The following is a 56,399-nucleotide window of genomic DNA, read 5'->3' on the forward strand; positions in this document are numbered from 1 at the left end:
TACCTCCTCGTCCACGCCGGGTTCGCCATCCGCCGCCTCGACCCGGAGGATGCGCGGGAGACCCTGCGCTTGTTCGACGAGATCTTCGCCCTCCAAGCCGAGGATGGCTGAACGGGTCGCCCTCCCCCGGGGAGGAGGAAAAGACTCCGCCCTTCTCCACAAGGGGGCATCGGGAGGTCGGTGTGCCTCACACGGGGTTTGAGATGAGCCCAGATCCTTTTCGGTTGCGGGACCCGCTGCGGGCACGGGCGTTCGCCGACCTCCTCGCCCGGCACGCCCCGCCCCGGCCGGTGCGCATCGTCCACGTGTGCGGGACCCACGAGATCACCATCGCCCAGCACGGCCTGCGCGAGCTCCTCCCGGACGGGGTGGAGGTGTTGGAGGGCCCGGGGTGCCCGGTGTGCGTGACCTCGACCCGGGACCTGGACCGGGCGGTGAAACTGGCCGAGTCGGGGGCGATCGTGTGCACGTTCGGGGACATGACCCGCGTCCCGGGAACGCGCCGCACCCTGGCCGAGGCCCGCGCCGAAGGGGCGGACGTGCGCGTCGTCCTCTCCGCCGCCGATGCTGTGACCATCGCCCGCGAGCACCCCGACCGGCCAGTGGTGTTCTTCGCGGTGGGGTTCGAGACCACTGCCCCCGGCACCGCCGCCGTGCTCCTCGAAGGCCCGCCCGCCAACTTCTCCGTGCTTTGCACCCACAAGCTCATCCCCCCCGCCCTCAGTGCCCTCATGTCTACCCCTCCCGTGCACATCGACGCGTTCCTCGCCCCCGGGCACGTGTCCACGGTGATCGGCGCCCGCGCCTACGCCGGGGTGGCGGAGCGGTTCCACGTGCCCATCGTCATCGGAGGGTTCGAGCCGTTGGATGTCCTGTACGCCCTGTGGCTTGCCCTGCGCGAGCTCCGGGAAGGGCGGGCCGAGGTGGTGAACGCCTATCCTCGGGCGGTGACCGCGGATGGCAACCGCCGCGCCCAGGAGCTTCTCGCCCGCGCGTTTGAGCCCTGCGATGCCGTGTGGCGGGGGATCGGCACGATGCCCGCCTCCGGCCTGCGCATCCGCGAGGACCTGGCCCGCTGGGACGCGGAACGACGGTTCGCGATCGAGGGCGAACCCGAGGAAGAACGTCCGCCGGGCTGCCGGTGCCCGGACGTGCTCATGGCCCGGGCCGTGCCCGCCGACTGTCCCCTGTTCCGCACCGCCTGTACCCCGCTCTCCCCAGTGGGGCCGTGCATGGTGGGGGCAGAGGGGGCGTGCCACGTGTGGTACCGGTACGGAGGGAGGCCGAAGCTGTGACCAGGCGCGAAAGCGACCGGGTGACCACCCTCCACGGGGCGGGCGGTGAGCCCGCAGGGAAGCTCCTCGCCGAGCGGATCCTGCCCCGGTTCAAGCTCAGGAGCGCTGGCCCGATCGGCCTCGATGCCCTGGACGATGGGGCGGTGCTTGAGCTTCCCCCCGGCCAGGTGGTCGTGAGCACCGACAACCACGTGGTGAAGCCGATCTTTTTCCCCGGCGGCGACATCGGCCGGCTCGCCGCGTGCGGGACGATCAACGACCTCGCGGTGATGGGGGCGCGGCCGGTGGCGATGACGATGGGGCTAATCCTGGAGGAGGGGTTCCCGTTGGCCGACCTCGACCGGGTCCTGACCTCGGCAGCGGAGGTGCTGGCCGAAGTGGGGGTGGCCCTCGTGGCCGGGGACACCAAGGTAATGGGGAAAGGGGAGCTGGACGGAATCGCCATCAATACCACCGGGATCGGAGTCGCAGCGCGAGCGATCTCCGACGCCGGCCTTCGGGTGGGGGATGCGATCTTGATCACGGGGACGATCGGCGACCACGGCATGGCCCTCCTCGCCGCTCGGGAGGGATTCGCTCTCCAGACCCAGCTCGAAAGCGATGTAGCCCCTCTGTGGCCACTGGTGGCGCAAGCCCTGCAAGTCGGCGGGATCACGGCGATGAAGGACCCTACCCGGGGCGGGCTCGCCGCGGCCCTGAACGAGATGGCAAGGAAAGCCCGGGTGGGGATCGAGGTCCGTGAGGCGGACATCCCCCTTCGGCCCGAGGTCCAGGCCGTATCCGAGCTCCTCGGCATCCACCCCCTCGAGGTGGCGTGCGAGGGGCGGGCCGTGATCGGGGCCGCCCCTGACCGAGCGGACGCGGTCCTCGCCGCCCTCCGCGGCCATCACCTCGGCCAGGATGCCCGGATCATCGGCCACGCCATCCCCGACTACCCGGGCCGGGTGATCCTGGACACCGGGATCGGGGGCCGGCGGTTCCTGGAGATGCCCATCGGCGACCCGGTCCCCCGCATCTGCTGAAGGACATCCGAAGGCTTGCGGCGCACGCTGTGGGGAGAAGGGGGATCGGGGATAATCGAGTGCCGTGGACGATACGCGGTTTCTGGACAAGCTTGCCCAGTCGTTCGGCGGGCCAGGCCAGCTCCCCGGGGCCCTCCCGGCCGCGGCCTCCGGCCCGGACCTCGGCCCGGCCGAGGAGCTGGTCACCCCGTTCGGCCCGTGCCTGCGGTTGGTCTCGGGCCACGCGGTGCACCTTGCGTTCCCCGCGCCCGCCCTGGCCGAAGGAGCGGTGGCCCAGGCACTGAGCCTCCTCTATGGGGTGGGCCCGGTGCGGGAGGAGGGCCTCCGCGCTTCCGGCGTGCGCACCCTTGCCGATCTCGCCCATCATCCCCGGCACGGGGCGGAGGCACGGCGGTGGCTGGCGGCCCTGGCCGGACGGGATCTCCCCACCCTGTATCGGGGCATCTGCCGGTGGTACTCCGCGTCCCACACGCTCCTCCTCTACCTCCTCGCCCTGGCCAGCCCGCAAGAACTCGTGTTCCTCGACCTCGAGTCCCTAGGCCTTTCTGGCCTCCCCACGTTCCTCGCCGGGGTGGGCCGCCTGGACGGCAAGGGCCTCCGCGTCCACCAGTACCTGGCCCGGTCGCTTGGCGAGGAGCCGGCCATCCTGTGGGCGCTCCTCACCGAGCTCCCCGCCCGGCCGTTCGTCGTCTCCTATAACGGCAAGGCTCACGATTGGAACCACCTCCAGGCGCGGCTTGCCTACCACGGCCTCACCCCCCTGCCGGAGGCGGCGCACCTCGATCTCCTGTTCTTCGCCCGCCGGCGGTGGGGCCGGGACCTCGCGGACTGTTCGCTCGCCCAGGTGGAGCGGGCCGTGCTCGGGCTCTCGCGCGCGGTGGACGTGCCCAGCGCGTACGTGCCCGCGTGTTATCAGGCGTACCTGCGCACCGGATCGGTCGCTCCCCTCGTCCCGGTGGTCGCCCACAACCGCGAGGACGTGACCACGTTGGCCCGCCTGCTCGCGGTGCTCCTCGCGGAGGTGGCCGAAGGTGCCTGACCTCCTCTCTCAGCTGGAACGGGAGCCTTGGTACCGAGGGCAGGTGATCCAGGTGGAGGAGGTCCCGCCCCGGCCGGGCGTCTACGCCGACCCTCCGCCAGCCCTTCCCTCTTCGGCGCGGGCCTGGCTTGAGGATCAGGGGATTCGGCTCTTCGCCCACCAGGCCCAGGCCATGGCCCACCTCCTCGCCGGACGGGACGTGGTCCTGGCCACCGGGCCTTCGTCCGGAAAGACCCTGGCCATGGCCCTCCCGGTGGTGGCGGCGCTCGCCCAGGACCCCACGGCCACCGCCCTCCTCCTCTGCCCGATGAAGGCCCTGGCCCAGGACCAGCTCGGGAAGTGGACCGCGCTCGCCCGGGCGCTCGGGGTGGCAGGGGCGGTGGGGGTGTACGACGGGGACACCCCGGCCCACCGCCGGCCGCGGCTCAGGAGCGAGGGGCGGATCCTCCTCACCAACCCCTATGCCCTCCATCAGTACCTGGAATGGCACCACCGCTGGGCCCCGTTCCTGCGCGGGGTGCGGTTCGTGGTCGTGGACGAGGGTCACTGGTACCGGGGCGTGTTCGGGTCCGGGGTCGCCCTCCTCCTCAGGCGCCTGGAGCGGGTGCTCGGCCGCTACGGCGCGACCTGGACATACGCCCTGGCCTCGGCCACGGCCGGCGATCCCCGCCTCCTCGGGGAGAGGCTCCTCGGCCGGCCGGTAGCGGTGGTGGACGCGGACGGCTCGCCTCAAGGGAGGCGCACGTGGTGGTTCTGGGAGCCGGACCGCGATCTCCAGCTGTCCCCATTTCAACAGGCGGTGCGGCTCGCCGCGTTCCTGGCGCGGGAAGGCCAGCAGACGCTGGCGTTCCTGCCCTCCCGCCGGATGGCCGAGGCCCTGGCCCAAGCGGTGCGGAAGACATGGCCAGGGCAGGCCGTGGCCGCGTACCGCGCCGGCTACCGCCCGGAGGAGCGGCGGGCGCTGGAGGGGGGCCTGCGCGACGGGACGCTGCGCCTGGTGGCTTCCACCTGTGCCCTGGAGCTGGGGGTGGACGTGGGCGGGCTGGACGCGGTGGTGCTCGTGGGCTACCCGGGGTCGGTGGCCTCGGCCCGCCAAGAGGGCGGGCGGGCGGGCCGGGCCGGCCGCGATGCCCTGGTGGTGTACATGCCCCAGGACGATCCCCTCGACCGCTACTTCCTCCATCACCCGCGGGAGCTCGTGGACGGGGTGGCGGAGGCGCCGGTGCTCAACCCCGGCCATCGGGAGCTCGCCGTCCGCCATCTCCTGTGCGCCGCCGCCGAGCTCCCCTTGCGCCGTGAGGACCTGCCGCGCTTGGGCGCCACCGCTGAGGATGTGGCCGCCCTCGAGCAGGCTGGGCTCCTCGCCGCTACCCCGAGCGGTTGGTCGTACGCGGGCCGGGTCCGGCCGGCCGAGGCGGTGTCCCTGAACGCCCTCACCGCCCGCCAGGTGCAGCTCGTGGTGAACGGGAAAGTCCTGGAGACGTGGGACGAGCTCCGGGCGCGGCGGGAGGCGTTCCCCGGGGCGGTGGTTGCCCACCAAGGGGAGCTGTTCCGGGTACGGGCGCTGGACCTCGACCGCGGGGTGGCCGAGGCCGAGCCGTCTCCCGACGAGCTCACCACCAAGGCCCTCGCCGTGGAGGAGGCGCGGATCCTCGCCCCCATTGCGCTCGCGCGGGATGTGGCGTTCGGCCGGATCCACGTCCGGGAGACGATCTCCGCGTACAAGGTGCTCGACCGGGGCCGGGTGGTGGACGTGCGGCCGCTCGATCTTTCGCCGGTGGAGTTCGAATCGGAGGGGGTATGGCTGATCCTTGACTCCGCCGCCGTCCCTGCTGCGGCCCTCCCTGGCGGGCTGCACGGGGCGGAGCACGCCCTGGTGGCGCTGGTCCCGCTTCTCGCCCGGTGCGAGCCCGGGGACGTGGGCGGGGTCGCCTCACCGCTCCACCCGGACACCGGGCGGCCCACGGTGCTCGTCTACGACGCGTTCCCCGGGGGGATCGGGATCGCCTCCATCCTGTACGCGCGGGCCCAGGAGTGGATCGGGCGCACCGCCGCCCACCTCACCGCCTGTCCGTGCCGGGACGGCTGCCCGCGGTGTGTGCTCTCCCCGCGGTGCGGGACCGGGAACCAGCCCATGGATAAGGCCGCCGCCCTCCATCTCCTGGGCCATTGGTTGCGGAAAGGGCATGGCACTCTGGGTTAGGCGCGGCCGGAGCCGGTGGGAAGAGGTGCGTTCCCTCGCGCCCTATCTCCCGCCCCAATACCTGCACATTGCCCCGGGCCGTCCCTCCGGCCCGGGGTGGCGCCTGTCGTGGACCGTGGGGCCGGAGTACGGAGCCGACGCGTTCCCCGAGCTCCTCGACGCGCTGCTTGCGGTGTCCCGGACCCTCCCCGGCGAACCGGGGTTGGCCCGGGAGGAGCCCACCGGCGAGCTCGTCCCCACCGAGGCCATCGCCCCGTTCCACCCTGCCGCGTTGTGGGGCTTGGGTGCGTCCTGTGCCGCGTGCTGCGCGACCCGGCCCGCTGGCTCCTCACCCTTCACGTGGCCCGCCCCGGCCCGGGGAAGATCGTGGCCGCGGCCGTGGAACGGTACATGGGGGGGTGGTGGCCGGTGCTCCACGCGCTACGACGGGCCTGCTCGGGGGGAGAGGGTGGGGAGGGGCCGATGGCCCCCCGTGGGCAGTGGGGCTCCCGCTAGTCGCAGTTCCCGAAACAGATGTTGACCTTGATTTGCCACCGCCCGTCCGGGCCGAGGTACCAGCAAATGCCGGTCCCGCTCGGACAGCCGCCGATGAAGAAGTGCCAGGTCCCACCCGGATCACAGAACCAGCTGGCCCCGGGCGGGGCGGGCGTGACCCCGAAGCACGGGGGACACGGCCCGATCCCGAAGCACGGCGGGCACGGCCAGAACTCATAGCCCGGGCTGGGCAGGATCTGAACGGTCGTCCAAGCGGTAACGCAACACCCACAGCCCGGCTCGGGCACGAGCCCCAGGACCCGGGCCCGGCCAGCATCGACGTCCGGGCCGAGGAGGGGATAGGGCTCGGCGGACGTGCCGGGCGAGAAAGCAAGCGGGTTGGTACAGGCCACGATCTGCAACGTCTCCATCCCACCAGGCGGGGTAACCTCAAGCTGGTAGGTCGGCCGGTCCGGCAGGGTGTGGATCCCAGCGGGCACGTACGGATTCGGCGACCAGAAGTTGGGGAAGAGCTGGCGCACCCGCCCCGACGGCTCGATGTCGAAGATGTACACGTAGGCCGGCTGGGACACGTAGAAGAAGATCCTTGCCTCCTCACCGATGGTGTACTGCGGCCGCTCAGTCCAGATGGACACGGAAAAGCCCGGGATGGGCGCCGGCACGATCCCCAGCGGGGATACGCCGGACTGAGCCATCCCCAGGACCGCACCGAGGACGAGCGATACCAGGACGAGCCATTTACGCATCGGTTATCACCTCCACCGGATATACACCGCGGCCGGGGCCCGGGTTCACCTCGGTTCGGCTGGCAAGCCCATTGGGCCACGGCTATCATCCTTTGGCCATGGCAATCACGCGTCCGGTAGGGATTGCCCACCTCACCGGGGAACGCCTGCGGCAGGCTGTGGCCGCCGGAGCGCAGAAGGTCATCGCCTCCGCCGACCAATTGGATGAGATCAACGTGTTCCCGGTGGCCGACTTCGACACCGGGAAGAACTTGGCCGCCACGATGTGGGCCATCCTCCAGGAACTGCGCGGGGCCCGGCGCCAGCCGGTGGCCGAGGTCTCCCAAACTGTCGCCCAGGCCGCGCTGCACGGGGCGCGGGGGAATTCCGGGGTCATCGTGGCCCAGTTCTTCCAGGGGCTGGCCGAGGGGTTAGCTGGGAAGCTGCGGGTGGACGTGCCCGCCTTTGCCCACGCCGTGCGCCGGGCCGCGGAACGGTCGTGGGAGGCGTTGGCAACCCCGAAGGAGGGGACGATCCTGTCCGTGATCTCCGCGTTCGCCGCCCGGGTGGAAGAGCTGGCCCGGGGGATGGCCGACTTCGTGCCCCTGGTCAAGGAAGGGTTCACGGCGGCGGAGGCGGCCCTGGAACGGACCCGCGGGGCCCTTCCCGCCCTGCGCGCGGCCGGGGTGGTGGACGCGGGGGCGCTGGGGTTCGTGCGGTTCCTGCAGGGGATCCTCCACTACATCGCCACCGGGCACACGGAGGAGGTCGGCCGGGCCGGGGTCACCCCTACCCCGGAGAAGGCCCAAGTCAAGTACGACCCGGCGGGGGTCGCCTTCCGCTACTGCACCGAGTGCACCGTGCGCGGGGTGGTCCTGCCCCAGGTCGCGGTCAAGGAGGCGCTCTCCACCCTGGGCGACTCGGTGGTGGTGGCCGGGTCCGCAACCTTCCTCCACCTTCATGTGCACACCAACACCCCGGCCCGGGTCGTGGAGGTGGCCCGCGGCTTCGGCGAGGTGGCCGAGGAAAAGGTGGACGACATGTGGGCCCAACACGCCGAGGCCGCCGGGGAGGCGGTCAAGGGGGAACTGGTCGTGGTGGTGGACACGTCCTGCGATCTCCCGGAGTTCCTCATGACCCGGTACCGGATCCCCATCGTCCCCTTGCGGGTGCGGGTGGCAGGCCAGGAGTTCAAGGACCGGATCGAGCTCACCGTCCAGGGGTTCTACGAGCGGATGAAGGAGGGCGCGGACACGGGCACCTCGCAACCGCCGCCCGGGGACTTCCTGGACATGTTCCGCCACCTCGGCCAGCGCTACGCAGGGGTGCTGGCGGTGCTGTTGGCGAAGGGCCTCTCCGGGACGTGGAGCGTGGCCGCCCAGGCCGCGGGGGAGCTGGCGCGGGAGGGGATCCGGGTCGAGGTGGTGGACTCGGGGACCCTGTCCGGGGGGCTGGCCCTGGTGACGTGGGCCACGGCCAAGGGGGTCCAAGCCGGCCTCGGGCTCGCTGCGGCGGGGGCACTGGCTCGGGAGTGCTCGGAGCGGGTCCGGTTCTGGGCGGCGCTCCCAGACCTGCGGCCGCTGGCCCGTTCCGGGCGGGTGCCGTGGGCGGCGGGGTGGCTGACCGGCCGGGCCCGCCTGGGGCTGGTGGTAGCGGTCACCGGTGGCAACATCCACCCGGTGGCCCCGGCCTTGGGCACGGGAGGACTGGTGGGGCGGCTGGCCGCCCTCGCCGGCAAGGCCGTGGCGGACATGGAGCGCCCAGCGGTGATCATCCCCCATGCGGTGGCCATCGGCGCCGCCGAGGCCCTCGCCGGCCGGATCGGCGAGGTCTGCCGTTCCCCGGGGCTTGAGGTGCACCTGGTGGACGCCTCCCCGGCGCTCGGCGTCCACGCCGGCCTCGGCGCGTTCGGGGTCGGGGTGCTGGACATGGGCTGGGTGGACCGGCGGATCGCGGAGCTTGGAGGCCACCCATGACCGCGGTGCCCTTCCTCATGGTGGCGGCGCTTGGCTACCTCATCGGGGGCGTCCCCACCGCGTACCTCGCCGGCCGCCTGCGCGGGGTGGATATCCGCGAGCATGGCTCCGGCAACGTGGGCGGGACAAACGCGGTGCGCGTCCTGGGATGGAAGCTCGGCCTCCCGGTGATGGTCGTGGACGTGGTCAAGGGGTACCTCGCGGGAGCCTGGCTCCCCCGCCTCCCCCTGCCCGGGACGCCCGACCCGGTGTACCTCGCGCTCGCGGCCGGGCTGGCTGCGGTGCTCGGGCACGTGTTCTCCCCGTACCTCCGGTTCCGCGGGGGCAAGGGGGTCGCGACGGGGGCGGGGGTGCTCCTGGCGCTCACCCCGATCCCGGTGGCCATCTGCGCCGCTCTCTTCCTCCTCCTGGCCTTGGGATCGGGAATGGTGTCCGTGGGCTCCCTCGGGGCCGCGGCCGCGCTCCCGCTCACCGTGTTCCTCCTCGGGCGCTACGCCGGGGCCGCGGTCCCACCGGCGATCCAGTGGCTCACGGTAGGGTTGGCCCTGTTCGTGGTCTTCACCCACCGCACCAACATCCGCCGGCTCCTCGCCGGCCGCGAGAACCGGTTCCGTCGGCCGTGGGAGCCGCGGTGACGGCACTGGACTCGGAGGACGAACACGGTGGCCATACCAAGCGCATCCGCTCGTTTTGTCCCCCGCCTGCCCGGGCGCTAGAATGGCGCGCCGGGGTTGTCCGGCTTGCGGATGCAGCGCTTACGGGTATTGCCACGCTGACCGGTTGTTCGTGGTGGGCTCTTCGGTGGGGGATGGGGTGAAGGTCTCCGAGAAGCGGATCGCCGAGTGGTGGGAAGCCCCGGGCATCGACGGCCGGGAGGCATTCGACGAGGAGATCCTCTACTTGAACAGCCTCATCGACGAGATCAAGCTCCCTCGATGGGCAATCCTGGTGCGGGACCTGATGCCGCGCTGGGGGTTTGAGCCCTGTTCCCACCGGTTTCTCGACGGCCTGGAGCAGGTCATGGCCATGATCGGCACGGCCCGGGTGTGCTCCCGGTTCGGCGGGTGCGGCGATATCCCGTTGAGCGTCCATGAGCAGCTGGAGGGGATCGGGAGCGCCCTCGTCCGCTGGGCACGGGCGGAGGGGAACGGCCGGATGGCCAGCGCGGTAGGAGGCTGGCTCGGCCCCCATACCCCGGAGCACGCCGAGGCCGCCCAGGCGATGGGGGAGGCGGCGTTGGCGGTGGGCCATGGCCGAGCGGCGTTGGACGAGGTCCTGGAGCGCTGGGCAGAGCGGGCCCGATCCCCCATGACCCGGGCCTTGGTAGACGGGGACGACGCCCCGCTGGCGGTGCTCCTGCGCCACGCCTGCTGTTTCAACGTGTTGGCGAACCTGGAACGCCTCGCCCAGGGGATCGGCCGGGGCGAGGTGGTACCGGTTCACGTGTGCCTGGACGCCCTGCGCCATGCCCCTGAGCTCGACCCGACCCGCCTTGCCCTCCTCCGGGGGATCGCCGACGCCCTGGCCCACTGGCTCCAGGAGCTCCCGCCCCACGGCGGGTTCGAGGTCCGGGTCTACACGTTCCTTGGACCCCGGGACGAGGTCCGGCGCTGGCTCGTGGCTTCCCTGTACAAAACGCTCAAGCTGTGGCAGGTCCACCTGGATCGCCTGTTGGGCGAGAAGCACAGCTACCTCTCCCTCATCTAAGGTTGCGCCGGGGCCGGCGCTGGTTACCCTTCGGAACGTATGGGTACGTTCGTTCTCGTGCAGCACCCGTTGATCCAGGCCAAACTGACCAAGCTGCGGGACCGGCATACGGATCGGCTGCAGTTCAGGCTCATCCTCGAGGAACTTACCTCGCTCATGGTGTACGAGATCACCCGCGACTTCCCGGTGCGGGAGGTGGAGGTGACGACCCCGCTGGAGGAGACGCGCGGGGTGGAGCTGGCCCAGCCGGTGGTGCTGGTGCCCATCCTGCGGGCCGGGATCGTGATGCTGGACGGGGTATTGTCCCTGATCCCGAGCGCCCGCGTCGGGCACATCGGGCTTTACCGCGATCCGTGCACCCTCCAGCCGGTGGAGTACTTCGTGAAGCTGCCCCCGAACCTGGCCGATGCCCTGGTGATCGTGGTGGACCCGATGCTGGCCACCGGGGGGTCGGCGGCGCACGCCGTGAAGTTGGTCAAGGACCGGGGGGCGAAGGACGTGCGGTTCCTGTGCCTGGTGGCCGCGCCGGAGGGGCTGCGGGCGATGCGAGAGGCCCATCCCGACGTCCCCATCTACGCCGCGGCGCTCGATCGTCAGCTTGACGAACACGGGTACATCCGCCCTGGGTTGGGAGACGCTGGGGACCGACTGTTCGGGACCTGAACGAATCAGGGGGATAAGGTGAAGCGTTGCGCGCTTGTGACCGGGGGTTCACGGGGCATCGGCGCGGCCACGGTGGCGAAGCTGGCAGCGATGGGGTACGACGTGGCCCTGACCTACCGCACCCAGCGCACCGAGGCCGAGAAAGTGGCGGCGGCGGCGCAGCGGTTGGGGCCGCGGGCGGTGGTCCTGCAGGCGGACCTCGCCGACCTCGAGCGGGCCCGGGCTGTGGTCCACGAGGCGGCGGAGGCCCTGGGCGAGCTCCACGTGCTCGTGAACAACGCGGGCTACGTGCAGCGGGTGCCCTGGGATGAGCTCTCGATCGAGGACTGGGACAGGATGCTGCGCGTGGGGTTAAGCGCCGCGTTCGTGTGCGCCCGGGCGGCCGTGCCGTACATGAACGAGGCCGGGTTCGGGCGCATCGTCAACGTGTCCTCGCTCCGCGCCCTCACCGGGGCTGCCCACGGCGTGCACTACGCCGCGGCCAAGGCAGGGCTCCTCGGCCTCACCAAGTCCCTGGCGCTGGCGTTGGCTCCGCTCGGGATCACGGTGAACGCGGTTTGTCCGGGGTTCGTGGCCACCGAGATCAATCGGGAGGCCCTCGCCACGCGGGGGGAGGAGATCCGGGCCCAGATCCCCCTGCGGCGGCCGGCCGAACCGGAGGAGATCGCGGCGGTGATCGCCTTCCTGTGCTCGGACGAGGCAGGCTACATCACTGGGGAGACGGTATCCGTCAACGGCGGAATCCGCATGGACTGACATGGACCGCAAGCGCCTTGCTCTCTCCACCTTCCTTCTCCCCGGGATGGACCTCTGGCGGTGGCTCGCCCTGGCCTCCGACCTCGGCCTGGGCGGGGTGGAGCTGCGCGCCGACCCCGGCATGGCCCACGCCGACGACCTTGGGCCTGTGGACCGACGGCGCCTGCGGGAGGCGGCCCGCGATGCCGGCCTGTGGCTCACCGTCCACATGCCCATCTACGGGGTCAACCTGGTGAGCCCGATCCGATCCCTCGCCGCCGCCTCCCTCGCCGAGGCCGTGGCCACGGTGGATCTGGCAGCCGACCTCGGGGCAGGCCTGGTGGTGGTCCACCCCGGCGGGATCCCCGAGGATTACGCCGCCCTGGATGGGGAGTACGAGCGGGCGTGGCGAAGGTTCATGTTTGCCCTGGCCCTCCTCGTCCCCCACGCCGGTCGCCGCGGGGTGCGGATGGCCCTGGAAAACAAGCAGCAGGGCCGGGATCGGGACCTCATCCTCACCCCGGAGGAGCATGTGCGGGCGCTCGCACCGTTCCCGGAGCTCGGGGCGTGCCTGGATTTCGGGCACCTCCACACCGTGGGCGGGGATCCCCGGGCGTTCGTCGCCGCCCTCGGGAACCGCCTGATCCACGTCCACCTTCACGACAACCACGGCCAGGGGGACGAGCACCTGCCCCTGGGACATGGCGACGCCCCCTACGCGGAGGCCCTGACTGCGCTCTCCGACCATGGGTATACGGGATGCGCCGTCCTGGAGATCCCGGACCAGGCCGGGCTCCGGGAGAGCGCGGCGGTGATCGGGGCATGAAGGCGCCGAAGTGGTACTGGGCGTTCCTCGTGGTCAACGCCGCCATGGGGGCGGCGTCGCCGCTTCTGCCGCTCTATGCGTACCACCTTGGGGGCACCGCCGCCGACGTGGGGGCGATGTCCGCGGCGGCAAGCATGGTGAACGTGATCGGCAGCCTCCTCTGGGGGCGGCTGGCCGACGTCACCGCCCGCCGTCGGCTGTTCGTGCTCCTGAGCTTCGCCGGGTTGTCCTTGGCCTACCTCGCCCTGCCGTTCCTCCTGCGGGTGCCCCAGCTCATCCTCCTCAACGCTGGGGTCTCCCTGGTGTGGACAGCCAGCGCCACCGTGTCCGTCCTCATCCTCCTTGGGAACTTCCCCCGGGCGGACTGGGAGCGGGAGATCGGACGGTTCAACGTGTACTCCGGGGTGGGGTGGACGTTGGGATTGGCCATCGGCGCGGCGTGGACGTCGGTGTTGGTGCGGCTGGTGGGGGAGGGGTGGGGGCTCCGCTCGCTGGGGCTGGTGGTGGCCGTGCTCGCCGCTGCGGCGGCGGCGATGGCCGCCCGGGAGCTCCGGGAGCCGTCGCAGCGGGTGGAGGCCCGTTCGCTCCGGCACTTGGTGGTGGCGGTGGGGAATTTCCTGTACGAGCGGTTCCGCTATGGGCCCACCCATCTCCAGGACGTCCTCCGGCCAAGCCAGCTCCTGCGGTTCCTACAAGGCCGGACCGCGTTCGGGCCGGAGCTCGTGTTGTGCTACTACGGGGCCTTGCTCGCGTTCGTGGGGTTCGCCACGGCGTTCGTCCCGTTCCCCATCTTCGTACGACAGGCTCTCGGGTGGCCGAGCGAGCTCGTGTTCGCCCTGTACGTGGCCCACCATGGGGTGAGCGTGCTCGCGTTCGGGTTGGCGCGGCGGGCCGTGACCAAATGGGGTCACCGCCCGGCGGCGGCGCTGGCGCTGCTCGGACGGACCGGGATCTTCATCGGGTTCGCCGTGGTCGGGGGAACGACGGCGAAGTGGATGTTGCCCATCCTGTTTGGGTTGGCCGGGACGACGTGGTCGTTCTTCCAGCTCGCGGCCACGGCCCTGGTGTCGCGGCTGTCCCCACAAGGGCTTCAAGGGCAGGGGCTGGGCCTGTACAACGCGATCGCCGGGCTGGGGAACGTGCTAGGGGCCTTAGCCGGCGGGTATCTCGCCGAGTTCATCGGGTTCCCGGCCACGTTCCTGTGCGGGGCGGTGCTGGTGTTCCTGACCATGCCCATCCTCCTTGTGGAGGGGCGGCCCGTGTCTTGACGAGCCTCACCCTAGCACCGCGGGGAGCTCACAAGGGCTGCGCCCTCAGCGGGTTGGGCGGTGAACAACCTGGCTCCGGCGGGGATTGCTGGGAACTCGGGTCGCGGCGAACGCCCTCGGTCCCGGAGGGTTACCCCTTCTCCTTGACGGCCACCACCGACATCCCGTTGTAGTAGCCGCAGTGAGGGCAAACCCGATGGGGAAGCCGAAACTCACGGCACTGCGGGCACTCCACCCCGGGCACCATGTGCGCCCGCCAGTGGGTGCGGCGAAGCCTCACTTCCCGATGAGAGCGGCGTGACTTCGGAACTGCTGCCATGAGGACCTCCTTCTCGGCCACCTATTGTGCCGGGGAACGCGCCAAGATCAAGGTCACCGGCCCGTCGTTGACCAGCCCCACCTCCATCTTCGCCCCGAACACGCCGGTCTGAACGGGAATCCCCTGCTCACGCAGCAGGGCCACGAACCGGTTGTACAGGGCCGCGGCCTCCGGCCCCGGGGCCGCCTGGTCGAAGCTTGGGCGAAGGCCGTGGGTCACGTCCCCGTACAGGGTGAACTGGGACACGCACAAGACCTCGCCCCTCACGTCAAGGAGCGAGCGGTTCATGCGGCCGGCGTCGTCAGGGAACACGCGGAGCCGCGGGATCTTCCCGGCCCAGAACCGGGCTTCCTCCTCGCCGTCCCCTTTGGCGAGTCCCACCAAGAGGAGGAGGCCATGGCCGATGCGGGCCACTTCCCGCCCGTCCACGCGGACGAACGCCTCCTTGACCCGCTGGAGGACGATGCGCATCGGGGCTACATCCCTGGGGCATGCAGGCTGCGCAGGTACGCGAGGACCTTGTGGAGATCGTCCAGGGGGAGGTCCTGGAGGTAGGCCTCGATATCCCGGAAAAGCTGGTTTCGCTCCCGTTCCAGGCGGTTCCGCTCCCGGAACGCAGCCTCCGCCAAGCGGTGGGCGGCGTGGTTGACATCTCGTTCCACGAAGTTGACCCGCCACCGGGGCAGCTGGGCGAGGAGGTCCAAGGCCACCTGGTTCAGGTATTGAAGGTTCGGTTCCCGCACCTGGTAGAAGCCGTTGACCTGGTTGGCCACGAGCTGGTTGTCGGTGAGGAACACGGCCTCGTCCGGGGCAAGGCGGATGGCGAGGCGGATCCCCTCGATGAGGGCCTTGTACTCGGCGGCGTTGTTGGTGGTGCGACCGATGAGTTTGGACACCTGCTCGAGGACGTGGCCACGGTCGTCGGTGATGAGGACCCCGATCGAGGACTCACCCGGGTTGCCTCGGGAGCTCCCGTCCACGTTCACGAAGATCTTTTTCATCTCCGAACATCCCCCATAGGGGTCCCCGCGCAACCGTCAGATTGCGCGGGGTGAAGCTATGGGCCCGGCAGGGTTTGAACCTGCGACCAACCGGTTATGAGCCGGCTGCTCTACCCCTGAGCTACGGACCCACGGTGGATGTTAGTCCCTTCTGTCCGGGCCGACAACTCGGCGAGAGGACGCGCCTGGCCGCGGCCACCACCGCGCGAGCGGTGATGCCGAACTTCTCCATCACCACTGGCCCTGGGGCGCTCGCTCCGAAGCGCGAAAGCCCCACCACCTCTCCATCCAGGCCCACGTAGTGCTCCCAGCCGAGCTTCATCCCGGCCTCCACCGCCACCCGTGCCCGCACCCCGGGCGGGAGCACGGCATCCCGGTACCCCTGAGGCTGTCGGTCAAAGAGCTCCCAGCTTGGGAGGGCCACCACCCGGACCCGGATCCCGTCGGCGGCGAGTTCCTCCCCAGCGGCGAGGGCCAGGTGGACCTCGGACCCGGTGGCGATGAGGATCAGATCCGGGACCTCCGGACCCGATTCCCACAGCACGTACCCCCCCCGGTGGAGCCCGTCCGCCCCCGTATACCGGTTGCGGTCGAGCACCGGCAGGTCCTGGCGGGTGAGGATGAGGGCGGTGGGGCCATCATCGCGGCGCAGGGCCGCCTTCCACGCCTCCACGGTCTCGGTCGCGTCTGCGGGACGGATCACGACGAGGTTGGGGACAGAGCGCAGGTTCATGAGCTGCTCGATCGGCTGATGGGTAGGGCCGTCCTCGCCGAGCCCAATCGAGTCGTGGGTGAACACGAACACGGCCGGGGCGTGCATGAGGCTGGCGAGCCGGATCGGGGGGCGCATGTAGTCGGAGAACACGAGGAACGTCCCGGTGAACGGGCGGATCCCGCCGTGGCGGACAAGCCCTACGGCGATGGCGCCCATGGCGTGCTCGCGCACGCCGAAGTGCAGGTTGCGCCCGGCGTAGTTCCACCCGCCCCCCACCGCACCCTGGACCTCGCCGGGGCCGTCCGGGGCCTGGAAGTCCCCGTGTCCCTTGAGCCAGGTCAGGGTGGACGGGTTGAGATCGGCCGAACCGCCGATGAGCTCAGGCACCCGTGATCCCAACGCCTGGAGGACGACCTCGGAGGCCTTGCGCGTGGATGGGCCCTTGGGCCCGGGGGGGAACGTGGGGAGATCCTCGTCCCACCCCGGCGGGAGCTCCCCCCGCATCCGGCGCTCGAACTCGGCGGCCAGGTCCGGGTGCTCCGCGGCATAGCCACGGAATAGCTCTCGCCAAGTCCCCTCCCACCGCTCGCCTCGGGCCACCGCCTCGCGGAAGTGGGCGCGCACGTCCTCTGGGATGAAGAACGGCGGCTCCTCCGGCCACCCCAAGGCCCGTTTGGCCGCGCGCAGCTCCTCCTCCCCGAGGGGAGCGCCGTGGGCGTGGAACGTGCCCTGCTTCGTGGGGGCGCCGTAGCCGAGCACGGTGCGCACGCAGATCAAGGAGGGGGAGACCGTCTCCGCCTTGGCCGCGGCGATCGCCCGGTCGATGGCGTCGAGGTCGTTGCCATCGGCGACCTCCAGCACGTGCCACCCGCAGGCCTCGAACCTGAGGCGCACGTCCTCGGTGAACGCAAGCGCGCAAGACCCGGCGAGGGAAATCCCGTTTTGGTCGTAGAGGACGATCAATTTCCCCAAGGAGAGGTGTCCGGCGAGGGCACAGGCCTCGGCGGCCACCCCTTCCATCAAGTCGCCGTCGCTGGCGAGGACGTAGGTGAAATGGTCGACGACCGGGTAGCCGGGGCGGTTGAACGTGGCCGCGAGGTGGGCCTCGGCGATGGCCATCCCCACCGCCATCGCCAGCCCCTGCCCGAGAGGGCCGGTGGTGACCTCCACCCCCGGGGTAAGGTCCGCCTCGGGATGCCCCGGGGTCTTGCTCCCCCACCTCCGGAAACGCTGGATCTCCGCAAGCGAAAGGCCGTAGCCGGTGAGGTGGAGGAGAGCATAGAGGAGGGCCGACCCGTGCCCGGCGGAGAGGACGAACCGGTCCCGGTCCGGCCACGTGGGGTTGCGCGGGTTGTGCTTGAGGTGGCCTGTCCACAGGACGTAGGCCATCGGGGCCGCCCCCAGGGGGAGCCCCGGGTGCCCGGACTTGGCGTGCTCGATGGCGTCCGCAGCCAGGAACCGGACCGTGTTCACCGCCCGCTCGGCATGCGCTTTCTCTACGGTCATGATCCCCCTTTCAGCGCTCGGGATTATAGCGACGACGGCCGGCCACCGGTGGCGAAGAGGCTGGCAACAAAGGGGGAAAAGATCTATGCTCAATCCCGTGATGTTCGCCCGGTATGCGCTTCCGCCGATGAAGGACCTGTGGACCATGGACGCCCAGTACCAGGGGTGGCTTTCCGTGGAGCTCGCCGCCCTGGGGGCGCTGGAGGAACTGGGCCATGTCCCGTCGGGGGTCACGCAGGCGGTGCGGGCCAAAGCCGAGATCGACCTCGATCGGATCCGTGCCCTGGAACAGGAGGTGGGCCACGACCTCGTGGCCTTCCTGTGGGCCCTCGAGGAAGAGGTCGGACCGGAGGCGAGGTGGCTCCACTTCGGCCTGACCTCGTCTGACGTCAAGGACACCGCCCTCGCCCTGACCTTGGTCCAGGCGTTGGACCTCGTGATCGGGAAGGCTTCCCGACTTGGGGAGGCCCTGGGGGAGCTGGCCCAGCGGTATCAGGAGGCCCCAATCCTCGGCCGGACCCACGGCCAGTGGGCGGAGCCCACCACGTTCGGGCTCAAGGTCCTTGCCTGGCACGACGAGGTCGGGCGCGTCGAGGACCGCCTCCGCCGGGCGCGGGAAGGGATCGCAGTGGGCAAGCTCTCGGGGGCGGTGGGGACCTACGCGTACTTCCCGCCGGAGGCCGAGGAGCGGGCCCTGACAAGCTTGGGCCTTCGGCCGTGCCCGGTGGCCACCCAGGTCATTTCCCGGGACCGCCACGCCGAGGTCCTGTTCGCGCTCGCCTCCGCGGCCTCGCTCGTGGAGAAGATCGCCCTCGAGGTGCGCCACCTCTCCCGGTCGGAGGTGGGGGAAGTGGAGGAGGGCCGGCCGGAGGGCTCTTCGGCCATGCCCCACAAGCGGAATCCCATCCTGTCCGAGCGTTTGAGCGGCCTTGCCCGCCTGGTGCGGGCCGCCCTCGGCCCGGCCTTGGAGGACAACGCCCTGTGGCACGAGCGGGACATGTCCCACTCCTCGGTGGAGCGGGTGCTCTTCCCCCAGTGCTTCACCCTCGTGGACTACATGCTCGACCGTGCGGAGGGCCTCATGCGGGGGCTCAAGGTGTTCCCGGACCGGATGCTGGCCCGCGTGGCGGAGGCCCGGGGGCTTCCGTTTTCCGAGGGGCTGCTCCTTGCCCTGGTGCGGAAGGGGATGGCCCGGCGGGAGGCCCACAAGCTCGTGGCCCGCCTTTCCGCCCGGGCCGAACGGGAAAGCCGGGACCTCGGGGAGGTGGCCCGCGAGGATCCGGAGGTGCGGGCCCGGCTCAGCCGAGAGGAGCTGGACGCCGTGTTCGACCTGCGGAGGGCGCTGCGTCATGTGGATGTCCCGTTTGGCCGGGTGCTCGGCGAGGAGGCCGGGTATAATGCGCCCGGAGGCCGCGATGCCTGATCCGAGACGAGTCCGCCGCACCATCCTGCCCCGCCAGGGGCAGGAATAAACATACTCCAACGTCTTTCCCGGTGTTCAACAAAGAAGCAGCAGTCCACTCTTGTCCTGTGTTTTGGGATGGTTGAAGGAGGAATGGGTGGGGTTCAACAAGCTTGAGGCGGATCCAGGGCGGCGTGAGCGGGCGGTGCTCGACTTCTGGGAGGAGCGGCGGATCTTCGCGCGGTCGCTTGAAGGGCGACGGGATGGGCCGCAGTTCGTGTTCTACGAGGGCCCGCCCACGGCCAACGGGCGCCCCCACTTCGGCCATCTCCTACCGCGCCTGTATAAGGACCTGTTCCCCCGGTACAAGACCATGCGCGGCTACCTCGTGGAACGGAAGGCGGGGTGGGACTGCCACGGCCTCCCGGTGGAGCTCGAGGTGGAAAAGGAACTGGGGATTGGCACCAAGGCCGAGATCGAACGGTACGGGATCGAGCGGTTCGTGGAGCGGTGCCGAGCCTCGGTGAACCGGTATATCGGCGATTGGGAGACCATGATCCGACGCATGGGCTTCTGGATCGACCTTGATCACCCGTACATCACTTACAAGGACGACTACATCGAGACCCTGTGGTGGGAGCTGAAAGCCATCCACGACCAAGGGCTCCTCTACCAGGGGTACAAGATCCTGCCGTACTGCCCGCGGTGTGGGACCTCGCTTTCCTCGCATGAGGTGGCCCAGGGCTACCGGCGGGTCGCTGACCCCTCCGTGTTCGTACGGATGCCCTTGATCGACGATCCTGAGGTTTCTCTCCTCGTGTGGACCACCACCCCTTGGACCCTGCCCGCCAACGTCGCCCTGGCCGTGGACCCGGACGCAGTCTACGCTGAGGTCGCTTGGCATGGGGAACGCCTGGTCCTCGCCCGCGCCCGCCTCGCCGCAGTGCTCGGAGACGAGACGAACGTGGTGCGGGAACTCCTCGGCCGGGATCTCGTGGGCCTCCGTTACGAGCCGCTCTACCCGCGGGCCCGCGGGGAAGGGGCGTACCGGGTGGTCGGGGCGTCGTTCGTGACCATGGACGAGGGGACGGGGATCGTCCACATCGCCCCCGCGTTCGGGGAGGAGGACTACGAGCTGGGGAAGGCGGAAGGGCTCCCGTTCCTCCAGCCGGTGGACCGGACCGGCCGGTTCACCGACCAGTTCCCGCTCGCCGCCGGGATGTTCGTCAAGGACGCCGACGCCCGTATCCTCCAGGATCTTAAGGGCCGCGGCCGCCTGTTCCGGGCGGAGACCTACGAGCACGACTACCCGTTCTGCTGGCGGTGCGAGGCCCCCCTCCTCTACTACGCCGTGGATTCCTGGTTCATCGCCACCACCCAGGCCAAGGACGCCATCCTCGCCGCGAGCGAGGGCGTGCACTGGCACCCGGAGCACGTGGGGGAGAGCCGGTTCGGCGACTTCCTGCGGTCGATGCGCGATTGGGCCCTGTCCCGTGACCGCTTCTGGGGAACCCCCCTGCCGGCGTGGACCTGCGCCCGCTGCGGCGCGGTCAAGATCATCGGCTCACGGGCCGAGCTGGTGGAGCACGCGGCCGACCCGGACCTCGCCCGGACGGTGGAGCTGCACCGCCCCTACGTGGACCGGGTGGAGCTCCGGTGCCCGTGCGGCGGGTCGATGCGGCGGGTGCCGTACGTCCTGGATACGTGGTTCGACTCGGGCAGCATGCACACCGCGCAGTGGCACTACCCGTTCGAGAACGAGGACCTGTTTTGGGCCTCGTATCCTGCGGACTTCATCAGCGAGGCCCTTGACCAGACCCGGGGCTGGTTCTACACGATGCTCGTGACCGGGGTTCTCCTCCATGGCAAGAGCCCCTACCGCCACGTGCTGGTCACCGGGATGGGCCTGGATGCGCGGGGCCAGAAGATGAGCAAGTCCCGGGGGAACGTGCTCGACCCCCTCCCCATCGCCGAGGAGCACGGGGCGGACGCGATCCGGTGGTACCTGACCTCGGAGTCGGCGCCGTGGACGGAGCGGAGGCTCGCCGAGGACGGGGTGCGGAAGAGCCGGTTCGGGTTCCTGGACACGGTGCGGAACTGCCACGACTTCTTCGCCCTCTACGCCGGGATCGACGGGTTCACCCCGGAGGTAGAGGATGTGCCGTGGGTGGAGAGGCCGGCCGTGGACCGCTGGCTCCGGTCGCGCCTTTCGGCGACCGTGGACGCGGTCACCGCCGCCCTGGAGGAGTACGATCCGCTGGAAGCGACCCGGGAGCTCGGCCGGTTCGTGGACGACCTCTCCAACTGGTACATCCGCGTGTCCCGGCCCCGGTTCTGGAGGGAGGGGCTCGCTCCGGACAAGCGGTGCGCGTATCATACCCTGTACGCGGCCCTCAAAACGCTCGCCTTGCTCCTCGCCCCGTTCACCCCGTTCCTCGCCGAGGCGATGTGGCAGTCCCTGCGCACGGACAGGGACCCGGAGTCGGTGCACCTCGCCGACTGGCCCGAGCCCGGCCCGCGGGAGGGCGCGCTCGAAGGGCAGATGGCCCGGGTGCGGGCCGTGGTCTCCCTCGGCCTTGGGGCGCGGCATCTGGCCAAGGTCAAGGTGCGCCAGCCGCTCCCGGCCCTGTTCGTGCTCGCCCGGGCCGGGGACGAGGCGATCCCCGAGGAGCTTTGGAACCTCGCCAGGTACGAGCTCAACGTGGTCAACCTGGAAGTGGTGGGAAACCTGGATGCGTTCTGGCGGCCGAAGCTGGCCCCGGACTTCCGCCGCCTGGGGCCGCGGCTGGGTCCCCTCGCGCCCAAGGTGGCGGCGGCGCTCGCCACCGGCGCCCGCGCCGTGGCCGACGCGCTCGCGGAGCGCGGCCACGCCGAGGTCACGGTGGATGGGCAGACGGTCACCGTAAGCCGGGAGGACGTGAAGCTGGAATGGGTGCCCAACGACGGGTTCGTGGTGTTCCAGGACCAGGACGGGGGGGTGGCCCTCGACCTGCGCCTGGACGAGGAGCTCAAGGCCGAAGGGGACCTGCGCGAGCTCGTCCATAAGCTCCAGCTCCTGCGAAAAGAGGCCGGGTTCGAGGTCACGGACCGGATTGAGGTCGGCTACCAGGGGGGCCTGGCTGCGATCTTCCTCCGGTTCCCGGAGCGGATCCGGGAGGAGGTGCTGGCGGTGTCCTTGAACGAAGGGGAGCTCGTCGGTGCCGACCACACGGCGGAGCTCGACGTCCACGGGCGCTGCGGCCGGGTGTGGCTGCGGCGGGTCCGCAGGGGGTAAGCATGCCCGGGATCGCGGTGATCGGGGCCCAGTGGGGGGATGAGGCCAAGGGCAAGGTGGTGCACTTCCTGGCCCGCGACGCGGACATGTGCGTGCGGTTCAACGGCGGTCCCAACGCCGGCCACACCGTGGAGGACGACCACGGCACGGTCCGGCTTCACCTCGTGCCGGCCGGGGCGCTGCGCCCCAGGTGCCGGGGGGTCCTCGCCCATGGGGTGGCCCTCGACCCGTGGGCGCTAGAACAGGAGCTCGCCGAGCTCGCCGCCCAACGCCGCCCTGAACCGGACCTCCTGCTCTCGGAACGGGCCCACCTCATCCTCCCCCACCATCGCCTCGTCGAGGAGCAGGAGGGGACCGCGGGCCGGCTGGGAACGACCCGCCGCGGGGTGGGGCCGGCGTACCAGGACCGCGCCGCCCGGCAGGGGCTGCGCCTGGCCGATCTCGCTGACGTGGACCTCGTGCGGGAACACCTTCACGACGTCGCCTGCCGCGTCGGCGGGTTCGCCCCCGACCCGATCGCGGGCGATCTCATTCGGTTTCAGAACCGGTTCGCCGACCGGATCGGCGACGCCCAGGGCGCGATCGAGCAGGCGCTCGCCGCCGGGAAGACGGTGATCTTCGAGGGGGCGCAGGGGACCCTCCTCGACCTCGACTTCGGCACCTACCCCTACGTGACCTCGTCCTGCACCACCGTGCATGGGGTCGGGTGGGGGGCGGGGATCCACACCGATCGCGTGGAACGGGTGATCGGGGTGGCCAAGGCCTATACGACCCGGGTCGGGGAGGGCCCGTTCCCCACCGAGGACCACGGCCCGGCCGGGGAGAGGCTGCGGGAGGGCGGGTCCGAGTTCGGCGTCACCACCGGCCGCCCCCGCCGCTGCGGGTGGCTGGACCTCGTCGCCCTCCGCTACGCCCACCGCGTGAACCGGTTCACCGAGCTCGCCCTGACCAAGCTCGATGTGCTCGCCGGGATCCCCGAGGTGCGGGTCTGCGTGGCCTACCGGATCGACGGGGCCCGCACCGACCGCTTTCCCGTCACCGCCCGGGAACTGGCCCGTGCCGAGCCGGTGTACGAGGCCCTCCCGGGCTGGCGAGGGGACGTGCGGAAGGCCCGGTCGTTCGAGGACCTGCCCGCCGCCGCCCGGCGCTACGTCGCGTTCATCGCGGACGCCGTGGGCGTCCCGGTGACGCTGATCGGCGTCGGTCCGCACGAGGTGGAGACGTTGAACGTGGGGAGATGAGGATCGTCCGGTTCGACCGCGGCACGTGGGGGAGCCTAGAGGGCGAGGTGATCCGGGCCACCCGCGGCCCGGGGGGAGCCCCTACCGGGCGCATGCACCGCTTGGGCGCGGTCCGCCTCCTTCCTCCGGCGGTCCCCACCAAGATCGTGTGCGTGGGCCGCAACTTCCGCGGCCACATCCGGGAGATGGGCCACGACAGCCTCCCCCAGGAACCAGGCCTGTTCCTCAAGGCCCCCAATGCCCTCGCCGCTCCGGACGAGGCCATCCCGTATCCGGCGTTCACCCACCTCCTTCACTACGAGGGGGAGCTGGCGGTGGTGATCGGGCGGACGATGCGGGAGGTGCCGGAGGAGGCGGCGCTGGATCACGTGTTGGGCTACACGTGTGCCCTCGACCTCACCGCCCGGGACGTGCAAGCGAAGGACCTCCAGTGGGTACGGGCCAAGTCCGCCGACAAGTTCCTCCCCTTGGGGCCGTGGCTCGCGACCGATCTCGACCCGGAGGACGTGTGGCTCCGCACCTATGTGAACGGGGAGCTCCGCCAGGAGGGGCACACCGCGGACATGATCTTCCCGGTGGCCCGCATCCTCGCGTACATAAGCTCGTTCATGACCCTCGTCCCGGGGGACGTGGTGCTCACCGGGACGCCGGAGGGGGTGGGGGAGCTCCGGCCAGGGGACGAGGTGGAGGTGGCCGTGGACGGCGTGGGTGTCCTCCGCGTCCGGATCGCGCCCGCGGTGCCTGGTTGAGGAGGGGCACCGATCCTCTATAATCGTTGATCTAACGAGGAGGGACCGATGCAGAAGACGTACATGGCCAAAAAAGAAGACGCCGGGATCACGTTCCGCCGCGAATGGTACGTGGTGGATGCCACCGATCAGCCCCTCGGGCGGCTCGCCTCCAAGCTGGCCATCATCCTCCAAGGGAAGCATAAGCCCACCTACACCCCGTTCTTCGACGTGGGGGACTACGTGATCGTGATCAACGCGGACAAGGTCCGGTTGACCGGGGGAAAGTGGGACCAGAAGATGCATTACCGCCATTCTGGGTACATCGGCCACCTGAAAGCCACCCCGTACCGTGAGCTTCAGAGGCGGCATCCGGAGCTTCCGATCAAGCTTGCGGTGCGGAGGATGCTCCCCAAGAACACGCTGGGCCGGCGCATGCTGCGCAAGCTCAAGGTCTATCCGGGCCCAGAACATCCGCACCAGGCGCAAACCCCAGCCATCCTCTCCCTTTAGCCGCGGCGGTCGCGAGGCCACCGCCGAGGTGATCTAGGTCACCCCCACCCCAGACAAAGTGAGGGTAGGGTGGCCTCTTCTTTCCTGGGTCGTCGTGCCCCCCTTGGGTAGGATGAGCCAGCCGAAAGTAGGCCGGAAATGCAAAGGGGGGTGATTCAAGTTACAGACGAAGGACGCCGTTTGGCGATAGACTGCTTTCCTGGATGGAAGGGATTGCCATAAGTAAGGAGGTCGATATGGTGAGGAAGATCAGCCTGTGGACCTTGATCGTCCTCGGGGTCGCCCTGCCCCTGCTCGGTCAGGGGTACTTCGAGGTGGCCCAGGGGACGGTCAAGGCCGCCGTGCCGCCGCTCGCGGGCACCACGGGAGCCCGGGAGTTCTATGGCTATGACCAAACGCAGTTCTCGTCCACCAACCCGCTCACGGAGTCCCGCGCCACCGTGATGTTCCTGTACCGGGAGCCCACCGGGCAGCTTTTCCTGTTCATCATCCACGACAAGCCCGTGGCCGGTGCCGGGGGAAGGGTCCAGTTCGGCATCCGCGGTGTCCCGCTCGGGGCGGACTTCATCGTCCAGGACGACCCGTCCAACATCAACCCCACCGACCGCTACGACATCGCCGGCGGGCAACTGGCCTGGGAATGGGGGTCGCCCCGCACCGACGGGGGCGTGCTGGGGCCCCTCGGGGAGGAGTTCGAGATCACCCTGACCCCGGCCCAGATCACCGGCATCCAGCGCATCGTGTTCCTGTCGGGGAACATCGCCGCCCCCACCCGGACCGAGCTCAACATCACCGATCCCATCACCATCCGCGGTCTGCGGAACCAACCGCCGGTGCCCAAGCTCACCGTCACCCCAGCCGCCCCACGGGCGCGCCAGGAGGTGGTGTTCGACGCCTCCGGAAGCTACGACCCGGACGGCCGCATCGTCGAGTACCGGTGGGACTTCAACGGCGACGGGACGGTGGATCTGGTGAGCACCGAGCCCGTGGTCCGCTACACCTATGCCGCCGGCGGCCCGTACAACGTCCGGCTCCTGCTCGTGGACAACGCGGGGATGGAGGCGACCTACACGGCCCCCCTGTACGTGTCCCCGATCACCGTCACCGCCACCCGCTCCATCTCCACGAACGCCGCCCTCCCCGGGACCACGTTCCGCGTCCAGGTGCGCATCCACACCGATCAAGACCTGGTGGGCGCGGGCCTCGACGAGGACCCGCCGGTGGGGTGGGAGATCACCCCGGTGGCCAACGCCGGCGCCGTGTTCAAGCGACCCACCCTGCAGTGGGTGTTCCTGGACACGATCAAGGCCGGCAGCGAACGGGTCATCATCTACGACGTCACCGTGCCCAAGGTGGAGCTCCTCGCCTCGATTCGCCTGCCGCAGCAGTTCTGCATCACCGGCGTGTTCCAGGCCAAGGTGCCGGACATCGTGGTCGAGGTGCTGGGCGAGTCCTGCTTCATCGTCAACGATTGTCTCCCGATGCTGGACGCGATCGCCCACCTCGTGCCCGCCGCCGCCCCCGGGGAGCCGGACCGGATCGACCTGCGTCTGGCGGAGTCCATCACCGATGCCCAGCTCATCCGGGCCGGGGAGCTGTGGCGCACCGATCGCCCGGTGGTGGCCACGTGTGGGGAGCGGATCAACCTGGAGCAGTTGAAGCTCATCACCGCCTACGCCGCCTCCTGCACCCCGGTCGACCAGCCGCTGCCGAGCATGCCCGCGGCCAAGGTGACGGCCCGGCGGACCATCATCACCCCCATCCCCTGCGAGGGCGTGGTGATCGGGTTCTACGACTCCATGGGCAACGCCATCGGCAACAAGTTCACGGTTAAAGTGGAGATCACCACCGACAAGGACGTCTATGGGGTGGGCCTCGACGAGGACCTGCCCGTGGGGTGGCGGGTCACCCCGATCCAGAACGATGGCTTTCTCTACAAGCCGGGCGTGGACCAGTGGGTGTTCACCGGCACCCTGCGCGCCGGCCAGACCAAGACCGTCATCTACCAGGTGGAGGTGCCCCCCACCATCACCGTGGAGACCACGCCCCCGGATCCGTGCCGGGTGCTGTCGGCGGAGACGGTGGTGGGCCGCGTGGACACTGGGCTGCCCTGCGTAGAGGCGGACGTCCTTGGGCAGAGCCGGGTCGAGCTCACCGATTGTTTGTCGGTGATCGTGGCCATCTCCCGATGGGACGTGGCCCGCGAGGGCATCGACCTCTCGCTCTCCGACAAGATCACGTTCCCCCAGGTCCAGCGGGCGATCGCGTTCTGGCTGGAGGACACCCCTGTGCCCCGGACCTGCCCGCCGGGGGTGGTGGACTACGAGACGATAAAGAAGATCATCGCCATGTGGCTCACCGGCACCCCGATCTGCGAGCTTCTTCCGGGGCAGGTGCCCGGGGTGTGCGAGGGCCGGTAGGGGGACGCGCGGGCTGGTCTTCCTCAAGGATCGAGCGGGCGGGGGCCTTGCGGCCCCCGCCCGCTCCGCACGCGGGAGGCATCATGAGAACTGCGATCGTAGCGTGTTTGGCAAGCATGACCGTAATTGGCTTGGCCAATGGGGTAACGGTGGTCCCATCGACGTTCATCCCCGCTCCTGGGGCGGAGATCACCCTCCAGGCCGTGGGGGCACCTGCCGGGGCCACGTTCCGTTGGGATCTGGGCGCCGACGGCCGGCCGGATGTGACCACCGACCAGCCGTGGGTGCGGTGGACGGTGCCCGCCGGGTACTGGGAAGTCGGCCTCGAGGTCGTCCAAGGTGGGAGGATCGTCGATCAGGCCAAGATTGCGGTGGTGGCCGACGCCCGCCTGGGCGCGGTTCGGACCGTGCAGTGGGTGAACGGAGCCTTGGAGATCACGGTCACCGTGCTGGCCAAGGTCCGTCTCCTCGGTCCCGGGGTTGTGGAGGACATACCCCTGGGCTGGGTGGCAACCGCGTCTGGACCTGAAAGCGCCCTTGCCAAGGTGAATGAGAAGAATCAGATTGAGATCCTTGTGCCCAGTTTGGAGCTGCAGCCTGGCGAGGAGGCGACGATACGGTACCTCCTGTACCCGCCGTCACTTGACGCCAGAGCCCGGTTCACAGGATGGGTCACCGGTTACTCCAGCGGTGATGGACGTGTGGAGCGGGTCGAGGTTCCTGTGGCAGGGACGGTGACGTTCTAGCGCAGAGGGCGTCCCGTCGTCCACAGCTCCTCGAACATCAGGGTTAGCGGTCGGCCAAGCTCGGGGACCCCGAGGAGGGCGAGGCCGGCCTCCACGTTGCGCGCGAGCGAGTAGTACGACCAGTTGGCCGAGGTCACCATCACGTCCCGCTCGTCCACGATCAGGCACTTGGCGTGCAGGGTGGTCCCGGGCGGGTCGAACCGCACCGCCGCCCCGCACGTGGTGAGGTACGCTGCGCTGAGCCGGTTCTCCTGGGCGAGGTCGGGGAAATCCTCCCCGCCCTCGAGGAGGACGCGGACCTGGACCCCACGGGCGGCGGCGGCGCACAACGCGTCCACGATCCGGTTCGCGGGGCTGTCCGCGAACTGGGGGTAGTAGACGAGCCGGTACAGGAGCACATCCACTCGCCGGGCCGCCCGGGCGATGAGCTCGGGGATCACCGACGCGTGCAGGTTCCCCTCGGGAAGGTCGAACAAGGGCACCAGCGCCGGCTCCGGCCACGGCGGCTCCGAAAGCCGGGGTCGGGCCCGCAACCTCCCGTCCCAAAGGAGATCGAAGAACACGGCGAGGAAGGCGGCCAATTCCGGCGAATCCACGGCCAGGTCCACCTGGACGCTCCGCTCCAACGCCGACCACGTCCAGTGGGTGGACCCGATCACCGCCCACCGCCCGTCCACCACCAGGAACTTGGCGTGCAGGGTCACCTCCGGGTCATCCCCCGCCACCTCCACGCCCCTGTCCCTGAGGTACGCGACCGCCGCTTCCTGCTCCCGGTAGGGTTCCCCTTCCCGGCGTTCGACCAGCACCCGCACCCGGACCCCGCGCCCGGCGGCGGCGACGAGGGCGTCCAAGAGGGGCAGGGTAGCTCCGTTCCCGTACAGCCGCATGTCGGAGAGCGCGATCTGGATCTCCTCTTCGGCGGAGGCAATGAGCTCCAAAACCAGGTCCACGTACGCGGGCTGCCCGGGGCGGGTGACCAGGGGGGCCACCGGCATCGCCCACATCGCCCCCGTCCAGGCCAGAACCAGCACGACAATGGCGACCCTGTTCATCCCTGGGTATGATACTGGGCCATGGTCGAGGTGCTGACGCCGGATCGGCTCCGCCGTGCTTGTGACCCCCGCTCTTTTTCGTTCGCCACCACCGATGAGCTGGAACCGCTGTCGGGGATCATCGGCCAAGATCGGGCGCTGGAGGCGTTGTACGTCGGCCTGCGCATCAAGGATCCCCGCCATCGCTACAACATCTTCGTGTCCGGCGAGCCGGGGCTCGGCAAGACGTCGGCGGTGACCCACTTCCTGGCCAAGGTGTCCCGCGACCAACCCACCCCGCCGGACATCTGCTACGTCCACAACTTCCACGTGCCGCACGCCCCGCGGTACCTCCTCCTCCCGGCGGGGCGCGGCCGGGAGCTCAGGGCAGACATGGACCGGTGCGTGGAGTTCCTGGCCCGGGAGCTCCCCAAGGTGCTGGAGTCAGAGGAGTTCAAGGCCCGGGCCAAGAAGGAACGGGAGCGCTTTGCCGCTGAGCGGGACGGGATCTTCCACGACCTCGAGGCGCGGGCGGCGGCGCTGGGGTTCACCGTTCAACGGACCCCAGTGGGCATCAACACCATCCCCCTCAAGCCCGACGGTGCCCCCTACTCCCAGGAGGAGTACGAGTCCCTGCCCGCTGAGGAACGGGCGGCGATCCTCCGCCGCCAGGAGGAGCTACAGGAGCTGGTGCGCGACACGTTCCAGAGGCTCGGGCAGCTCGAGGAGGCGTGGCAGGAGGCCCAGCGGCACCTGACCAAACAGGCGGTGCAGTTCCTCATCGAGCCTCGGTTCGCCCAGCTCCGCGCGAAGTACGCGGATCTGGATCGGGTGCAGACGTTCCTCTCGGAGGTCCAGGCGGACATCGTGGAGAACGTGGAACAGCTTCAGGCCGCCAATAAGAAGCCCCCCTTGCCGGTGCCCATGCTGGAAGGGATGGATCGGTTCCACCGGTACCGGGTGAACGTGATCGTGGATCGCTCCGGGACGGAAGGGGCACCGGTGGTGGTGGAGGAGAACGCCACGTACACGAACCTGGTCGGCACGGTGGAACGGAAGGTCCAGTTCGGGGTGGTGACCACCGATTTCACCCAGATCCGCGCCGGGTCCCTGCACCGGGCGAGCGGCGGGTATCTGGTGCTGTCGGCGACCAACCTCCTCCGGTTCTCGCTGAGCTGGGAGGCGCTGAAGATCGCGCTCAAGACCGGGGAGATCCGGATCGAGGACCCGGCCCAGATGCTCGGGTTCGCCTCCACCGAGGGCCTCAGGCCGGAGCCAGTGCCCCTGGACGTGAAGGTGATCGTCATCGGCTCCCCGTACCTCTACCACCTCCTGCACTCCTACGACGAGGACTTCCGGAAGCTTTTTACCATCCGGGCCGACTTCGACACGGAGATGCCGTGGACCGAGGACGCCCCCCTCGCCGTGGCCCGGTTCATCCGGGCGCGGCGGGACGAGGACCCGTCCGTCCTCCCGTTCGCCCCGTCCGGGGTGGCCCGGGTGGTGGAGTACGCGGCCGAGCTCGCCGGAGACCAGAAGAAGCTGGCCACCCGGTTCGCCTCCCTCGCGTTCCTCGTGAAGGAGGCGAGCTTTTGGGCCCGCGAGGCCGGGGCCGCGGTGGTGGACGGGGAGCACGTGCGGGTGGCCATCAACAAGGGGCGCTCCCGCCACTCCCTGATCGCGGAGAAGGTACGGGAGTGGATCGCCCGCGGGAAGCTCATGGTGGACGTGCACGGGGCGACGGTGGGGCAGGTGAACAGCTTGGCCGTGATCGACCTCGGGGAGATGGCGTTCGGCAAGCCGAGCCGGATCACGGCCAACGTGTTCACCGGAAAAGATGGGGTGGTGGACATCGAGCGGGAGGCGGAGCTGGGGGGGAAGCTGCACACGAAGGGGGTCATGATCCTCAAGGGGTACCTGGGGGCCAAGTTCGCCCGGCAGAAACCCCTCTCCCTGGCGGCCAGCCTGGCCCTGGAACAGTCGTACACCGGGGTCGAGGGGGACTCCGCGTCCGCCGCCGAGCTCTATGCCCTCCTCTCCGCACTCGCCGGCGTTCCCCTCAAGCAGGGGATCGCCGTGACCGGGGCCATCGATCAGAAGGGGCGTCTGCAACCGATCGGCGGGGTCAACGAGAAGATCGAGGGCCACTACCTCGTGTGCAAGGAGCTCGGCCTCACCGGGGACCAGGGGGTGATCATCCCCCGCGGCAACGTGGACGACCTCATGCTCCCCGAAGAGGTGGTGCAGGCGGTGGCCGAGGCCCGGTTCCACGTGTGGGCCTGCGACACGGCCGACGAGGGGATCGAGCTCCTCACCGGGATGGCGGCCGGGGAGCCGGACCCGGAGGGGAACTACCCGCAGGGAACCCTGTTCTACCTCGTCGCACGGCGGCTCGAGGAGATCCGGGAGAGCCTGCGCACGGCGGAGGAGAAGGACGAGGGCGACTGACCCCTTGGGGTCAGTCCTCCCCGGCCATCGGCAGCGCCTCCCGCTTGAGAAACCGCGACACCGTCTTGCCCCACACCACGAGGGGCAGGCGCGCCCCGGGCCGGATCTCCCGCGGCAGTTCCCTGTCCCCGATCACGAACCCAAGCGGGGTGCCCTCGCCCACACCGCGGCGGTCGAGCAAGGCCATCCCCACCTGGCCGTTCTCCAGGACCACGCAGCTCGTGACCGTGCCCACGACGTGGCCGGTTCGGTCCACCACCGGCGCCCCGGCGCGGACCGGGCGCTGCCCGGGATCAATGGCGAACCGCACCACCTCCCGGGACGGGCGGCCCAGGGCGCGAAGGTAGGCGGCTCGCCCCACGAAGAACGCCTTGTGCAGCTTCACGTACGGGGCGAACCCGGCCTCGTGGGGCCACACCCGGTGCTCGCCCCCAAGCTCATGGCCGTACAGGGGCAGCCCGGCCTCGGTGCGCAGGGAGTCCCGGGCGGCGAGGCCGCACGGCACCACCCCAAGCCCCTTGCCCGCATCCAGGATGAGGTGCCAGATTTCCTCCGCCTGGGATGGGGGGACGAGGAGCTCGTAGCCCATCGGCTCCCCGGTGTACCCGGTGCGGGCACAGAGGACCGAAGCGCCGTCGATCGTGACCTCCCGGAACTCGGTGCGGCGCAACGCGATCAACCGGTGCTTGTCCCGCCCCGCAAGGAGGCGCAACAGGACGGCCCGGGACGCCGGGCCTTGGAGGGCCAGGTCGACCCGCCCGCCCGCGGCACCAGGGGCCTTGAGGTCACGCAGGTCCACCGGGCCGTCGGGCTCGACCCACGGCCGGTCCGGGTCGAGGAGGACCCGCCCAGAGTTGACCGCGTTGAGCCAGTCCCAATCCTTGCCCTCGTTGGCCGCGTTCACCACGAGGAGGAACCCGTCCTTCCCCGTCCGGTAGACCATGAGGTCGTCGATGACCTCCCCGTCCGGGGCAAGGAGGAACCCGTACTGGGATTGGCCGGGATGGAGCCACCCCGCGTAGTTGGTGGTCACCACGTTGAGGAAGCCCTCCGCGTAGCGGCCGGCGACCTCGAAGGCGCCCATGTGCCCGAGGTCGAACAGGGCTGCTCGCTCCCGCACCGCCCGGTGCTCGTCCAGGGCCGACGTGTACCACAGGGGCATCTCGTACCCGGCGAACTCGGCCATCCGTGCCCCGAGGGCCCGATGGACCTCGGCGAGCGGGGTCCTCTGGAGGGGCCGCTCCGGGGCCTGCGGCCGGTAGGACTCCTTCGTGGCAGGGACGACGAACAGGTGCTGGCCCACGAAGTACGGTTTGCCGAGGGCGAACAGCTCGGGGTGGCGGGCGTAGATGGCCTTGGCGTCCCCGCTCAGGCCGAGGAACGGCTCCGGTGGGTGGCGCCGACGCCCCGCCTCCTCGGCGCTCACGACCAGGATGCGGCCGCCCCCGTCCAGCGCCAGGCCTTCCTTCCCATCGCGGAGGAACGCGGGACGCAGGCCGTGGGCGGAGAGGTCGTCCACGGCCGCCGGGCCCTGGACCTTGCGGTAGATGTCGGCCGGATCGAACAGCACGTACCCATCGGACAGGGCGGAAAGCCACCGCTTGAGAGCCTCGCCGGTCTCCGGAGGGGCGAGGACGAGGAACCGCTCCCGGCCGAGGTCGTCGTCGGGGAGACGGCCCACGATGGCCTCGGACAGGACGTTCCCCTCACCGTCAAGGAACAGGGTCCTGCGGGCATGCCCAGGGTCAAGGCACAGCACGCTCGCCGTGCCCGCCTCGTGGAGGAGGTGGGCGGCCCGCCCGCCCCGCACGAGGAGGGCCACGCAGTCCCCGAGGTCGACGTGCTTGCCCGCCGCAGCCGTGCGGTGGGGCGAGTCGGCCCGGACCACGGCGGGGACCCCGCCGAACCGGGCCAGGAGGGCCTGCACCCGCTGCCGCGCCTCCTCGAGCACGGGAAGGGGGAGCTTCCCCCGCGGGAGAGGCCCGCCCGCCCCGTGGTACGTGAACGGACGGATTGCGGTGAGGACCATCCCCGTAACCTCGGCGATCTCTTCCATCTCCGCCTCCCCCATCCCGCGCTGGGTGGCCCAGGGGGTCCCGTACCGGATCCCGCGGGCGTCGGCGGCGGAGGTGTCCCCGGGAATCGTGTTCTTGTTGGCCACAAGGCCGGCGAGGTCGAGGATGCGGGCCGCGGTCTCCCCCGCGAGCGGCTCTCCATTGGGGGTCGCGACCCCGCGCAGGTCGAGCACGAGGAGGTGGGTGTCCGTGCCCCCGTACGCGAGGCGTAGCCCGCGTGCGGCGAGGGCGTGGGCGAGGTGGCGGGCATTGTCCACGATCCGGTGCATGAGATCGCGGAACGCGGGAGTCCGAGCAAGCTGGAACGCGCAGGCGATGGCGGCGAACTTGTTCACATGGGGCCCCCCTTGGGCCCCGGGGAACACGGCGGCGTCGATGCGGGCGGCGATCTCCGGATCACAGGACAGGATCACCGCCCCACGCGGGCCGCACAGGGTCTTGTGGGTGGTGAACATGACCACGTCCGCGTACCCGATCGGGTTCGGGTAGGCCCCGGCGATGGCCATCCCCGCCACGTGGGCGATGTCGGCCATGAGGAACGCCCCACACGCGGACGCGATCTCCCGGAACGCCCGCCACTCCGGGGCCCACGGGTACGAGGTGTACCCGGCAATGACCATCCGCGGGCGGTGCTCCTTGGCCAGGGCCATGATCCGGTCGTAGTCCAAGCGCTCGCTCGCAGGGTCCGCCCCGTACGTCACCACCCGATACCGCCGGCCCGATTGGTGGAACGGGGACCCGTGGGAGAGGTGCCCCCCCTGAGCGAGGTCCATGGCCAGGATCGTGTCCCCGGGCCGGAGCAACGCCTCGTAGATCGCCATGTTCGCTGCCGCCCCGGACAGGGCTTGGACGTTCGCGAAGATGTCGTCCGCCCCTACCTCGGCGGTGGCAAAGCACTCCGCCGCCCGCCGGCAGGCCAGCGCCTCCACGAGGTCGGCGAACTCCACGCCCTTGTAGAACCGCCGGTCACTGTACCGGCGGAAGTACGCGAGCTGTTCGGCGATATCGCTCAGACGCGCCTCGGGGAGGCGCAGCATCTCCTCCCTGGGATACCCTTCCGCGTAGATCGAGGTGAACGCCGACCCCAGGGCCTCGCGCACCGCCCGTGGGGTCAACGATTCGGACGGGATCAGGATGATCTTGTCCCGCTGCCGCGCCTCTTCCGCCCGGACCAGTCCCTCAAGCGCCCGGTCGATCTCCGTCAGCCCCAGCTCCCAGATCGCACGTTCCTCGTCCATGGCCTTCCTTTCCGGCCTGAGTTTACCCGGGAAACGAAAGCGGACGGCAGCGGACCTCGCGGTCCGCATTGAGCCAGGCCAGCTCGGCCGCGAGGTACATCCCCCCCGAGACCAGGCAATGCCCCCCGAGGAGGAACGGCGTCGGGGCCTCGGCGCAGGCCCGCACGAGATCCCTTAGGAAGGGGTGGCCGACCTTGTCGTACTGGAGGAGATCCGCTGCAAACCGCTCCTCCGCCGGCGGCCACGTGCCGAGGTGGGCCATGAGGACGCGGGTGTCCCACACCACTCCATCGCCGAGCTCGCTTAGGACCTGAACGAGGCGTACCGGTGATCCGACGACGATCCCGAGGAGCGACCGCACCGCCCCCCGCTCGGCCCGCCCGCTCGCCTCCATCCCCCGCTCCTCGGAGAGCACCCGCACCCGACACGCCGCTTCCATCTCCAGGTAGCGCAGGAGGTGTCCCCCCACCCGCCCGAGGAGGAGGACCTCCGCCTCGGGATCGGCGAGGAGCCGGACCACGTGCCGGGCGCGTTCGGTGGGGATCTCCGCCAGCACGCGGCGCAGGCCATCCGGAAGGTCGGGGTGGAGGGCGAGGACTTGGAGCTCGCCTGGGGTATCGATGTCGAGCTGGGTGGCCGCGGAGCGGGGGAGCTCATAGCACACATACCCGGCCTGCCAGAGGCGGATCCCGAGCGGGTTATCCCGGGCGAGGTCGGCCACCGGGCCCGGGGGGGCGATGAGCGCGAAGTCGGTGGAGTAGAAGTTGTTGAGCACCGCGTACGGGGGCGGGCACGGGGCCGCGGTCACCACGCGGTCCAGTTCATCGTCCCCAAGGAGGAACGCGCTCCCGGCGGAGACGTACAGGAGGCGCTCCGGGCGGTACTTCCGGACGAGGTCGTTGAGGCGGGCCCCGTACCGCCACGGTCCAGGCGGATCCGGTTCCACCGTCGCCGCTGTGCCCTGCCACGGGCCGAGGACCGGGGTAGACACCACCACCTGGGCAACGGCGGGATGGCGAGCGAGCCGGCGAACGAGGGCCCGGGCGGCCTCGGTGCGGGCCCGCCCGACCACGTCCTCCCCCCCACGATCGAAGAGGAAGACGACGACCTCCGGCATCCCGCTACGGGCGTTCCTCGTACGGCAGGAGGGCGAGCTTACGGGCGCGGTCGATCTCCGTGGCCAACCAGTTCTGGTGCTTGGCACACAGGTGAGTGATCCGCCGGGACAGGATCTTCCCGCGGCGGTTCATGAACTGCCGGAGCGCCTCCGGCTCTTTGTAGTCGAACTTGAGCCCCTGCTGGCAAACGCGGCACACCTTCTTGTGTCGTTGCAACATCGGCTTGTGTCGGTGGACCATCGGCTTGTGTCGTTGCACCATCAGAATGGAACCTCCTCTTCTGGTTCGGGCGTGGGTTCTTCTTCAGTGGGCTGGGTCGGCTGGACTTCCCCTTCCAATCCCGGGGCCTCCGGCCTCGCCCCCAGAAAGTGCACGGATTGGGCGACCACCTCGGCCACCCGACGGCGTTCTCCGGCCTGGGTCTCGAACGACCGGACCCGCAGCCGGCCGTCGATGGCCACCTGGCGTCCCTTGCGCAAGTAGGTGGCGCAACTCTCGGCCTGCTTGCCCCAGACCACCACCGGGACGAACGTCGCTTCCTCCTCCGCCGCCCCGGTTTCCGGGTTCTGCCAGGTCCGGTTCACGGCGATGCTGAACCGCACCAGGGCCCGGCCGCTCTGGGTGTAACGGAGGTCGGGGTCGGCCGTCAACCGCCCGGTGAGCACCACCCGGTTGATGTCGCTCATCCGCCCCCGTCCATGCGAACGATCTGGTAGCGGAGGAGGGCGTCGTCCATGGAGAACCGACCCTCCACGCTACGGACCCGTTCGGCCGGGAGGGAAAAGGTGACGAGGACGTAGTACCCCTCGCGAAAGCGGTCGATCTCGTAGGCCAGGATGCGCGGACCCCACTCGTCCGTGCCCTGGACCTGTCCGCCCTCGGACTCGATCACCTGCTGGATCTTGCCGATCTTGTTGCGTCGCTCCCCCTCGTCCAGGTCGGGACGGAGGATGTACACCATCTCGTAACTGCAAACCTCACCGGCCACCTCAGCAGCCTCCTTATGGAAAGGGATCGTCTTGGTCGTACTTTACCGCCGTTCCCCGGGCGCGTCAACCGTTTTTCCACGAAAAGGGGCATGGGAAGGGGGTTTACACTTGACAACCCCCTGAAAGTGCACTATACTTGGGCATCCTTGACCTAGGGAGGGGGTGGTAACCCGTGAACAAGGGCGAACTGGTGGATCGGATGGCAGCGCGGACAGGGCTTACGAAGAAGGATGCCCGGAAGGCATTGGACTCCATGATCGACATCATCACCGACAGCATCGCCAACAACGAAGAGGTGCTGCTCACTGGTTTTGGCAAGTTCGAGGTGCGGACGCGCAAGCGCTCGCAGCGCATCAACCCGCAGACGCAGAAGCGGATCATGGTCCCGGAGAAAGTGGTACCCGCCTTCAAGCCCGGCAAGAACCTGAAGAACCTGGTGAGCCAGCGGCTCAAGGTGGTCGTGGACCGGGGCGAGCTCAAAGTCAAGAAGGCCTGACCGCGACGTATCCAGGGGTTGTGGGCGGCTGCTCCGCGCAGCCGCCCACCGTTTGGGATGCTCAGGAGGCGGGGGGAGCAGGATCCCCAGGGGCACACGGCGCTCGAAGGGCCATGTCCACCAATGCCGATGAACCCTGCTCCCCTAGCGTGCTGGTGTGTTGTCGGCGTGTGAGGCTTTGGCTACGTGCCTTGCCTTGTTGCGCGGAGGAAGTTTACCCGCCCCCCACCGCCCGGTCAAGGGCAGAGGCGGTCCAAGGTCCGGGGGAAGGGAACCGCCTCCCGGATGTGCGGGATCCCCGCGACCCAGGCCACGACACGCTCGACCCCGAGGCCGAACCCGGAGTGGGGCACCGACCCCCAACGGCGCAGGTCCATGTACCAACGGTAGGCCTCTTCCGGGAGGTTGGCCTCGCAGAGCTGGCGGAGCAGCTCCTCCTCGCTGTCCACCCGCTGCGAACCCCCGATGATCTCCCCGTAGCCCTCCGGAGCGATGAGGTCGGCGTTCAAGGCCAGGTCTGGGTTCTCCGGGTCGCGCTTCATGTAGAACGGTTTGATCCGGGCCGGGAACCGCTCCACGAACACAGGGCGCCCGAAGTGCTGGGACAAGGCGTCTTCCCCCGGGGCCCCGAAGTCCTCCCCCGGCTCCATCGCCACCCCGCGCGCCCGCACGATGTCCACCGCCTCATGGTAGGTGACCCGGGCGAACGGGGCGGCCACCTCGGCGAGGAGTACCTCCGGATCGCGATCCAACTCCTCCAGGTCCCTCCGGCGCTCGGCCACCACCGACTCCACGATGTACCGCACCAGGTCCTCTTGGAGCTGGAGGTTCCCATCGTGTTCAAGAAACGCCACTTCGGCCTCGGCCATCCAGAACTCGGTGAGGTGGCGGCGGGTTTTGGACTTCTCGGCGCGGAACACGGGGCCGATCCAGTACACCTTGCCCAGGGCCATGCACGTGGCCTCGAGGTAGAGCTGGCCGGACTGGGAGAGGTAGGCCGGCTGGCCGAAGTAATCCAGGGGGAACAGGGTGGTGGTGCCCTCCACCGCCGTGCCCACCACGATCGGGGCCTCGGTGGCCACATAGCCCCGCTCGTGGAAGAACGCGCGGATCGCCCACAGCACCGCGTCCCGCACCCGGAGGATCGGGACTTGGCGACGCATGCGGATCCACAGATGACGGTGATCCATGAGAAACCCGACCCCGTGTTCCTTGAGCCCGATGGGGAAAGGTTCCTTAGGGATGTGAACCGGCTCGATGCGGGTCACGGAGAGCTCGTGGCCGCCCGGGGCGCGGGGATCGACGCGCACCGTACCCCACACCCGGAGCGAGGCCTCCTGGGGGAGCCGCTCTGCGAGGGCGAACGCGTCCGGGTCGGCGTCCGGGGTGACCACCCCCTGTACGAGGCCGGTCCCGTCCCGGACGATGACGAACCGCACCTTGCCCGAAGAACGCTTGTTGTAGAGCCACCCCTGGACGAGGACCTCGCGGCCGACGTGCCGCGCCAGTTCCTCAATGTACACCGCGTTCATCCGCCACACCGCCTACGAAAAACCGCCGCAGCCGGTCACGGCCTCCCTTCCGCGTTCTCCTTCTCCTGGACGCGGCTCTCGATGTAGGCGATCGCCTCGCCCACGGTCTGGATCCCATCCGCGTCTTCGTCGGGAATCTCGATGCCGAACTCGTCCTCGAATTCCATGATCAGCTCGACGGTGTCCAGGGAATCGGCCCCGAGGTCGTTCACGAAGGAGGCCTCGTCGGTGACCTCCTCCACATCCACCATGAGTTGTTCAGCGATAATCTCACGCACGCGATCCGCGATCTCGCTCATCGACTTCAACACCTCCCGATCTTTTTATTCGCATGGCACGAGGCCACCGTCCACGTAAAACACGTGCCCAGTTATATAAGAGGCCTTGGGGGAAAGCAAGAACACGATGACCTCGGCCACCTCCGCCGGATCCCCGGCCCGGCCGAGCGGGATCCGGGCGAGGTAGGCCTGGCGGGCCGCCTCCGGCAGCGCCTGGGTCATCGGGGTGTTGATGAACCCGGGGGCGACCGCGTTGACCCGGACCCCCCACGGGGCCGCCTCCTGGGCCAGGGTCCGGGCTAGGGCCACCAGGCCGGCCTTGGCCGCGGCGTAGTTGGCCTGGCCCACGTTCCCGGTCAGGCCCACCACCGAGGTCACGAACACCATTGCCCCCGCGCGGGCGCGGGCCATCCGGGCCAGGGCCTCCCGGGCGCACAGGTACCCGCCGGTGAGGTGGGTCCGCACCACCTCCTCCCAGTCCCCGGGCCTCATGCGCAGGAGGAGCTTGTCCCGAACGTGCCCGGCGGCGTGGACGAGGAAGTCCAGCCGCCCCCCCCAGTCGGCCACGGCGGCGAACGCCCCCCCCACCTCCTCCGAAACCCCCACGTCGCACGGGAAGAACCGGGCCCCGGGGCCGAGCGTCGCTGCCGCGTCCTCGCCTCGGGTCGGGTCCCGGCCGATCACGGCCACCTTGGCCCCGGCGGCCACGAGGAGCCTCGCCGTAGCCAGGCCGATCCCGGACGTGCCCCCGGTGACCACCGCCACCTTCCCGTCAAACGTCTCCGACCACCTCCGCAAGCGCCCGGAAGCGTACCCGGGACGTACAGCGCCTGCCAAGTCGGGTCAGGACCTCCCCCGGGCCGGCCTCCACCGCCTCCACGACGCCCAACGTGGGGAGCGCCTCCATGACCTTCGTCCACACCACAGGCGACGTCATCTGGCGCTCGAGGAGGGATCGGATCCGCTCTGGGTCGTCCTCCACCGCGCCGCTCGTGCCTGACACGATCGGGACCGCGGGCGGGGCGAACTCCACCCGGGCCAGGGCCTCGGCAAGCCTCGCCTCGGCCTCGGCCATGTGCGGGGAGTGGAACGCCCCGGCCACCGGCAGGGGCAGTGCTCGCCCTCCGTGGGCGTGGATGAGGGCGGCGGCCCGGTCCAAGGCATCCGCCCGGCCGGAGAGGACGGTCTGCCCGGGGGCGTTGTAGTTGGCCACGTGACAGCCGGCCATCTCCGCGATCTCCGCCGCCGCTTCTGCGGGGATGCCGAGCGCCGCCACCATCCCGCCGGGGTGGGCGGCGGCTGCCTCTTCCATGAGCCGCCCCCGCAGGGTTACCAGCCGCAGCGCCTCCGGCCACGGGAGGACCCGGGCCGCGGCCAACGCCGCGAACTCCCCCAGGGAGTGGCCGGCCACGGCAGTGGGGCGCAGCCCGGCCCTCGTCAGAGCTGCCCACGCCAGCCATTCCACCACGAGGATCGCCGGCTGGGCCACCGCGGTCCGGGCGAGTTCAACGTCCGTGAGCTCGGGGAGGTCCCGCCACGGCATCCCGGTGGCCTCCTCCGCCTCCTCCACCAGGGAACCGGCCCACGGCTGGGCGAGGAGCCCGCGGCCCATCCCCCGGTAGTGGGAGCCCTGCCCCGGGAACAGGAACGCTACCACCGCAGGATCACCGTCCCGTAGCAGGCCCCGGCCCCGAACGCGGTCACCGCCACCACCTGTCCGGGTTCAACCCGACCCGTGCGGACCAGCTCGTCCAGGGCGATGGGGATGGAGGCGGTGGATGTGTTCGCGACGCGATCGATGTTCACCACCACCCGCTCCGGGGGGAGCTTGAGGCGCTTGGCGAGGGCGCCCACGATGCGCAGGTTGGCCTGGTGGGGGATGACCCAGTCGATGTCCTGGAGCGTGAGTCCGGCCCGGGCCAGGGCCTCGCGGGTGGCGCGGGCCATCATCGTCACCGCCGGTCGAAACAGGCCCTCCCCTTCCATCCTGAGGAAGTGCAGCCCCTCGCGCACCGTGTCCGCCGTCGTCGGCCGCCGCACCCCCCCAGCCTCAATCCGCAGGAGGGAGAGCTTGGCGGGGTCGCCGTGCAGGGAAACCCCGAGGATCCCGGCGGTCCCCTCCGCCGGGACGAGCACGGCCGCCCCGGCCCCATCGCCGAACAGGACACACGTCGAGCGATCCTCCCAATCCACAAACCGGGATAGGGCTTCGGTGCCCACCACCAGGGCACTCCTCGCCAGGCCGACGGCGATCATCGCCCCGGCCAGGGCCAGGGCATACACGAACCCGGCGCAGCCGGCGGTGACGTCGAAGAACGGGGCGTCCTTCGCGAGCTTGAGCGCGGCGGCAAGGTGAGGCGCCGTGCCGGGGATGATCTCCTCCGGGACGTTGGTGGCCACGATGAGGAGGTCCACGTCGGCCGGACCTTTTCCGGCCGCGGCCAAGGCGGCGCGGGCCGCGGCCACCCCCATCTCCGCCGGCACGTCCCCGGCAGCGAGGATCCGGCGCTCGCGGATCCCGGTGCGGGTGCGGATCCACTCGTCACTCGTGTCCATCCGCCGCGCCAGGTCGTCGTTGGTGAGCCGCGTGGGGGGAAGGTAAGACCCGGTCCCTGCGATCCTGACCTTAATCAACGGCGGGGATGGCGGCCTTGATCCTGTCCACCAGGCCGGCTTGGCAGGCGAGGAACGTCCGTTCCACTGCAGCCTCGATCGCGGAGGCGTCGGACCGGCCGTGGGCGGCCATCACCAGCCCGTTCACCCCGAGGAGGGGGGCCCCGTTGTGCCCCTCGTAGCGGAGCTTCCTCGCCACCTCCCTCAGGGACGGGCGAGCGAGCCACGCCCCGGCCTTGGCCCGCGGGGAGCGGGAGAGCGCCGTCCGCAGCGCCAGCCAAACCACCTCCGCTCCGCCCTCAACGGCCTTGAGGAACAGGTTCCCGGCGAACCCGCCGGTGACGAGGACGTCGGCCGGCCGCGCGACAAGAACGGTGTGCGGCTCCACGTTGCCCACGAAGTTGTCGCGGGCGGCGAGGAACTCATGGGCGGCGCGCACCAGCTTATCCCCCTTGCCGGGCTCGACCCCGATGTTGAGGAGGCCCAGCGTGGGGGAGGCGATCCCCAGCACCTCCCGGGCGTAGGTGATCCCCATGTCCGCGAACTGAACAAGGTGCTGGGGTTTAGGGTCAGCGGTGGCCCCAGCGTCGATGAGCAGCACCGCCGGCCCGGCAAGCGTGGGCAGAGCCGCACACAGGCCTGGCCGCAGGATCCCGGGGAGCCGCCCGAGGACGAGCAGGGCGGCGGCCACCACCGCCCCGGTGTTGCCCGGGGACAGGAACGCGGCCGCCTTCCCCTCGGCCACGGCCTCCAACCCCCGGACGATGGACGACGTTCGATCGCGGACGGCCTCCACCGGATGGGCATCCGGGGCGACTACCCCGTCGCAGTGGAGGACCTCCACCGGGGCCGCGGGAGGGAGGTGGGGCTCGATGTCCTGGCGGCGGCCGGCGAGGATGAGGTGGACGGGCATGCGCTCGCCGGCCCGCACCGCTCCGGCCACCAACTCCCGGGGCGGGCGGTCCGCCCCCATCACGTCGACCACGATGGAAAGGGTCACGGGTACTATGCCGAGGGTGGGATTTGAACCCACACAGGCCGAAGCCCACTGCCCCCTCAAGACAGCGCGTCTGCCAATTCCGCCACCTCGGCGCCTCGGCATGTTAGCGGTGGCACCGAGTCCCGTCAAGAGTTGTCCCCGTTTGGGTTCTCGGGTAAGGTGCGGGCGTGGCCGCGGTTCGGCTCGGCGTCTATTCCGGGGATCCGCTGGCGGTGGAGCGCACGCTCGCCCAGCGGCTGAGCGCCCTCGGCCCCCACCAGCGGGTGGCCCTGTTCGGGGATGAAACTTGTCTGGGAAAGCTACTGGACGAGCTCGGCACCCAAGACCTGTTCGGGGAGGCCAAGGTGGTGGTGGTGCGGCGGGCGGACGCGCTGACCCACGAGCCGCGGCTGGCGACGGCGCTCGCCAGGGGCCTCCCGCCGGGCACGGGCCTGTTCCTCATCGGGGAAAAGCTCACCGGACCGGTGACGCGGGTCGCCGAGGAGGTGCAGCACTTCCCGGCCCCCACCGGCCGGGCGCTACGGGAACTGGCGAGAGAGCTCCTGGTCGAGGTCGGCCTTCCCACCCCGGCGTTCCTGGTGGACCTCCTCGCCGAGGCCAGCGGTGGGGACACGTTGCGCATGGCCCAGGAGGTGGCCAAGCTCGCCCTGTGGCAGGGGGCGCGGCTCCCCCCCGGGGCACGCCTCCCCGAGCTCCTGTTCTTCTCTCAGCCCCCGCCGTACGCGTTCCTGGACGCCGTGGGCACACGAAAGATAGCCCGGGCCTTGGCTGAGCTCGCGAAGCTTTTGCGCTCAGGGTGGAACCCGGCCTCCCTGTTCTTCCTCCTCGTGAGCCACATCCGGTCGCTCCTCGCCGCGCAGGCGGCGGCTTCCGCCGGGCGGAAGCCGCCCGGGCCAGAGTGGCTCGTGCGGCGGCGGCTGAACCAAGCCCGTCTGTTCGGCGAGCCGGCGCTGGTACGGCTGCTTGGCCGCCTGCAGGAGCTCGACCTGGCCATCAAAACGGGGAGGCTCTCCCCGGACGCGGCCCTGTACCTGTTTACGCTTGACTTGACTCCGGTTTGACCGGGATGCGCTCGCCGATCCCGGTGGTCTCGAGCAACAGCCGCGATGCCACCAGGGCGGCGAACAGGGACGCGGCCACGCCCAGGCCGAGGGTGATCGCGAACCCTTCCACCGGTCCGGAGCCCAAGGTGAACAGGATCACCGCGGTGATGATCGTGGTGATGTTGGCGTCCAGCACCGCCGGCAAGGACTTCGCGAACCCGGCGGTGATGCAGGCCGTGGGGGACTTGCCCGTCCGGCGCTCCTCCTTGATACGCTCGAAGATGATGACGTTGGCGTCCACGGCCATGCCGATGGTGAGGATGAGGCCGGCGATGCCGGGCAGGGTCAGGGTGGCCCCGAACGCGCGCAGGGCGGCGAACACGATGAGCATGTTTAGGATCAAAGCGACATCGGCTACCAGGCCCAGCCACCTGTAGTAGAGGATCATATACCCGAGGACGATGACGAAGCTGATGACAAGCGCGGTCATGCCGCGCCGGATGTAGTCTGCCCCCAGGGTGGGGCCGACGGTCTGCTCTTCGATCACCTGGACCCGGGTCGGCAGGGCCCCCGAACGGAGGACCACCGAAAGGAGCTTCGCCTCCTCGAACGTGAACCGGCCGGTAATCGTTGTGGAGTCCTGCACCGCCCGCCACCCGCCTTGGGCGGCCTGCTTGATGGACGGGGAGATGGCCGGCGCCGAGTACACCACGTTGTCCAGGATGATCGCCAGCCGGTCGTCGACCTGGAGGGTCCGTAGGACCTCGACGAACCGCTCCGCCCCGGTGCGGTTGAAGGTGAGGGCGATGTAGAGACCAGGGCTGCGGGGATCGGTGGACGTGCGCACCACCGCGCCCTCCAGCACCTCCCCGGTGAGCAGGGGTTCCCCCTGCACCAGGTAGTACTCGGATCGGTCGTTGCTGGGGAAAATCTCCTGGGGCTCGACCCGTTTAGCTTCCAGATCCCCCCGGTTCGCCGCCGCGTCCAGCACCTTGCGGAACTCGAGGAGCGCGGTGCGCCCGAGGAGCTGCTTGGCCTCCTCTGGATCTGCGGCGCCGGGGATCCGCACCTCCACCCGGTCGCCCCCCATGGGACGGATCTCGGCGTTGGCGAGACCGTACTGGTCCACGCGTTCGGAGAAGATGGTCACCAACCGGTCCACCACATCCCGGCGCTGGGCAGGCTCCACGTCCTCCAGGCCCTCCGCCTGGAGGACCAACCGCACCCCGCCCTGGAGGTCGAGGCCAAGCTTGATCACGTTCCCCAGGGGCCAAAACGGGTAGAGGAGCCCCACCACGGCGAACAGGGCTGCCAACACCACCCCGAACCGAATCCAGTCGTTGCGTTTCATCTCCTCACTTCCTCACTTGCGCGCCTTGTCCACGATGCTCGACCTGGATAGCCTGAGCTTTCCTTCCTCTACGGTGAGGACAACGGAGTCGTCCTCGATCTTCTCCACGGTGCCGAAGATCCCGCCGGCGGTAATCACCCGGTCCCCCCGCTTCAGGGAGGAGATGAGCTCGCGGTGTTCCTTTTGCCGCCGCCGTTGTGGCCGGATGAGGAGGAAGTAGAAGATGGCGGCGAACACCACGAGCAGGATGACCATGGAGATGAGGGATTGGCTGGCTTGGGCGTCCCCTGCAACCTGGGCGTACGCTGTCATGTCATCACCCCTTAGCACGTTGAACCCGCAACACTCCGCGCGCCACGAAGGGAATGGCGACCACCGCCACACCCCCGCTCCAAGCCCAAAACGCCGGGCCGGAAAGGCCACGGCCCAACGCCACGAGCTGGTGCAGCACGGCGAAGAGGTCCAACCACAGTATAGCGTAAACGGGGGCGGCGAGCGACCGGGGCCGGGCGAGGTCGAGGGCCACAGTGAGCGGGGGAACAGCGAGCCATGCCGCGAGCGCGGCCCGGGCCCCGACCAGCCCGAGGCCGAGGAAGAGGAGGGCATGGCCGGGGAGGAGGCGGACCGGGGAGTTGCCCGCCAGCGGTCCCCGCCGGACGCGCCAGAGCCCATGGCCCCATAGGCCGAGGAGCAACGCCCCGCCGGTGAGCCGCCATGGGACGGGGAGCGGGGCGAGGGCCGCGGCGATCAGCACCACGAGCAGGCTCCCCGAGAGGAAGACGATGCCCCTCATACCAGGTACGGGAGGAACGCGGTGGCCAGGCCCAGGAACAGGAAGATGCCGATGAGGTCGCCGATCGTGGTCGCCACCGGCCCGGACACCATCGCCGGGTCGATGCCCAACCGCTTGAACAAGAAGGGGAGGACGCCGCCCGTCAAACACGCGCCCACGGTGGTCCCCGCCAACGCCACCCCGGCCACGGCCCCGAAGAATGGCCTCCGCCAAAGCAGGGTAGCGATGAGCCCGATTTGGGCCCCGAGTGCCAACCCAGCCAGAAGCCCCACCCTGAGCTCCTTCCACACCACCCAGGGCAGGTCTTTCCACTGAACTGCGCCGATGGCCATGCCCCGGATGGCCACGGACAGGGCCTGGGCCGCGGCGTTGCCGCTCATGTCCGCAATCAGAGGCATCAGCGCTGCCACAAACGCCAGTTCCGCGATCGTCGCCTCGAACCGGCTCACCACGGCGGCCACGGTCATGTTGAGAATAACTAAGGCCATCAGCCATGGCAGCCGTTTGCGCACCGAGGTCTGCGGAGGGTCCAAGGGATGATCCTCGCCGGCCGGGATGCCGCCCAGGCGAAGGAGGTCCTCGGTGGCCTCCTCGCGGATCACGTCGATCACGTCGTCCACGGTGACGATGCCGAGGAGCTTCCCCCCCCCATCCACCACCGGAAGGGCGAGGAAGTTGTACTTGTCAAACGTCCTCGCTACGTCCTCCACGTCCATCGTCGCGGGCAAGGACACGAATTCCGACTGCATGATGTTGCGGATCGGCGTTTCGGGCTGGGCGAGCACGAGTTCCCGCAGGGACAGGACCCCGAGGAGCCTCTTCTTCTCGTCCACCACGTACGCGTAGTAGATGGTCTCCGCCTCTTCCGCCACCCGGCGCAGATGTTCGATCGCGTCCTGAGCGGTCATATCACCTGGCAGGGCCACGACCTCGGGGGACATGAGCCCGCCCGCGGTGTCGGGGGGGTAGGCGAGGAGTTCCGAGAGGGACTTCGCTTCCCAGGTCTCAAGGCGAGAGAGGACGTCCTGCACCGTCTCGCGGGGGAGCTCGGCGAGGAGGTCCACCGCGTCGTCGGGCTCCATGTGGGAGAGAATCTGGACGGCCTCCTCCCGGTTGAGCTCAGCGAGGAGCTTGGCCGCCTCGTCCGGCTCCATCTCCCCAAGCGGCTCAGCCGCGGCCCGACGCCGGTACAGGCGGCGCAGGAGCTCCACCGCCTCCTCCTCCCGGAGGGCGGCGAGGATCTCCGCGACCTCAGCCGGATGGCGACGGATGAGGTTGTGGATGTCCACCGGCTCCCGAATCTCCTCAGGCATACTCGGGCAATATACCCGACCGGTGCCGGGCTTCCAGGCCGCAGCCTTGGGCGAGGTGACAGGACACGGTGTGGTACGCGGGACGCTAGACGAGCGCGATCAGGCCCACCGCAGCAAGGAGGACGGCGGCCCCAGCGATGAGCACCCCGAGGGCGATCAGGGGGAGCGCCCTCCAGGGCGGGATGCCGAGCAGGGTGGCGATCACCGCCCCGGTCCACGCCCCAGTGGCCGGGAGCGGGGTGGCCACGAACAGGACCAGGGCCAGGTGCCCAAGATGGCGAAACCGTTCCCGCTGCCGCCTTTCCTGCCAGGCGAGATAGCGCACGGCACCCCGCCCGATCGGGCCGGGAAGGCGGGGGAGGTGCGGCAAGAGCCGCCCTAAGACGAGGAGGAGGAGCGGAACCGGGAGAAGGTTCCCCGCCACGGCCAGGACGTAGGCGGACGCGGGGGAGAACCCGAGGGCAAGGGCCAGGGGGAGTCCACCGCGCAGCTCGGCGATCGGCGCCGCGGAGAGAAGCAGCACCTTAGCCGCCGCCAGCCAGTCCATGGCCTGCATTATCCATGATCGACAGCTCATGTTCCCTCTGCCGCTCGGTTGTAGGAAACAGCGTTCCCCGCGTACCATCACCGTGGACCGTGATCGCCGGACCCGGTTCACGGATCACGGATTTCGCATCGCGAAGGAGAGGTGGTGGGGTTGCGCCTGTACAACACGCTCACCCGCAAGCTGGAAGAGCTCTCGGTCCACGGCAACACGGTGCGGATGTACGTGTGCGGCCCCACCGTGTACGACCTCATCCACATCGGCAACGCCCGCCCGTTCATCGTGTTCGATGCCCTGCGCCGGTACCTGGAGGAGCAGGGGTACACCGTGCATTACGTCCAGAACATCACCGATGTGGACGACAAGATCATCCGCCGCGCCCAGGAGGAGGGGCGTCCGCCGGAGGAGGTGGCGGCCCGCTACACCGAGGCCTACCTCCAGGACCTTGCCGCCCTCGGGGTGCGACCGGCCACCCACTCCCCGAAGGCAACCGAGTACGTCCCCAAGATGATCGAACTCGTTCAGAGGCTTGTGGAGAAGGGGCATGCCTACGTGGTGGACGGGGACGTGTACTTCTCGGCCGGGAGCTTCCCCGAGTACGGGAAGCTGTCCGGCCGGGTCCGGGAGGAGCAGGAGGCCGGGGCCCGGGTGGAGGTGGACGAGCGGAAGCGGGATCCCCTGGATTTCGCCCTCTGGAAGGCGGCGAAGCCCCGGGAGCCCAAGTGGCCGTCCCCGTGGGGTGAGGGCCGCCCCGGCTGGCACACGGAGTGCGTGGTGATGGCGATGCACCTCCTCGGGGAGACGGTGGACATCCACGCCGGGGGCAGCGACCTCATCTTCCCCCATCACGAGAACGAGCTCGCCCAGGCCGAGGCCCTCAGTGGGAAGCCGTTCGTCAAGATCTGGCTGCACAACGGCCTCCTCACCGTGCGGGGGGAACGGATGGGGAAGTCCCTGGGGAACTTCGAGTACGCCCGGGACGTGGTGAACCGGTACGGGGGCGAGGCTGTCCGCTACTTCTACTTGGCGCGGGATTGGCGCAAGCCCCTGGAGTTCTCCCACGAGGCCCTCCTTGAGGCCAAGCGGGCGGTGGAGCGGGTGTACGACTTCCTGTGGGGGGCCGAGGCCCTGCCCGAACCAGCTCCACCTGCTCAACCGACGGAGCTTGAGCAGTTGGCGGAGAGGTTCCACGCGGAGCTTGAGGAGGACTTCAACACCCCCGGGGCGATCGGGGTGCTCCAAGAGATCGTGGGGGCAGGGCACCGGTGCCGCCTAGGTGGAGATCCGGCAGGGGCCAGGGCGGCGGCGGCACTGGTGCGGCGGCTGGGGAAGGCGCTGGGACTGTTCCAGAGGTCTCGGCCGGCGACCGAAGGGCTTGCGGACAAACTGATCGAGATGCTGATCGAGCTCCGCGGGGAGCTGCGCCGGGAGCGGCGGTTTGCCCTGGCCGACCGGATCCGGGACCGGCTCGGGGAGCTGGGGATCGAACTGCGCGACGGCCCAACCGGCACCACGTGGGCCCTCCGGCCCCGCTAGCCCAAACGCCCGAGGACCTCGGCCGTGTGTTCCCCCAACCGGGGTGGGGGGAGGAGACTGGGCGGCCAGGCCTGGGGCAGCGGGCAGGCCACGCTCGTATAGCGGCCCACCGCGGGGTGATCCACCTCCACCAGGAGTCGGCCGGTGAGTCCAGGGTCTCCGAACAGCTCCCCAAGCGAGTTCACCGGTCCGGCCGGAACCCCGGCCGCCTTCAGGTGGGCGATCCACTCCGCCCGGGGCCTCTGGCGGAACACGGCCTCCAGCACGGAGACGAGCGCGTCCCGGTTCTTCACCCGGTCGGGGTTCGTGGCGAACCGGGGATCTCCCGCGAGCTCGGGCCGGCCTACGGCCGCGCACAGGGCGCGGAACTGGTCGTCCGTGCCCACCGCCACCATCAGGAGGCCGTCCCCCGCCGGGAACGCCTGGTACGGGACGATGTGGGGATGCGCGGTCCCGAGCCGCTTCGGTTCCTCGCCGGTGAGGAGGAACGCCTGGGCCACGTTGACCAGGGCCGCCGCCGAACACTCGGCGAGCGTCACCTCCACCGCCTGCCCTTCCCCGGTGCGGGCCCGCTCGAGCAGCGCGGCCAGCGTCCCGGAAAGCGCGGCCCACGCGGTGAGCACGTCCACGATCGCCACCCCGACCTTGGCCGGCCGCTCCCCCTCGCCGGTGATCGCCATCAAGCCCCCGATGGCCTGGATCAGGGCGTCGAACCCGGGCTCGTCCCGGTACGGCCCGGGCGGGAACCCGGCGATCGCCACGTACACCAGGCGCGGGCAGATCTCCCGCACCTCGGGGTAGCCCAATCCCACCCGTTCCGCCGTCTCCGGGAGGAAGTTATGCACAAGCACGTCGCTTCCGGCGATCAAGCGACGTAGGATCGCCTGCCCTTCCTGGGAAACCAAGTCCAGGGCAAGCCCGTACTTCCCCCGGTTCACCGCCAGGAAATACGCGGACTCTCCCCCCACGAACGGCGGCCCCCAGCGGCGGGTCTCATCCCCGCTGCCGGGCCGCTCCACCTTGATCACCTCCGCCCCAAGGTCGGCCATCCACATCGTCGCGAGTGGCCCAGCCAGGATGCGGGAGAGGTCGAGGACACGAATTCCGGCGAGGGGCTTCATGGCTGATCAAACAGGGACAGCATTGGGGGCTCCTCATCCAGGAGGATCCTGACCTCCCCGTACACCCCGTCGTAGCCGGGGCGGATCGCGAGCTTGCTCGCCCTCATCTTGCCGATGGCCTGGACGACCCGCTGCGGGGCCCCGGCGGCGAGCTCGGTCAGCGGAAGGTCGAGGAGGATCGCGAGCTCGCTCCCGAACCGCGCCACCAGGCGCTGGTACTCCTCCTGCACGGCCTTCGTGTCCGGCCCCTGGCCCAAGGCTTGCCCGAGGATCTCGGGGAGCGGCACCAGCGACCGGTACGGGATCGCCCCGACCGGTTGGGACCCGGGTGGTCGATCGGCCAGCTCTTCCACCCGGTGCATCACCCCCACCGTGACCGGACGGCCGCAGACCGGGCAACGTCCCCTGTGGGCCCGCGTCTCGCTCGGGGCAAGCACCACCCCACACGCCCGGTGCCCATCGTAGTGGTACTTCCCCTCCTCGGGGAAGAACTCGATCGTCCCGAGGAACCGCTGCGGATCCTTGTTGCGGATGGCCTCGACCAGGGCGGGATAGGAGGGCTCGGAGAGGTCGAACGCGCACGCTTCCCGCCCGAGGCGGGACGGGGAGTGGGCGTCGGAGAAGGACACAAGGCTGAGGCGATCCAAGGCCGAGAGCCGCCAGTTCATCGGTGGGTCCGAGGAGAGGCCGGTCTCGATGGCGAACACGTGCCGGGCCGCCTCGCCAAGTCCCTCCTCCAGGGAGTCAAACCCGGACTGGGCCCCGAAGATCGAGCACCACGGGGTCCAGGCGTGGGCCGGGATGACGGCGGCGGAGGGGCTGGCGGCGAGCACGATCTCGATGAGCTTCGCCCCGGGGACGCCGAACGTGGGGCGCCCGTCGGCCGCGAGGCTCCCGAGCTTCCCCAGCTCCCGGTTGATGCGCGCTGCCTCCTCGGCCCCTGGGGCGAGCACCAGGAAGTGGACCCGCCGCACCCGTCCGTCCTGGGACCAGATCGCCGATACCTCGGTGGTGAACACGAAATGGACGCCCCCGTACGTGTAGATCCCTGTCCCGGCCGGGGTGAGCCCCGCCGCGAGCTCCTTGAACCACTTGGGGTGAGTGAAGTCCCCGGTACCCAGGATCTGAAGACCCTTCCATCGCGCCCACTGTGCGAGGTGCAGAAGGTCCATGTCCCCGCTCGTGGCCCGGGAGTAGCGCGAGTGCAGATGCAGGTCGGCGATGAGCCGCATAGGCCCAGTATAATCCAAGCATGACCAACAGGATACGGGTCGTCTTCGCATCCCGCACCGGCAACACGCGCAAGGTGGCCGACGCCATCGCCCAAGCGGTGGGCGGGGAGCTCGTGGACGTCCGGAAGAGCCCGCACTGTGACCTTTCCCAGGCGGGGTTCCTGTTCGTGGGGGATGGGGTGTACATGGGCCGGCCATCCAAGGCGATGGTGAGATTCCTCCAAGGCCTTTCCGTCCCGGCTGGGCTTAAGGCGGCGGTGTTCGGGACCTACGGCGCCCAGGCCAAGCAGCTCGATGTGCTCGCCCGGCTTCTTGAGGAGAAAGGGATCGAGGTCGTGGACCGGTTCGCCTGCCCGGGCCGGGACTGGTTCGCCCTCGGCCTCCTTAAGCGGGGCCGGCCGAACCAGGACGAGCTCCGCGCGGCCCAGGCATTCGCCCGTCGGGCAGTGGGCGGCTAGTCCAGGTAGCCAAGGTCGCGCAGGCGCCGCTCGAGCTCCCGCTCCTCGTCCGGGGTGAGGTCGGGGAGGAGTCCCTCCGCCCGCAGCTTCTCCCGCACCACCGCAGCCACGTACTCGTCCAGCGACCGGGCGGAAAGCAGCTCCAGGTTGGCCTCGACCGTGCGGGCGACCTCCTCAGGAATCCGCACCGTCCGGTACTCGCTCATCCCTGCTCCTCGACCCCGAAGTGGCGCAGGATGAGGTCCTTCACCTCGAGGATGCTCGCTTCGTGGCCCAAGCCCATGGGGGGGTCGGCGATGAGGATCCCGCACGGGGCGTGGTTGGCGTCGTCGGGACCGGTGTCGTTGGCGTGGAGGTGGATCCGGTTCCAGCCCACGGTGCCGATGGACCGCCAGGCGAGGTCCCCGAAGTACACGAGGAGATCCGGCGGGATGCCCCGCACCGCCCGGTAGGTCCGCTCCGGGTAAAGGACGCGGGTGCCCAGGGGGCGTCCGTGCTCGTCGGGGAGCGCCGTCAGGCGTTCGGCCAGCTCGGCCCGCACCTCCTCGTAGCGCCCGGGAGGGACCACGCCCTCCGGCTCGCGTCCGGCCACGTTCAGGAACACCCGCCCGTAGTAGCCGCCCTCGCCCCAGGCAATCGTCCGCGACCAGTCCACGCGGCCCTCTCGGATCAGGGCCTCCATGCGGGTCGGCGCTCCCGGGTATTCGTGGAGCGCGAGGTACCCTTCCTGGAGGAGCCACTCGTTGACCGCGATCCCCCCGCGCATCGGCTGCGCCCCGTGGTCGGAGGCGACGAGCACCTGGGTTCGGGCCGGCAGCTCGGCGAGCAGCTCCCCGAGCTCGTGGTCCAGGAACCGATAGTAGTCGCGCAGCGCGTCCCGGAACGGGCTCCGGGGGCCGTGCTTCGGGTGTGTGGGATCGTGGTCCGCCCAGAACGCGTGGTGCACCCGATCCGGGCCCATCTCCACCATGGCGAAGAAGTCCCACCGGAGCTCGGCGACCATCCGGCGGGCCAGGGCGAATCGGTTCGCGGTGGCTGTCCGCACCCGATCGAGTAGAGCGGCCTTGTCCTCGGTGCGGAACTCGCGCACGTCGAACGCGTACCCCCCGATCCAGCGCCGGACATCGTCCGCAAGCGAGGTGGGGTAGGTGTAGTCGGTGGCCGCCTCGGGGGCGGGGAACCCCGAGACGAGCCACCCCCGCACCGGCTTCGGGGGGTAGGTGCCAGGGATTCCCAGGAGCACCGAGGAGAGGCCGTACCGGCCCAGGATGTCCCATGCCGCGGGAGCGGTGAACCGGGTCGAGGTGGCGAGGGCAAGGCCGGTGTAGGAGTGATCGGCTCGGTTGCGGAACCCGTACACCCCAAGTTCGCCCGGGTCCTTGCCGGTCATCATGCACATCCACGCTGGCACGGTGATCGGCGGGTCCACCGACCGGAGGCGGAGGAAGCTCCCGCCCCGGACGATCCCGGCCAGGGTCGGCAGGTCCGGAAGAAGCTGGGAAAGGAGTTCCGGATCCACGCAATCGAGGCCGATCAGGGCCAGCCTCATCGCATCGCCTCCGCCAGGATCCGAGCCACCTCGGGTCGGGTCACCTCCGCCGGGGGCGTCTTCCCCTCCCGCAGCATCGCCCGGAGCTCGGTGCCGGACAGGGTCAGGTGGTCGGCCTCCGGGTGGGGACACGTCTTCTCCGTGGCCATCCCACCGCACCTCCGGCACCAGAAGGCAGGGCGAAACTTGAGGGGGATGATGCCGAGCTCGTCGGGGGCGAACCGATCGAAGATCTGTTGGGCCTCGTACGGACCGTAGAAGCTTCCAACCCCGGCGTGGTCGCGGCCGACCACAAAGTGGGTGGCCCCGAAGTTCTTCCGGCACAGGGCGTGGAAGACCGCCTCCCGTGGGCCCGCGTAGCGCATGTTGGCCGGGAACGCGCAGATGAACACGCGCTCCCGGGGGAAGTAGCCATCCACCAGGGCCCGGTACGTGGTCAAGCGAACCTGGGCCGGGACGTCCCCGGCCTGGGTCTCCCCCATCAGGGGGGAGAGGAGGAGACCATCGCAAACTTCAAGGGCGCACCGCAGGAGGTACTCGTGGGCCCGGTGCAGGGGGTTGCGGGTCTGGAACGCGGCCACCGTCCTCCAGCCGCGGCGGACGATCTCCGCCCGGGCCTTCTCCGGGGCCAGCTCCACCTCCGGGAACTCCGGGGCCGGGAGGTCCAGCGCCCAGGCCTCGCCGCCGACGAGGGTCGTGGGTTCGGCGAGGACCCGGGCCACCCCGGGGTGGTGGGGGTCATCCGTCCCGAACACGTGGTGGGCCTCCCACGCCGGATCACGGGTGAACACCTCGATCCCCCGCAGGATCCCCACCGCGGCCCCGTCCGGGCCGGCCAGGACAGCTAGACCTCCGGATCGCAGGGCGTCGGCGACCTTTGGCTCCACCGGGAGCACGATCGGGAGCGGCCACACCGTGCCGTCCGGGAGGCGCATCGTCTCCACCACCGACCGGTACGCCCGCTCCCCGAGGAACCCGGTGAGCGGGGAGTACACCCCGGTGGCCAGGCACCGTAGCTCCCGCAGGTAGTACGGGGACAGGGGAATTTGGGGAAGACCTTCCGCCTCCCGGCGCAGGGCGTCGGCTTCACGCCCCGTGAGGAGCCGGCACACCAGCCTCCCCCCGTGGGGCGGCACCACTCCCCCAGCTACGTCGCTCCCTTCTCTCGGATCCCCCTCTCCTCGTTGCGGGAGAGGGTCGCGGGCGAGGGGGACGCCCTCCCCCTGCCCCCGCCCATCCAGGGAGGAGAGCTGGGGAAGAGGGTGAGGGGCGATCAAGCCGTGCTCCTCCAGGTGCCGGATGACCTTGGCCGCCGACTCGGCGGGCGTCTCCCGGTCGGTGTCGCAGACGACCTCCGGGTGCTCCGGCTCCTCGTAGGGATCGTCGATCCCGGTGAAGCCTCGGACCTCCCCGGCGAGGGCCTTCTTGTACATCCCTTTCGGGTCGCGGGCGATCAACGTGGCGAGCGGACAGCGGCAGTACACCTCGACGAACCTGGGGGCGCGGGCCCGGGCAGCGCGCCGCGCCTCGCGGTACGGGGACACGAACGCGCACAGCGCGATCACGCCGTTCCTCGCAAGCAGCGCGGCCACGAAGCTCACCCGGCGGATGTTCTCGTCCCGGTCCTCCTTGGAGAACCCGAGATCCCAGGTCAGGTCCTGGCGCACCGTGTCCCCGTCGAGCCGCTCTACCGGACCGATCCCACGCCGCCTGAGTTCCCTCTCCAACGCCTGGGCCAGCGTCGTCTTCCCCGAGCCGGGAAGCCCGGTGAACCACACCACGAACCCTTGTTCCACCGTAATCCCCTTTCCGTGTTGGTACCCCCGAGGGGGTGGGAGCTCCGTCTAGAGGTAGCCAAGCCTGTGCAGCCGACGCCGGACGATCTCCACCTCGCGCGGGGTCAGGGTGGGCGGGTCGCCCTCGGTCTCGGCCACCAGGTCGCGCAGCACGTGCACCACGAACTCGTTCACCGAACGGTAGCCCGTATCCTCCACCACCCGCCGCAGCCGCTCGTAAAGCGGTCGCGGTATCTTCAGCGTCACACGATCGCTCGCCATACTCCAATTGGAGTATACAGCCGAGCTCAGGCCCATCCAAGCTCGTGTTTTCCTGGGCCGCTCGGTATACTCCGAACCGCTACCAAAGGAGGCCCATGATCCCGTGGCACTTGATCGGGCTATCGTTCGTCGCCGAGTACGTGGACTCGGCGCTCGGCATGGGCTATGGCACTGTCCTGACGCCCATCCTGCTCCTCCTCGGGTACCCCCCCGGTCAGGTGGTCCCGACCGTCCTCCTCGCCGAGCTGGGGACCGGGTTCCTCGCCGCCGGCTGGCATCACGGGCTCCGGAACGTGAACCTGCGCTGGGGCTCCCCAGACCTCACCGTGGCCGGGGTGCTGGGGGCGATGAGCGTCCTCGGCGCGGTGGCGGCCGTGGTAACCACGGTGAGCCTGCCCGCTCCGGCAGTGAAGCTGTACATCGCGGCGATGGTCACCGCGATGGGTATCGCGATCCTGGTCAGGCGGGCCCGAGAGTGGCGGTTCTCCTGGCCGCGCCTCCTGGCCATCGGAGCCATCGCCGCGTTCAACAAGGGCATCTCCGGCGGGGGGTACGGCCCCCTTGTGACCGCCGGCCAGATCCTGTCCGGGGTGGGTGCCAAGAACGCGGTGGGCATCACCAGCCTTGCCGAGGGGTTGACGTGCCTGGTAGGGGTGATGGCCTACCTGTTCCTGCAGCCGCCGGAGTCGTGGACGATGGCCCCCCCGCTCGTCCTGGGGGCGATCCTGTCCGTGCCGCTGGCCGCCCTCACCGTGAAGCGGGCCC

54 protein-coding genes and 2 tRNA genes (2 of these 56 running past the window's edge) are annotated in these 56,399 nt (G+C 70.0%); 26 read left to right on the top strand and 30 right to left on the bottom strand.

Features of this window, described 5'->3' with window-relative positions:
• From NUV94_00585 to NUV94_00610, 6 genes are all read left to right on the top strand, one after another.
• Positions 1-111: the 3' end of a HypC/HybG/HupF family hydrogenase formation chaperone gene (locus NUV94_00585; protein MCR4391292.1), read on the top strand. It extends 135 nt beyond the left edge of the window; only the last 111 of its 246 coding nucleotides appear in the window; the start codon falls outside the window, past its left edge; it ends in the stop codon at positions 109-111.
• Positions 112-203: 92 nt separating this feature from the next.
• Positions 204-1,295, top strand: a complete 1,092-nt coding sequence (gene hypD / locus NUV94_00590; GenBank protein MCR4391293.1) for a hydrogenase formation protein HypD — start codon at positions 204-206, stop codon at positions 1,293-1,295.
• Entirely contained in the window at positions 1,292-2,317 is a 1,026-nt protein-coding gene (gene hypE / locus NUV94_00595) for a hydrogenase expression/formation protein HypE (protein ID MCR4391294.1), read from the top strand. Before hypD ends, hypE begins: the two co-directional genes overlap by 4 nt.
• A 64-nt stretch (positions 2,318-2,381) precedes the next feature.
• Positions 2,382-3,356, top strand: coding sequence for a ribonuclease H-like domain-containing protein (locus NUV94_00600; protein MCR4391295.1), 975 nt, complete (start codon positions 2,382-2,384; stop codon positions 3,354-3,356).
• 172 nt (positions 3,357-3,528) lie between these two features.
• The gene (locus NUV94_00605) at positions 3,529-5,559 is read left to right on the top strand and encodes a DEAD/DEAH box helicase (protein MCR4391296.1); all 2,031 of its coding nucleotides are present in this window, start codon (positions 3,529-3,531) and stop codon (positions 5,557-5,559) included.
• Between the two features lie 273 nt (positions 5,560-5,832).
• Positions 5,833-6,054, top strand: a complete 222-nt coding sequence (locus NUV94_00610; GenBank protein ID MCR4391297.1) for a hypothetical protein — start codon at positions 5,833-5,835, stop codon at positions 6,052-6,054.
• Here NUV94_00610 and NUV94_00615 read toward each other — a convergent pair.
• Complete coding sequence (locus tag NUV94_00615; GenBank protein MCR4391298.1) at positions 6,051-6,800, bottom strand: DUF4384 domain-containing protein; 750 nt, start codon at positions 6,798-6,800, stop codon at positions 6,051-6,053. The two genes, NUV94_00610 and NUV94_00615, sit on opposite strands and share 4 nt — an antisense overlap.
• Positions 6,801-6,898: 98 nt before the next feature.
• On the opposite strand from NUV94_00615, the gene NUV94_00620 reads away from it, so the two are divergent.
• The 7 genes from NUV94_00620 (at position 6,899) to NUV94_00650 (ending at position 13,954) form a co-directional block, all read left to right on the top strand.
• A complete protein-coding gene (locus NUV94_00620; protein ID MCR4391299.1) occupies positions 6,899-8,755 on the top strand; it encodes a DegV family EDD domain-containing protein in 1,857 nt (618 codons plus the stop codon).
• On the top strand, positions 8,752-9,390 hold the full coding sequence (plsY, locus tag NUV94_00625) for a glycerol-3-phosphate 1-O-acyltransferase PlsY (GenBank protein ID MCR4391300.1): 639 nt from the start codon (positions 8,752-8,754) through the stop codon (positions 9,388-9,390). The genes NUV94_00620 and plsY overlap by 4 nt, the downstream gene beginning before the upstream one ends.
• 145 nt (positions 9,391-9,535) lie before the next feature.
• The gene (locus tag NUV94_00630; protein ID MCR4391301.1) at positions 9,536-10,462 is read left to right on the top strand and encodes a hypothetical protein; all 927 of its coding nucleotides are present in this window, start codon (positions 9,536-9,538) and stop codon (positions 10,460-10,462) included.
• 39 nt (positions 10,463-10,501) lie between these two features.
• On the top strand, positions 10,502-11,125 hold the full coding sequence (gene upp, locus NUV94_00635; GenBank protein ID MCR4391302.1) for a uracil phosphoribosyltransferase: 624 nt from the start codon (positions 10,502-10,504) through the stop codon (positions 11,123-11,125).
• Between the two features lie 18 nt (positions 11,126-11,143).
• Positions 11,144-11,881, top strand: a complete 738-nt coding sequence (locus NUV94_00640) for an SDR family oxidoreductase (protein MCR4391303.1) — start codon at positions 11,144-11,146, stop codon at positions 11,879-11,881.
• Between the two features lies 1 nt (position 11,882).
• Positions 11,883-12,686, top strand: a complete 804-nt coding sequence (locus NUV94_00645) for a sugar phosphate isomerase/epimerase (protein ID MCR4391304.1) — start codon at positions 11,883-11,885, stop codon at positions 12,684-12,686.
• Positions 12,683-13,954 carry an MFS transporter gene (locus NUV94_00650; protein ID MCR4391305.1) on the top strand — a complete coding sequence of 424 codons (1,272 nt, stop codon included), beginning with the start codon at positions 12,683-12,685 and terminating at the stop codon, positions 13,952-13,954. Before NUV94_00645 ends, NUV94_00650 begins: the two co-directional genes overlap by 4 nt.
• Positions 13,955-14,084: 130 nt before the next feature.
• On the opposite strand, the gene rpmF is transcribed toward NUV94_00650, so the two are convergent.
• From rpmF to tkt, 5 genes are all read right to left on the bottom strand, one after another.
• Entirely contained in the window at positions 14,085-14,273 is a 189-nt protein-coding gene (gene rpmF / locus NUV94_00655) for a 50S ribosomal protein L32 (protein ID MCR4391306.1), read from the bottom strand.
• Positions 14,274-14,294: 21 nt separating this feature from the next.
• The gene (dtd, locus tag NUV94_00660) at positions 14,295-14,744 is read right to left on the bottom strand and encodes a D-aminoacyl-tRNA deacylase (GenBank protein ID MCR4391307.1); all 450 of its coding nucleotides are present in this window, start codon (positions 14,742-14,744) and stop codon (positions 14,295-14,297) included.
• Between the two features lie 5 nt (positions 14,745-14,749).
• Positions 14,750-15,274, bottom strand: a complete 525-nt coding sequence (locus tag NUV94_00665) for a ribonuclease HI family protein (protein MCR4391308.1) — start codon at positions 15,272-15,274, stop codon at positions 14,750-14,752.
• A gap of 59 nt (positions 15,275-15,333) precedes the next feature.
• Positions 15,334-15,405, bottom strand: a tRNA-Ile gene (locus tag NUV94_00670).
• Complete coding sequence (gene tkt, locus NUV94_00675) at positions 15,396-17,495, bottom strand: transketolase (GenBank protein ID MCR4391309.1); 2,100 nt, start codon at positions 17,493-17,495, stop codon at positions 15,396-15,398. The genes NUV94_00670 and tkt overlap by 10 nt, the downstream gene beginning before the upstream one ends.
• Positions 17,496-17,580: 85 nt before the next feature.
• Here tkt and purB point away from each other — a divergent pair, with 85 nt between their 5' ends.
• The 7 genes from purB (at position 17,581) to NUV94_00710 (ending at position 27,819) form a co-directional block, all read left to right on the top strand.
• On the top strand, positions 17,581-18,918 hold the full coding sequence (gene purB / locus NUV94_00680) for an adenylosuccinate lyase (GenBank protein ID MCR4391310.1): 1,338 nt from the start codon (positions 17,581-17,583) through the stop codon (positions 18,916-18,918).
• Between the two features lie 136 nt (positions 18,919-19,054).
• The gene (gene ileS, locus NUV94_00685; protein ID MCR4391311.1) at positions 19,055-22,171 is read left to right on the top strand and encodes an isoleucine--tRNA ligase; all 3,117 of its coding nucleotides are present in this window, start codon (positions 19,055-19,057) and stop codon (positions 22,169-22,171) included.
• Positions 22,172-22,173: 2 nt separating this feature from the next.
• Positions 22,174-23,412: an adenylosuccinate synthase gene (locus NUV94_00690; protein MCR4391312.1), complete on the top strand. Its 1,239-nt coding sequence runs from the start codon at positions 22,174-22,176 to the stop codon at positions 23,410-23,412.
• On the top strand, positions 23,409-24,161 hold the full coding sequence (locus NUV94_00695; protein ID MCR4391313.1) for a fumarylacetoacetate hydrolase family protein: 753 nt from the start codon (positions 23,409-23,411) through the stop codon (positions 24,159-24,161). The genes NUV94_00690 and NUV94_00695 overlap by 4 nt, the downstream gene beginning before the upstream one ends.
• A gap of 48 nt (positions 24,162-24,209) precedes the next feature.
• The gene (rplM, locus tag NUV94_00700; protein ID MCR4391314.1) at positions 24,210-24,653 is read left to right on the top strand and encodes a 50S ribosomal protein L13; all 444 of its coding nucleotides are present in this window, start codon (positions 24,210-24,212) and stop codon (positions 24,651-24,653) included.
• A gap of 236 nt (positions 24,654-24,889) precedes the next feature.
• Entirely contained in the window at positions 24,890-27,073 is a 2,184-nt protein-coding gene (locus NUV94_00705; protein MCR4391315.1) for a PKD domain-containing protein, read from the top strand.
• 116 nt (positions 27,074-27,189) lie between these two features.
• Positions 27,190-27,819 carry a hypothetical protein gene (locus NUV94_00710; protein MCR4391316.1) on the top strand — a complete coding sequence of 210 codons (630 nt, stop codon included), beginning with the start codon at positions 27,190-27,192 and terminating at the stop codon, positions 27,817-27,819.
• Here the strand turns inward: NUV94_00710 and NUV94_00715 are convergent.
• Positions 27,816-28,871 (bottom strand): phospholipase D-like domain-containing protein, encoded by a 1,056-nt coding sequence (locus tag NUV94_00715; GenBank protein ID MCR4391317.1) that lies wholly within the window; start codon positions 28,869-28,871, stop codon positions 27,816-27,818. The two genes, NUV94_00710 and NUV94_00715, sit on opposite strands and share 4 nt — an antisense overlap.
• Positions 28,872-28,892: 21 nt before the next feature.
• Here NUV94_00715 and NUV94_00720 point away from each other — a divergent pair, with 21 nt between their 5' ends.
• The gene (locus NUV94_00720; GenBank protein ID MCR4391318.1) at positions 28,893-31,298 is read left to right on the top strand and encodes an AAA family ATPase; all 2,406 of its coding nucleotides are present in this window, start codon (positions 28,893-28,895) and stop codon (positions 31,296-31,298) included.
• Positions 31,299-31,308: 10 nt separating this feature from the next.
• Here the strand turns inward: NUV94_00720 and NUV94_00725 are convergent, their stop codons facing one another.
• The 5 genes from NUV94_00725 to rpsF are packed head-to-tail and all read right to left on the bottom strand — an operon-like array spanning position 31,309 to position 36,717.
• Positions 31,309-34,611 carry a serine hydroxymethyltransferase gene (locus tag NUV94_00725; protein MCR4391319.1) on the bottom strand — a complete coding sequence of 1,101 codons (3,303 nt, stop codon included), beginning with the start codon at positions 34,609-34,611 and terminating at the stop codon, positions 31,309-31,311.
• Between the two features lie 22 nt (positions 34,612-34,633).
• Positions 34,634-35,728, bottom strand: coding sequence for a hypothetical protein (locus NUV94_00730; GenBank protein ID MCR4391320.1), 1,095 nt, complete (start codon positions 35,726-35,728; stop codon positions 34,634-34,636).
• 4 nt (positions 35,729-35,732) lie between these two features.
• Positions 35,733-35,990, bottom strand: coding sequence for a 30S ribosomal protein S18 (gene rpsR / locus NUV94_00735; GenBank protein MCR4391321.1), 258 nt, complete (start codon positions 35,988-35,990; stop codon positions 35,733-35,735).
• The gene (locus tag NUV94_00740; GenBank protein ID MCR4391322.1) at positions 35,990-36,415 is read right to left on the bottom strand and encodes a single-stranded DNA-binding protein; all 426 of its coding nucleotides are present in this window, start codon (positions 36,413-36,415) and stop codon (positions 35,990-35,992) included. The genes rpsR and NUV94_00740 overlap by 1 nt, the downstream gene beginning before the upstream one ends.
• Positions 36,412-36,717: a 30S ribosomal protein S6 gene (gene rpsF, locus NUV94_00745; GenBank protein ID MCR4391323.1), complete on the bottom strand. Its 306-nt coding sequence runs from the start codon at positions 36,715-36,717 to the stop codon at positions 36,412-36,414. The genes NUV94_00740 and rpsF overlap by 4 nt, the downstream gene beginning before the upstream one ends.
• A 173-nt stretch (positions 36,718-36,890) precedes the next feature.
• Here rpsF and NUV94_00750 point away from each other — a divergent pair, with 173 nt between their 5' ends.
• A complete protein-coding gene (locus NUV94_00750; GenBank protein ID MCR4391324.1) occupies positions 36,891-37,214 on the top strand; it encodes an HU family DNA-binding protein in 324 nt (107 codons plus the stop codon).
• A gap of 236 nt (positions 37,215-37,450) precedes the next feature.
• Here the strand turns inward: NUV94_00750 and asnS are convergent, their stop codons facing one another.
• The 7 genes from asnS to NUV94_00785 all read right to left on the bottom strand — a co-directional run bounded on the left by asnS (position 37,451) and on the right by NUV94_00785 (position 42,729).
• Entirely contained in the window at positions 37,451-38,746 is a 1,296-nt protein-coding gene (gene asnS / locus NUV94_00755; GenBank protein MCR4391325.1) for an asparagine--tRNA ligase, read from the bottom strand.
• A gap of 35 nt (positions 38,747-38,781) precedes the next feature.
• The gene (locus tag NUV94_00760) at positions 38,782-39,045 is read right to left on the bottom strand and encodes an acyl carrier protein (protein MCR4391326.1); all 264 of its coding nucleotides are present in this window, start codon (positions 39,043-39,045) and stop codon (positions 38,782-38,784) included.
• A 24-nt stretch (positions 39,046-39,069) separates the two neighbouring features.
• Entirely contained in the window at positions 39,070-39,822 is a 753-nt protein-coding gene (gene fabG / locus NUV94_00765) for a 3-oxoacyl-ACP reductase FabG (protein ID MCR4391327.1), read from the bottom strand.
• Positions 39,797-40,681, bottom strand: coding sequence for an ACP S-malonyltransferase (locus NUV94_00770; protein MCR4391328.1), 885 nt, complete (start codon positions 40,679-40,681; stop codon positions 39,797-39,799). Before NUV94_00770 ends, fabG begins: the two co-directional genes overlap by 26 nt.
• On the bottom strand, positions 40,675-41,658 hold the full coding sequence (locus NUV94_00775) for a ketoacyl-ACP synthase III (GenBank protein MCR4391329.1): 984 nt from the start codon (positions 41,656-41,658) through the stop codon (positions 40,675-40,677). The genes NUV94_00770 and NUV94_00775 overlap by 7 nt, the downstream gene beginning before the upstream one ends.
• Complete coding sequence (gene plsX / locus NUV94_00780; GenBank protein ID MCR4391330.1) at positions 41,651-42,637, bottom strand: phosphate acyltransferase PlsX; 987 nt, start codon at positions 42,635-42,637, stop codon at positions 41,651-41,653. Before plsX ends, NUV94_00775 begins: the two co-directional genes overlap by 8 nt.
• Positions 42,638-42,645: 8 nt before the next feature.
• Positions 42,646-42,729: transfer RNA gene (locus NUV94_00785), tRNA-Leu, on the bottom strand.
• A 75-nt stretch (positions 42,730-42,804) separates the two neighbouring features.
• On the opposite strand from NUV94_00785, the gene NUV94_00790 reads away from it, so the two are divergent.
• Positions 42,805-43,698, top strand: a complete 894-nt coding sequence (locus NUV94_00790; protein MCR4391331.1) for a hypothetical protein — start codon at positions 42,805-42,807, stop codon at positions 43,696-43,698.
• Here NUV94_00790 and secD read toward each other — a convergent pair.
• The 5 genes from secD to NUV94_00815 form a co-directional block, all read right to left on the bottom strand.
• Positions 43,673-45,031, bottom strand: coding sequence for a protein translocase subunit SecD (secD, locus tag NUV94_00795; protein MCR4391332.1), 1,359 nt, complete (start codon positions 45,029-45,031; stop codon positions 43,673-43,675). The genes NUV94_00790 and secD overlap by 26 nt on opposite strands.
• Before the next feature lie 12 nt (positions 45,032-45,043).
• Entirely contained in the window at positions 45,044-45,343 is a 300-nt protein-coding gene (gene yajC / locus NUV94_00800; GenBank protein ID MCR4391333.1) for a preprotein translocase subunit YajC, read from the bottom strand.
• A gap of 4 nt (positions 45,344-45,347) precedes the next feature.
• Positions 45,348-45,824, bottom strand: coding sequence for a hypothetical protein (locus tag NUV94_00805; protein MCR4391334.1), 477 nt, complete (start codon positions 45,822-45,824; stop codon positions 45,348-45,350).
• Positions 45,821-47,137, bottom strand: a complete 1,317-nt coding sequence (mgtE, locus tag NUV94_00810; GenBank protein ID MCR4391335.1) for a magnesium transporter — start codon at positions 47,135-47,137, stop codon at positions 45,821-45,823. The genes NUV94_00805 and mgtE overlap by 4 nt, the downstream gene beginning before the upstream one ends.
• 85 nt (positions 47,138-47,222) lie before the next feature.
• Complete coding sequence (locus tag NUV94_00815; GenBank protein ID MCR4391336.1) at positions 47,223-47,684, bottom strand: small multi-drug export protein; 462 nt, start codon at positions 47,682-47,684, stop codon at positions 47,223-47,225.
• A 150-nt stretch (positions 47,685-47,834) separates the two neighbouring features.
• Between NUV94_00815 and cysS the strand changes: the two genes are divergently transcribed.
• Complete coding sequence (gene cysS / locus NUV94_00820; protein ID MCR4391337.1) at positions 47,835-49,217, top strand: cysteine--tRNA ligase; 1,383 nt, start codon at positions 47,835-47,837, stop codon at positions 49,215-49,217.
• Here cysS and NUV94_00825 read toward each other — a convergent pair.
• Both NUV94_00825 and NUV94_00830 read right to left on the bottom strand, forming a co-directional pair.
• The gene (locus NUV94_00825) at positions 49,214-50,338 is read right to left on the bottom strand and encodes a CoA transferase (GenBank protein ID MCR4391338.1); all 1,125 of its coding nucleotides are present in this window, start codon (positions 50,336-50,338) and stop codon (positions 49,214-49,216) included. The two genes, cysS and NUV94_00825, sit on opposite strands and share 4 nt — an antisense overlap.
• Positions 50,335-51,570, bottom strand: coding sequence for an endonuclease Q family protein (locus tag NUV94_00830; GenBank protein ID MCR4391339.1), 1,236 nt, complete (start codon positions 51,568-51,570; stop codon positions 50,335-50,337). The genes NUV94_00825 and NUV94_00830 overlap by 4 nt, the downstream gene beginning before the upstream one ends.
• 20 nt (positions 51,571-51,590) lie before the next feature.
• Between NUV94_00830 and NUV94_00835 the strand changes: the two genes are divergently transcribed.
• Positions 51,591-52,028, top strand: coding sequence for a hypothetical protein (locus NUV94_00835; GenBank protein ID MCR4391340.1), 438 nt, complete (start codon positions 51,591-51,593; stop codon positions 52,026-52,028).
• Here NUV94_00835 and NUV94_00840 read toward each other — a convergent pair.
• From NUV94_00840 to NUV94_00855, 4 genes are read right to left on the bottom strand one after another with little or no spacing between them, the layout of a single operon-like run.
• Positions 52,025-52,234, bottom strand: a complete 210-nt coding sequence (locus NUV94_00840; protein ID MCR4391341.1) for a hypothetical protein — start codon at positions 52,232-52,234, stop codon at positions 52,025-52,027. The genes NUV94_00835 and NUV94_00840 overlap by 4 nt on opposite strands.
• Positions 52,231-53,577 (bottom strand): alkaline phosphatase family protein, encoded by a 1,347-nt coding sequence (locus NUV94_00845; protein MCR4391342.1) that lies wholly within the window; start codon positions 53,575-53,577, stop codon positions 52,231-52,233. Before NUV94_00845 ends, NUV94_00840 begins: the two co-directional genes overlap by 4 nt.
• Entirely contained in the window at positions 53,574-55,373 is a 1,800-nt protein-coding gene (gene sat / locus NUV94_00850; GenBank protein MCR4391343.1) for a sulfate adenylyltransferase, read from the bottom strand. The genes NUV94_00845 and sat overlap by 4 nt, the downstream gene beginning before the upstream one ends.
• 48 nt (positions 55,374-55,421) lie before the next feature.
• Positions 55,422-55,619, bottom strand: coding sequence for a ribbon-helix-helix domain-containing protein (locus tag NUV94_00855; GenBank protein ID MCR4391344.1), 198 nt, complete (start codon positions 55,617-55,619; stop codon positions 55,422-55,424).
• Between the two features lie 110 nt (positions 55,620-55,729).
• Between NUV94_00855 and NUV94_00860 the strand changes: the two genes are divergently transcribed.
• Positions 55,730-56,399: the 5' portion of a sulfite exporter TauE/SafE family protein gene (locus NUV94_00860; protein MCR4391345.1), read on the top strand. Its footprint extends 80 nt past the window's final position; only the first 670 of its 750 coding nucleotides appear in the window; its start codon is at positions 55,730-55,732; the stop codon falls past the right edge of the window.

The organism is Candidatus Acetothermia bacterium (assembly GCA_024653305.1).
Taxonomy (GTDB): Bacteria; Bipolaricaulota; Bipolaricaulia; order Bipolaricaulales; family Bipolaricaulaceae; genus JACIWI01.

Bases quoted from the DNA above. Each gene is read 5' to 3' on its own strand.
- hypD (MCR4391293.1), top strand. From the start codon at position 204: ATGAGCCCAGATCCTTTTCGGTTGCGGGACCCGCTGCGGGCACGGGCG.
- NUV94_00605 (MCR4391296.1), top strand. From the start codon at position 3,529: ATGGCCCACCTCCTCGCCGGACGGGACGTGGTCCTGGCCACCGGGCCT.
- NUV94_00615 (MCR4391298.1), bottom strand. From the start codon at position 6,800: ATGCGTAAATGGCTCGTCCTGGTATCGCTCGTCCTCGGTGCGGTCCTG.
- NUV94_00620 (MCR4391299.1), top strand. From the start codon at position 6,899: ATGGCAATCACGCGTCCGGTAGGGATTGCCCACCTCACCGGGGAACGC.
- plsY (MCR4391300.1), top strand. From the start codon at position 8,752: ATGACCGCGGTGCCCTTCCTCATGGTGGCGGCGCTTGGCTACCTCATC.
- upp (MCR4391302.1), top strand. From the start codon at position 10,502: ATGGGTACGTTCGTTCTCGTGCAGCACCCGTTGATCCAGGCCAAACTG.
- NUV94_00645 (MCR4391304.1), top strand. From the start codon at position 11,883: ATGGACCGCAAGCGCCTTGCTCTCTCCACCTTCCTTCTCCCCGGGATG.
- NUV94_00650 (MCR4391305.1), top strand. From the start codon at position 12,683: ATGAAGGCGCCGAAGTGGTACTGGGCGTTCCTCGTGGTCAACGCCGCC.
- rpmF (MCR4391306.1), bottom strand. From the start codon at position 14,273: ATGGCAGCAGTTCCGAAGTCACGCCGCTCTCATCGGGAAGTGAGGCTT.
- dtd (MCR4391307.1), bottom strand. From the start codon at position 14,744: ATGCGCATCGTCCTCCAGCGGGTCAAGGAGGCGTTCGTCCGCGTGGAC.
- NUV94_00665 (MCR4391308.1), bottom strand. From the start codon at position 15,274: ATGAAAAAGATCTTCGTGAACGTGGACGGGAGCTCCCGAGGCAACCCG.
- tkt (MCR4391309.1), bottom strand. From the start codon at position 17,495: ATGACCGTAGAGAAAGCGCATGCCGAGCGGGCGGTGAACACGGTCCGG.
- purB (MCR4391310.1), top strand. From the start codon at position 17,581: ATGCTCAATCCCGTGATGTTCGCCCGGTATGCGCTTCCGCCGATGAAG.
- NUV94_00690 (MCR4391312.1), top strand. From the start codon at position 22,174: ATGCCCGGGATCGCGGTGATCGGGGCCCAGTGGGGGGATGAGGCCAAG.
- NUV94_00695 (MCR4391313.1), top strand. From the start codon at position 23,409: ATGAGGATCGTCCGGTTCGACCGCGGCACGTGGGGGAGCCTAGAGGGC.
- rplM (MCR4391314.1), top strand. From the start codon at position 24,210: ATGCAGAAGACGTACATGGCCAAAAAAGAAGACGCCGGGATCACGTTC.
- NUV94_00705 (MCR4391315.1), top strand. From the start codon at position 24,890: ATGGTGAGGAAGATCAGCCTGTGGACCTTGATCGTCCTCGGGGTCGCC.
- NUV94_00710 (MCR4391316.1), top strand. From the start codon at position 27,190: ATGACCGTAATTGGCTTGGCCAATGGGGTAACGGTGGTCCCATCGACG.
- NUV94_00715 (MCR4391317.1), bottom strand. From the start codon at position 28,871: ATGAACAGGGTCGCCATTGTCGTGCTGGTTCTGGCCTGGACGGGGGCG.
- NUV94_00720 (MCR4391318.1), top strand. From the start codon at position 28,893: ATGGTCGAGGTGCTGACGCCGGATCGGCTCCGCCGTGCTTGTGACCCC.
- NUV94_00725 (MCR4391319.1), bottom strand. From the start codon at position 34,611: ATGGACGAGGAACGTGCGATCTGGGAGCTGGGGCTGACGGAGATCGAC.
- NUV94_00730 (MCR4391320.1), bottom strand. From the start codon at position 35,728: ATGCCGGAGGTCGTCGTCTTCCTCTTCGATCGTGGGGGGGAGGACGTG.
- rpsR (MCR4391321.1), bottom strand. From the start codon at position 35,990: ATGGTGCAACGACACAAGCCGATGGTCCACCGACACAAGCCGATGTTG.
- NUV94_00740 (MCR4391322.1), bottom strand. From the start codon at position 36,415: ATGAGCGACATCAACCGGGTGGTGCTCACCGGGCGGTTGACGGCCGAC.
- asnS (MCR4391325.1), bottom strand. From the start codon at position 38,746: ATGAACGCGGTGTACATTGAGGAACTGGCGCGGCACGTCGGCCGCGAG.
- NUV94_00760 (MCR4391326.1), bottom strand. From the start codon at position 39,045: ATGAGCGAGATCGCGGATCGCGTGCGTGAGATTATCGCTGAACAACTC.
- secD (MCR4391332.1), bottom strand. From the start codon at position 45,031: ATGAAACGCAACGACTGGATTCGGTTCGGGGTGGTGTTGGCAGCCCTG.
- yajC (MCR4391333.1), bottom strand. From the start codon at position 45,343: ATGACAGCGTACGCCCAGGTTGCAGGGGACGCCCAAGCCAGCCAATCC.
- NUV94_00805 (MCR4391334.1), bottom strand. From the start codon at position 45,824: ATGAGGGGCATCGTCTTCCTCTCGGGGAGCCTGCTCGTGGTGCTGATC.
- mgtE (MCR4391335.1), bottom strand. From the start codon at position 47,137: ATGCCTGAGGAGATTCGGGAGCCGGTGGACATCCACAACCTCATCCGT.
- NUV94_00815 (MCR4391336.1), bottom strand. From the start codon at position 47,684: ATGGACTGGCTGGCGGCGGCTAAGGTGCTGCTTCTCTCCGCGGCGCCG.
- NUV94_00825 (MCR4391338.1), bottom strand. From the start codon at position 50,338: ATGAAGCCCCTCGCCGGAATTCGTGTCCTCGACCTCTCCCGCATCCTG.
- NUV94_00830 (MCR4391339.1), bottom strand. From the start codon at position 51,570: ATGCGGCTCATCGCCGACCTGCATCTGCACTCGCGCTACTCCCGGGCC.
- NUV94_00835 (MCR4391340.1), top strand. From the start codon at position 51,591: ATGACCAACAGGATACGGGTCGTCTTCGCATCCCGCACCGGCAACACG.
- NUV94_00840 (MCR4391341.1), bottom strand. From the start codon at position 52,234: ATGAGCGAGTACCGGACGGTGCGGATTCCTGAGGAGGTCGCCCGCACG.
- NUV94_00845 (MCR4391342.1), bottom strand. From the start codon at position 53,577: ATGAGGCTGGCCCTGATCGGCCTCGATTGCGTGGATCCGGAACTCCTT.